We start from the raw sequence: 57671 nt of genomic DNA, 5'->3' as shown, positions 1-57671 counted from the left end.
GTTAGTGACGGCAACTTTTCATCTACCAGCGAGAATCGGGCTGCCAAAGCACCCTTACGTAATACATCGATCGGAACTGAAATCACTTGGGGCGCCTCTCCTTGTGGCAACGCTGGATACTCTTCTGAGCTGAGAACCTTAAGCTTTGCCTTCCCCCGTTCCCCATAAGTAATATGGACCGTTGACTCCTTCTTTATAAAGGTCAAATTACCATGCGGCAATCGCTTGACGAGATCAATACCTTCTTTGGCAGGGAACAAGTAACTCCCATTTGTGTTGCCTGCATTTTCTACCTTCAGCATTTGAAGAACAGATTGGCCCATATCCATAGCCGTGATAAACAATGTGTCTTCTTGTAAATCAAATTTAATACACTGCAGAATTGGAATAGATCCAGATCGGGGAACGACCTTAGCACAGAGCGTTAAGGCATTCATAAGTGCATCATGTTCGACATTAAAAGACACAACATCTTGGGATACAGCCATATCTAAATCTTCTTCAAGTCCATGTTGACGCTCCAAAAGTGTAGCCATATTTCAATTCCTCCCGTTTTTGGGCACGACAAAAAGCCATGAAGAAATAAAAAAAGACATACCTGTGGCATGTTCTTAATTTCTCCATGGCTAAAATGCGAGCCTTATTTTATTTGTCCAGTGTCATCTCACTGGCTCTGCTCCCTCACTTGCCGAATTTTTGACGGCAGTGAAAATAAATAGGTACTTCGTAATGTCCTTATTATATCAGGAGTTTAGAGCTGGTATCAATAGTTATTAAGACAAAATTGCCTAAAGGTAACAAGTGTGTAAGGCTGATATCAAAAACACGAACCGTTAGTATAGAAAGGGTTCGTGTTTTTGATGATTCTTCACAATTTATTTCTTTAATCACTCGTGACTACAGCAGTCGTTTGGTTCTGAATCCATTGATTTCGAAGTGAAGCTAATTCGCTACTTGATATATAGTCAGGTATGAGACGAAGTATGGCAGCATCGAACATCAGACGAATATCGTTGACCATCCATGCCGGTGCTTCACTCAGCCAGTGATCAATGAGCTCCTGTTTAGACATAGCAGGGAATGCAACACTGATACCAAGGTGAAAAGACCGGATGGAGAGCTGCAACTTTTCATAGTGCATTTCAACGCACATGACTGTGTAAGGCCTATCATACGTTCTCTTAAAATAATTAATATCTATACTCTCCATTATAGAGTGATCCGAACTGCTAGTTTGGCAAAGTCCTATACTTTTGATTTCAAATCGCTCCTTTTCGCTCCCCATCAGGGGCGCAGTTTGCTACTACCCTTGGAATGAAGATTGAAAGCCTGTCTCAGAAGATTTTAAAGACATGTGTAGGTTACCTGCCTGTATAAAACATCTAAATCTGATAATCAGTTTTTATACTAGTATCCTCATCAGAGTTTTCCATAGTTATGTCTCCAAGTATTGAAGGATTAATGATATTATCTGCAAGCAGCCTAAGATTAAGGCCGACTGCAATATAAATACGTTGGCGAATCTCTTCTTCCGTCAGGAACAAGACCTTAGGATCGTTAGCTTGTAGTTCCTTAACACGGTCATGTAACTGTTTAATCTCGAAATGTAAGCTACTCTGGCCATCAAAGGAGTATGACCAGATCAATTCCTCAGTTTCCGGATTATTAACCAATGTACGTATAATCTTGGCATAACCATCCTCTGTTTGTAGATCATCGCTTCCCGAATGGCTGAAACCGTGGTTACTTAGATAATTTGAAATAACTGTTTCTGCTTGATGGGCTAGACGACTAAGGGAAAAATCTACGATCGTACGTTTGGATTGTCCTTCATCGATAACATGAAGAATAAACAATGGGTGAGTGTTAGAACCTTGCATATTTATTACCTCCAATGAGACCCCTTTCGCCGTGGGGGTCTTCTAAATACTTCTCCCCACGGCAGGGAATAAAAAAAGAGAAAGCGCCATGTAAAATAAGGCGTTTTCTCTTATTACCTACCAATCAAATGTCGGCAATCCATCCACCTGATCATAATCGCAGTCCAACATGACCCAAGCACAGCAATGTTCATTGGCATAGTGGAGGATGGTTCGTAGTTCGTCCGGTACATCGGATATATTTCCCCAATCCTCTTGTTCAGGAGGAACCATAATCCAAAATCCATAGACACTTTTAGTGTAGAAAATCAGAGATGGATGATTCCCTTCCTGGAGCCATATAGCTGTTTCCTCAGAAATATGTGCAGTCGAAAGATTCATCATTTTCGAATACACTCGGTTTGTGGAAACGACATCTATTTGTTCATTTTTCATATCTATCACTCCATGACAGCCCCAGTAAGTGGGGGACTGTTAAAGATGCCCCCACTCTAGGCGCATTGAAGCTATTTATAGTCATCAAATTAAGAGTCTAATGCCGACACTCATTTCTGTCAGATCCAGGTTTCGCGACATACTTCACTCAATAAAAACGGAACACAAACAGCAGCTCGATCCTTATCGATACCGTTACAAGCATCAGATTCAATCGTCTATGTGTTCGTGAATCCTCATGAATTAACCCACCAATTTATTTAGCGATAATACAAGAAGAACGATATTGGTAGCTCTTCTCTCTGTCATCACTAAAGTGTCATTCTCGTACTTGGTGCATTCAACTAGGATTCCCGCTTCTATGGCTGGGTTTAGATCGAGATGGAATTCTTCCTTCAACTCCCTTAAACCGGCCTCAAAAAGATGTTTATGTCGCATACTCCCGTTCCTCCACGTTCTAGTTAAACAGACTTAGAATGGTAAATCATCATCAGAAATGTCAATGGGTTTCCCTTCATCGGAAAAAGGATCCTGATTGTTACGCGAATCCTCGCGGCTTTCACTACGGTTTCCGCCTTTGTACGAGGATTCCTCACGATTTCCACCGCGATTGGATTCCAAGAATCGAACATTGTCGGCAATGACTTCCGTTACGTATACTCGCTTTCCTTCGTTATTTTCGTAATTCCGCACTTGGATGCGCCCTTCGACAGCAGTTAGACGACCCTTACGAAGATAATTAGCACATGTTTCAGCAAGTTGCCTCCAGGTAACGATCGGAATGAAATCAGCTTCACGCTCCCCACCTTGTCCCGTGAATGGACGATCGACAGCAAGTGTAAACTGGGTTACAGCAACTCCTGTTGGTGTGTATCTCAGCTCGGGATCTTTAGTTAGCCGGCCGATCAAAATGACACGATTCATCATATTTTTACATCTCCTCAGAATTTCTATATTTTTTTTCTACCTACTCAAGCATGAGTGATACCTGAGGTATGAGACCGTTATCGGTTAAGTCGTCTATTCCCTTGCCTTGGGAGATATCCCACATGGCCAAGCTAAGAGACATATCCGTGTTTTCCGCAAAGAACTCGGCACATAATCCCAACGTCCTTTCTACTTCTGGTGTCGTAACAACGTCAGCATCAAAAGCCAATACAACGTGTTTACAACCCAGCTGCTTCAAAGGTTCAAGTATCAAAGAATAAGCGCCTGCACCCGGTAACCCAATGAAAGGCTTGAGCATCGCGTCCGCGCCTTTATCTGCTTTAAGAGGCCCTTCCGTCACCCAGACTTCAGAGCAATCTATCAGCGTTTCAGGTGTCTCACCTACCTTCCAGTAAGGCAAACAAGGACTGGGCAAGGCAAAATGGTAAGGTATTGGACCGCCTATCGAGGCTCCATTATTTTTTGAACCACTGCTCCACCACCAATAACGTTGGCCTTGTTTTAATTCAATACTGAAAATGAATTGGTTGGACTTGGAGTAGCAAAGCTTTTTATCTTTTTCAGTTAAGATCACTTCGAGTGTTTTGTCCTGGATAACGACTTTACATAAGGCACGTCGTTTCCCGAGTTCATTACGCTCAAGCTCTTGGAGAATTTCGCCCTTTATGACACCTTCTATACTTAGCTCGAGTGGTGGGTCATCCACTCGGATTTGCCAACCCGTTATTTCATTCGTAATCGAACGAAACGGAAACATAATTCCCGATGCACCTGCCATGGTCCAATAGGGGCCGTATCGGCCTTCCTTTACAAAAAAACCAGGAACGCCTAATAGATCACTTTGATCATTTAGCCTGTGAATCACGCTTTTCGCGATTTTGTATCGATCAGGACCAGGCATTGTTCGATATTGCCGTACTCCAATAACATCGTCCGTTAATTTGCGAGTATTCCGTAGATGGTCGGCATGGAAACTGGATAATGAAAGTTCTTGTATTAGAGCGCGGTAAACGCGGTTAAGGTGATAATCCGGTTTTTTGTCGACCGAATCTACTAAGAGAACTTCGATCTTTGTCTTTGGTACTTTGTCCGGATCGAGATAATGTCGATATTGTCGGCCCATGTGAGAGTCGAAATAGTCATCGGACGGCACTCGCATGCAATGCACAGTGGATTGTTCGTGATCAATGGCACACCAACCCTTGTGCCCACATATCGGACAATGAGACATAATTTCGTACCATCCTGGCTGACTTCTTAATCTACGCAGTTTCATGCCGATTCCTCCTCATTCATGTTTCGATGATGATTTAAGACTCCCATAGGGACAAAACGTTATTACTTCCAGTCCAAACTGTTGGACAAAAATGTTCGCGTTTTCTGCAGCATTCCTTCCCGCCAAGAAAGATATGCAGTGCGAGTGGATCCCCTTCAATGATTTCATGTCTCCCTCAAATTCGTATTATTACCTCCAGTTTTTTGTTGTTGGTCTAAAGGACCACATCTAAGACTTTAAAAATGCCAATAAAAAAGACACATATCTTTTAGATATGTGTCTCCGGGGTATTAATAGACAGCAAAAAAAGGACACACTTGTAGTGTAAGTCCTTATAGCGTCCATTACATTTACCTATTAGCCATTTGGCATTCCCGCTCTTCGCTGATACAATGGACAGCGAAGAAAATTAATAACTTACTCGTAATATCTAGAATTATACCATCGGACTCATGGATGGTAAAGCCCACCATGGGAAGCAAAAAAGAGCATCCCCAGAAGCAGGACGTTTCCTACACCTGGGGATGCTCTATGCGTGCTATATAAGGTTTGAGCATAATTTTATCATACCTTCATAAAAAGGACAATACCGACGTCATTCGATACAATACCCTAAAATTCTCTTTACGCTAATATATTAATATGCTATATTCGAAGTGCGTGCAGAGCAACGGGTGAGGTCTATTCATTTTCGGAAAAAATGAGTGATTTCCTACCTCTTGTTTAGTCGCACACAATTTTGGATTGTGTGTTTTTTGTTATTTTTACAAACGATTCGTTAGATCGGATCATAAATATTTAATAAACCTAGAAAAAAAGCCCCTATCGTGTATACATTTACTGTCTGCGGCCGCCAAGCGTACGACATTAAATGTCAGAGGAATAGGAACTTTGCTTAGAAACATTTGTGAGTTCATTTTATCACAGAGTTTTTAAAAAGTGAAGTCCCTACTCTTCTTTGAATGTTGCCTTTTTAGGGTGCCAATAAAGGAGAGTTTTCTTATGCTTGATAAAAATTTGAAAGGTACGCATCATAAACTACTCTACTATCGTTATAGACCTACTGGTGTTGAGGAATCAAAGGTGCGATATGTTGGTGATACGGAACAAGCGTACATAAAAAAAGAGCTAGAGAAGATTTACATACCTGAAGAAGAAATAAAACGATTCACTCTAGACAAACATGGGCAGCCTATCCCCTATGTGGATGGTCACATGACTATTATTAGTAATTATATTTGGGATTATTGGGGTCATTTTTTCTCAGCTGAAGGAGTAGCGCTTTATGGCCATCTTAAGCGTTATTGCTATGGAGACAAAGACTATTGCTGGCCCGATTTAAACCTCATCTCACAAAAGATGAACAAGAGCCGAAACACAGTGAAAAAAATTCTTGCAAATCTTGAGAAATATGGTTTTGTACTCGTTTTTAATGTTCAAAATGCGGATAAAAACAACATGGAAGAAAGTCCATTATATAAAATTCGAAAGAAAGTCCCTTTCCTTCCTATGGAACTGTATGAGCAGCTCCCATCTGAGCTTAAGATTGACCACGATCGTTATATGCAGGGTATCGTTGAACAATTTGATCAGATTCTAAATTTGGATCCATCGATTGATTACAGCGAAGTTTATGAGGATGTCATTAGTAAAGGGACTGTTGTTCGTAAAACTAAGACTCCGTTCGAGTTGGATAAAGAGCTTCGTAACAAGATTAAGGTTTTGGATAAAGAGATCACAGAGCTGGATCGTACCGTTTGGGATATGGCACTTGCTATCATCAAAAAGAAAGTATCAGCACCTTCTTTTAATACGTGGTTCAAAGGTACATTTTGTATTAAACGTGAACAGACATTTACCATATATACACCAAGTAATTTTGTATCAGAATGGCTTGAATCCAGATATGACAAGATGATCAGAGAAGCTTTAACACAAGTTGGATCGCAATTTGATCATATTAAATATGACTATCTAAGTTATCAAAGAGAAATCGAGAGTGGAACTTAAATAAGAGGTCCTTATTAAAAAGCAGCCGATCACAATGACCGGCTGCTTTATTCAATTTTTATCGAGTTATCGTTTTCCGTTCGCACAAGACCCACCGTCCACCTTTGCCTATCATCATAATTATCGCCTTACCATAATTTCATAAGCTACAAATGTTTCTCGGACTGAATGTATTCCAGCAGCTCCGTAATAATGTGCGACAACGCATCCTCTCTTGGTATACGGATCGTCCTGCTGATATTCTCGATATCTCCCTGAAATAACTCAATAATTCGTAGCATTGCCTCTGGGTCTTTTTGTTTTGCTGCTTGTAATAGAATCAAAAATTCATGGTCTGTGATAATTGCTGAATCATTTTTTTCTTCCATTTACTCACCGCCTGCTGACTTATATGTAACTGCGCCGCCACCTCGGCTTCTGTTAATTCTTCGATGTAAAGTTTATGAATAATGCTTCTCCCTTTTTCGGGCAGTGTTAAAAGAAGATCCTGCACCAAAATTCGGTTATCGATTGTATCGGAAGTATGATGTTGTACAGAGACATTATCAAACAAAGAAAATTCATGTTGACGTATTCTTCTGTTTCGATATTGCAATCGCCATCCTATCCGATATACCTCCTTGCGGTAACGCTCAATCATTATTGATTGACTGTCCATAAATCCCCCTCCCTCTTGTTCTGCTTCTACTAATATAGGAGTTTTTTGGACAAATTTTACAACCAAAATAAGAACATTTGTTCTTATTAATTTTAACATATTTAGTTGTAAAATTATAGATTTCCCTACCTTATTTTGTAGGACAATGAAAAAAGGAGGGAAGTGAATATGCAAGCTACAGATATCATTTCGCTGGTCACAAATGTCGGTTTTCCGGTTACACTTTGCTTTATACTGATACGTTATGTTTTGCAGACTATTGGTGAGAAGTTAGATCGCCTAGATCAATCGTTGTCACGGCTTGCACAAGCAATTCAATCTGTACAGGAGAAGAACGGCAAGTAGAAGTTATGGGATGATCTCCTTACTGCTCAAATCTGGGAAAGCTCCTTCGCTCAAAAAGCAGCCACGATTCGTGGCTGCTTTTTGATGGTATGTAACCTTTAGAAGCCTAAAAACGTCTTATTATTAAAGGGAGGATGTGGAAACTGCAAAGTAAGCGAGATATACTTTTTATGACTGGAGGTTCATCATGAAAAAAACAATATTGTTTTTATTAGCAGTCGCCCTAATCGTTGTTGGTTGTAGTTCCAATAAAAATACAAACCCATCCATAAAAGATGATGCTCAAAATGATGTGACAAATACAACGACTTATCTGAATGAAGAAGACTATACGGGTGAGGAGCAGGAAATTGTTCAAGTTTTAAATCGATACTTATCCATTTTTGCTGAAAATAATGTAGCAGCGTATGGCGAGTTATATGTAGATCCTAAGTCTATGGAGAATCATGAGGATCTAGGCAAAGAGGTTATCGAAATAACCAACCTTGATTTCAATCCGGATGTTAGTGATCTGGACGTCGGAACAAATGATAAAGTTGTTGAAGTAAGTAAAAAGCAAAAAATCCCGCGCGGCGACTCTAATATTGTTGAAGACAAACAATTGTTCTGCTTCACCAAGATAAATGAAGGATGGAAAATCAAATGGATCAGCGACTGAAGCATTAAGCTGCAACCAAAAAAAGCAAGCTTTAAGGCGTATGCCCTAAAGCTTGCTTTTCAATTTAATGATCACTGGATTTAAAATCCCTTTCCTGTGAGCCAAGTTGTTGGGTTTACCGTGACCATGGAATAAACGGATCTGTTAGGGTCTGGTTTAGGTTCCCACTGTCCCACGGTACTGGAGTTTACACGGTATCTGATTTGTGAAGAACCACCACCATCAAGCGCAACCCCTGTTGTGGCTCCGTATGAGCGTAAAAATTCACGTACATCCCACAGAGTTGCATCTTTCATCGTTAGAAGGATAATAGTCGAGCGACCGTTTAGAGCAGCAAACGCGATTGCCGTTCGTCCAGTCTGACTACTTGAACCGATGTTGGCAGCGTACTCTGGAGAAGCATTAATGGCATTAGAATACTGGGTACTCGTGTAGTTTTGAGTAAGGTGTAGACTAATACCACCGATAGCCCATTTCACACTTTTCGCATTACTGGTACCGACGCCAGGATAATCGGTGAAACTTTTGACAACCCTATTATCCAATGCCAGTCCTCCTACCCGAGGATTAAAGTGATACATTACGCCCCGTCTTGTAGGTTGTGTTACGCCGTTTACCCGTGCATCGGCCGTTTGAGTTCCCCCGCTTTTTACAGCAACACCATTGTTGACAGCTACACCAAGAAGATTCCCGCCAGTAGAGTTAAAGAATGTTCCGTTAATACCAAACTTACCAGAATCAAGAACGCTACCGTTAATTTTCTCTACTGCAACACAATCCAGATCGGCTAAAATCATACGTACTTCTTTACCGTTATAAGTCGTTTTTCTTGCTTCAGCTTGAGTAGCCATTGTTCATCACCCTTTTTATATATTTGAATCTGGAAATCGGCCGGCCCTTGTTTCCTCGTTCATATATAAAGGTGATTAATTGCCTTATTGTACAACCCATATCACAAAGTTTTTATTTTAATTTCAGCGAGCACCCAATCCCCCCTTTCATATCTCAAGTAGTTGTATTACATCCAGCATGTTAGTGAAACAAAGGCAGCCGATCACAATGATCAACTGCCTTCTTATTTTGGTTGAGCTATCGTTTGGCGTAGCACTATCCATCATTTGAATACTATAGAAAATCGTCGATCAACGAAAATCCATTGGTGATCCGCATCCGACTATCTTGCAGAAAATCGCGAGTCCAATTATCCGGCTGACGTAAATCCCAACTTCGGTACATACCAACGTAAACAATGCTTTCGCGAAGCCTAAGGAAGAGTGAACTGATCCTTCCAGCCTTCTGGCAGCCGTCGGCCATTTTCTGTACAGCCTAGACGTATACTCCTTGAGCCGAAGGGTATCCGTTCTGAGACTGACCTTCCATTCTCCACCAGATAACGGATCCCGGCTTAAATCCTTATTGGATGGTCCAAAACAAGTTAATCTCTGATTTTACGCCTCTCAAAATTTGAGAAACAGACTATAGAATTCTGAAAGGCCATCTCTCAAATTTTGATGAGCGGCCTATATAAATTTGAGAGACGACGATTCTCAGTTTTTGAGAAGTGATTTATTAACAAATTTCCCGCTTCTCAGAAATTGAAAAGCGGCATTTCAAAATTTTATAGGCAGTTCCGTTTATCAAATTTTGAGTGACCCTATCTCAACATTCGAGTCCTCCTCTCTCAGATGTTGAGATACCCTGTGTCAATTTTTTATAGACCCTATATCAGATTTTGAGAAGAAATAATAACTAAGAAATAATCATTAGAAAGAATCTATATAAAGAATGGTTAATAAAGAAGAAATAAAAAAGCGCGGCTATTCAGCCGCGCGATTCTTCACAAATTTTTTATTATAAACATTGAGAAGATCATCTAGCTCTTGAGATTTTCTCAATACCAAATCAGAACAATGCCCATATTTATCTCCTGCTTGATTAAGCTCACTTCTTTTTATCTCGATCGCCTTTTGAATCTCTGATACCTCATCCACTGGCGAATAACCTCCTTCAATAATGGTTGAAATTAATAAAAAACTTCACAACCTTTAAATCCAAAGCTGGTCATCGTGAAGAATGCCGGATTCATTGAGCACCTTCCACCAACTCCGGAAAGCATCATTGATGGATTCTCGTTCTTCGCCTTGCGGGTAAGGTCCCCCGAAACGTGTCCCACAAACTAAATAAGAATTGGTCATTTCACGTTCGTTGAGTTCATCTTCGATCCAGGCTTCGAACGCTCGAGCAAATAACTCATGGTCCCTTTTCCAATAGGGGCCGCGTGTTTTGGCATCGAGGTAGAAGTAGCTTTCGTCAGTCGGTATATAGAATTCGGTTGGGACTTCCATCCCTTCTCTTTTTAGAATATTGCAATACATGATCCCAATATCTTTCCACATTCTTGAAGTAATCCGGTAGTTGCTGTTTTTTAGGGCCATAAGTGCAGCGTTCACGTTGTAGTTGTGTCGCTCAAGATAGGAAACAACCCCTGAATTATATGCTGACACTTCGCGTGGAAGTGGATCAGGTACCGTAAAAGCGAATCGCCCCTCACCTTCTTTAATTTCTTTCATTAAATCCCTGAAAGCATGGATGACATCCAAAGGAAGAAAAGCACCTGGCTTGTTACCGGAAAGTGCAACACGTTTCCCGTTCTCATTATTGTGAGAGTACGTATACAAGTTGAAGTCAAGAGCATGCGCCCACTCATGACAAAGTGCGCCTCCACCACGGATTTTAGTTATATTCATCACATTCGAAGTAGGCTCGTAATGTGCTACGGCAGCACCGGACCCCCTAGCTCCAAAAGCTAAACCAAGTGAACCGTACAAGGAAGCTGCGTGCCGAGGAAGGTTTAGGATTGCCATTAAGTCTGCCAATGCATTTCCACAGCAGAGAACATGATAACGGCCGGCTTCATCTTCTACCCAATTGCCAAATTGGATCCCGCGGAATCCATACTGTTCAATGAGATCATCCGGACGAGCTACACCTGATGATTCCTTAGAGAGTCGGGTAACTTCATCTGGAACCTTTCGTTGCCAACGTTCCTTGTTTTCCTTTCTAGATGTACTTTGGCCACGCTTCTTTGAGCTAGCCCATCTCCACTCCTTCCCCTCCTCTGTACAAAACGCCTTCTGTAAGAGGGCGTGGTACCCTGCCGGTTGACGGCTCGAGGAGCCAAGGAAGAGAGACTTAAAACGGTCTCCTAGTGATAGCCAGAAACGATATTTGATCAGTTCAGGTTCCGACTCCAATTTAAGGCGATATGTCGACCATCTTGCTTTAGAGACATCATCTCGAAGCTGTTGAATTACGTCGCGAAGTTTTTCCTTGCTTTTGGCTTCGGAAAGTCGAAGTTGTAATTCTTCCAATGCTTTTATAAAATGTTCTCTCTGCTCTGGATCATCTCCAGGACGCTGACTTACTCGACTTAAAATGAGCTTAATAGCAAAAGCTGCTTGAGACGAGAATCCTTTCTCATGAAATAACTCAGGTCTAAATTCATGAAGCAACTCATCCTTGCACACAAGCTTAAAGGCCTGTGTCGGATCCCTCTCGATTTCTTTCTGCCATTCAGCTGAAAACCGGGCCATCGCTGCTAAATGCTTTCTAGCACCAAGTAATTCCTCTCCACAGTCATAAGAGTACTTCTTTCCAGAATCTATCTCACTCTTTCCTTGCTGAATCTCAATTTTTGGCACAGCTGGTTTGGTTAGTGTGATTAAAGATTGCTGGGGTGTCGGAAAAGAATCGAAAAATGAAAATGAAAGTTGCTCCATAATGATTTATTACCTCCATAGTTCCCCCGCACAGGCGGGGGATTAATGTAATCCAGAACCGCCTGTTTAGTGAAATCTATGGTACTCATTCATACAAAGATCCCATCATTAAGGAATAGTTAGGAATGGTTATATCCCCGACTGAATAGATTTATTGGAATCAATTAAGATCGTTTCTCCTCGTTGGATTTCTATATAAGGGCATAACTTTTGCCGAAAGACCTGGGTCTAAATGGAATGTAGATGCCTCAGAAGCACAGGATGACCGGCGATCAGTTCTAAGCGGATCCACCTTACTGCATAGCTGCACCACAATGTCATGGATATCCTCCGCCAAGTTACCAAGCTTACAAAACCCAGCAAGGTTATTTAGACTCGACAATTGTCCAAGTGCAAATTCCTTCGAGTACACTCCGTTTAAGTAACATGCCTTTATATTAGCAATCTCATCATAGATGAACTGGTTAATCTCTTTCATATCAGTCTCCTGTATCGTTTTATTTTAGTTTGCAAAAGAGGTTTCCCTGCTCTCTTGAGCCATGATACGCTGAATCGCTTCTTCGTCTTCAGAAGTAAACTGGTCTATCCCTGTACCGAATGGATCAAAGATAGGATCACACAACATTCTTCGGAAGCCGGTATTATGGATGTTGAGCAAAGCAAGAATTGCTTCTCTGAACCTTTCGGTTAATGGAAACCCTTCAACTGACTCTCTCTGCAGTACCATTTGGTATGCAGTTAAAATTTCACTCTCACGCCATTCTATATCGAGTCTCTTCATAGATTGAAGGAGAAGGGTTCGACAATCGATCGTGAGATCTCCAATTCCATTCCCGAGTTTACCCGGCTTTGTGCTAGCGATAGACCCGCCAAAGCGCTGAAATCCAGTCATGCCTCCATATCTAATATCCTGAGCGATGGCTTTTAAAATTGACCGGAATTGGTAATACTTTTCGTATTCGGGATGTGTATTTTTAATGAGGTTTCCCATGCTCCTGTCTTTAGAAATTGTACATAAGTAGCAACCCATACGAGCATTTTTACCACATGCCATCATGGCGTCGTTATCATTTACAACTGCAGCACCTAGAGGACACTCATTTCCAGCGGCACCACTATAAAATGCAAGAAGCTCACTGTTTCGAGCACCCTTTCGCCATGGTGCCTTGTTGAATGCAAGGTAGGTGACTACCTCTTGGCGATTCCAATCCCGAATGGGGCTGGCTGTACGGATATTTCCGACAGGATGATGCCCGTAAAAATCATCTCCGAAGTGCTTGGCAAGACTACGTTTTCGTTGTCCGCTCTCATTTTCACGGCTGCCTAGGACTAAACATGTATCTTCTGCACCCTCGGTAAGAAAGACTGCCTCCAGAAATTCGCGTGCAGGCTCGATTTTCAGCCTACGTACGCAATATTTGAAAGAAACCGACGGCGCCTGATAGCCCTTGCCAATAATACATACTAGAAGCGTATTGTCTTCCCGAGGTTCCACGATATGATACTCTATCCACGGAAAGTTCATGGTCAGAGTATCTCTCAGCTCATGAATGATCTTCTTAACCCCCGGATTTTCAACAAGAGTATCTGCTGAAATCACCCAAATTTTTTTGAGGGGATCCGGATTCTTTAGAGCATGCTCAATCATGAGCTGCAGCGTTAATCTTGAATCCATTCCCCCCGAATTAAGTAGACCAATAACCGAGTGCTCATCATAGATTTTCTTTATCCTGGCACGAGTGCTCGATAGAAGCGCATCGTCTACCTTTTCTAAAATATCAAGACTTTCACCTGGAATGTTTCTACTTCCTTCATCCTTTTTCATATCGATCATTTCAACCTCGAATTCGAGGAAAGGTTGACACCGATCTTTTGGAAATAACATGGGTAATTTATTTGCGCCGTAAGGCGGAAGAGACTGCTGCAGATAAATCTCAATCAGCAATGAACAGTGAGAATGGAACGCATAAACCTGAAATTTGTGCTTCGGGCTTATGTAATGCCAATCGACTCCATCATCGATCAGTGCATCGATAGCTGCTTGTTCCGGCAAATGAAGGCGAAACCCGCTGCGCTCCAAAAAAGAAAATAGGTTTCCCGCTTCGGAATCATGCCGAAAGATCATCTGCCACGATATCCCGCTATTAGGTGGAATACACTCTTCCTGAGGCTTATCGTTTATAAAATGGTGAATGGTATAGAACAGACTGTTAAAGAAGATGGCACTCCATTCCCTGACCACACCATGAAACGTAAAACCAGCTGTCTCTAAATAATCCCAGAGCTCCGTAGCTTTAAGGTTATAGCTTTTAAGACGATCCGTTACGGATACTCGATGGTTTCTTTCAACATATTCATAGCTTCCCATGCCTTATTGCCTCCTTTGAAATGAAAACTGTTCATCCCAAAACCTGATCCCGCCGTAATATGCAATCCATTTGCCATCTTCAAGTAATACCATCAACTCTTCCTCTGAATCGTAACCGAATAACGATCCCGGATCGTGTAGGTTGTATTCAGCATACTTACGATTTGGTGATAGATAGATCAAATCGAATCGAGCATTGGTAAATGATGAGTATAAATATCTCGGGGGATCTCCAGCCTTTAGAATTCGAAATTTCTTTCGAACAAACTTCCGCCAGCTTACCTTCATTGGTATTGCTTCATTGCTGGTCATGCTTAGCATTTGTATTACCTCCTTTTTTGGGGCAAAAAAAAGGAGACACAAAAAGACACACGTATCCCGTGTGTTTCTTTGGTCTCCTATGTCAAGCCCTATATATATTCGCTAATGTACTTAGCATACTCCCTCTTTGCGGAATCGTTAGAACAGCAAAGAAAATGATTGTGAATCGTAATATGAATATTATACCTTTTAGTGTAAGGGTTTGTAAATTGAATGGGTTGATTATGAATTGATGATATCATCAAAAATATTCACTAATGGCTACAGAACAAATAAAGAGGTGGAGAAAATTGTCCAGTATTAATATAGATGTTGGAAATATGATCCGAAAATATAGAAGGGCAAATAAATATACACAAGAAGAACTAGGGGAAATTCTTCAAATTGATCAGTCATACTTAGGAAGGATTGAACGAGGTGAGATCAATATTACTTTGGATACACTATCCAAGATTGCAAATTCACTGAGGGTAAAACCATCAGAACTGCTCGAAGACAAGAATGATAATATCGATCAAACGAAATCAAAAGTCTTATCGAAAATAGATGAACAATTGTTACCACTCAACACATCTGAGCTTATTGTTATACACAGGTTACTGCACGAAGTATTGCAACTCAAGAATAATAGCCATCCGGAGTTTCGGAATTTTTAAAAGCGTACAATAAACGCCTAAAGCAGAAAACTCCAGGCGTTTATTGTTTAGATTATTTCTATCAATCGTCAAGATTTAAAATACAAAACCAATCTGCCCAGTTTGATCTCTATCCATTCCGACACTATTTTGATTCTTCTTACCTCCCTCCACTTTGACGTGGCGTCGAAAGAACATGGAACAAATTTCATTGGCGAATGCAGTTATAACTTTTCCGCATACGCTCTGACCGATCATTTCATAGATCCGATAAACTGGAATGTGCGAAGGGAAACTGAACCAAGAAGGAATATTAAATATTCGACGCAGTTCACTAATCGTAAGAAACCGCCACTTGGATCCAACCTCACTGAGTACATAGGAATTGCTAGCACTTTGACTCCGATAGCGAGCTGGAATGCATTGCAATTCGGTACATGTTTCCGGATCCACAAATGTTTTTACGGTACTTCGGTTAGCCCAGGAATTATTCTTCTCCTTTTTTTTAGAGAAACTGTCCCACCACGCTTCAACAGATTTCCATACATGCTCTGTCCCTTTCGGGTCTAGGTAGTCTTTAAGCTTGAACCTTCGGAAGACTGGTGGTTTTGGGACCCGAAATTGATCAAAATCCTCTTCATCACGAAAAAAAACCGTATAGGATCTTGTGCGATGAGCGATGCTGCCAAAGTCAAAGCTATCAATTTGTATAGGTCCAATCAAATATGGAAAAGCGGGTGTGAGAAGCTCCTTTAAATCTTGATATGCAGTAGACTCATAAAAAGCTGGAACGTTCTCCGAAAATATAACCCGGGGGTTAGCTGCCTCGAGTATTTTATATGTCCCAAGCACAAGATTATTGAAATAACCCTGCCCTCCATCACCAAGTGAACTATGCTCTGAGCAATCTAAAGAAATAAACGCTACATCCGCATTTGCAACGGTATGGCAATCTCTTAAATCACCATTGAATAGATAAGAGTATGGGAAATTATGTTTAATAACCTCTGCACAGTCTTCTTCCATCTCGATTTCCTGAACGGCCGTGTAGCCCTTTGTGTTCACGAACATGGATCCACCTATTCCAGCACCTGAACACACTGTTAAAAGGCGAATACGTTCGTCTGCAGGTGGCTCAAACGTATCGCTGCCAAAAAGTCGATAACGTAACGGTCGGACAACAACCTGTGAATAGTCGCGATGACGATATACATTGATCTCAATCTTCTCCTGAACACATAAGATGGATGAGTACCTTGTACCGCAAGTGTCGACAAGTGGCCGTTGTACTCCGCTGATTCGATTTGCTCTTGATGATACGCTCACTTCATGAACATGTTCGCTCTTCTCAAATGTTTTGTTCTGGATGATGATTTCCTTATTCGTTTCATCTACACGCACAAAAAGATCTTCACCCGGCGTGAAGCCGGCTGTTTCACATACAATATGCTGAAGCCAAAGACGTGGAGCTCCGTGCTTTTTGCTGACAGTGTAGACTTTCTGAAGAAGTAATTTTCCGTTATTCATAGTGGTTGTGCCCCATACACGGATCGGGGAAGCCCCCGATAAGATGCTAGGGGACTTCCTCCTTTCCAATTATGGAATTTCTCTATATGAGCGTAGCTTTACGTATTGAATTCTCGTATCGCTCTTCGCAAAATCAATGGGTTGGTAATTGTAAAGTATTTATCATGATCTCCTTGCATGATCGCTTCAATCAGACCCGTTATTTCGGATTGAGTCATGTCAGATATCAACCCTTGAAAGTGTTCTTTTAAGTTATTAAGCTCCTGGCTTTCTTTGACCTCTTCTTGCTTCGACGATAGGGCTGCTTGAAAATCAAATATTTCCCCCAAAGTGGAATCCTCCTTAGAATGCGAATGCGAGTTGATCAGTAGTCACGTTTTTCCGTGGGATTGCTGGGACAAGTTCAATTGGCCCCTCCATCTCATCAAAACCACTGACTTCGCCAGGACGTGCAAACCATGGGGCATACCAAAACATTTGAATGGTACACAGCTTCACTGCAATACCAGAAATGTCTTGACCGTATCCACGTAGAAAATAATTAGATGCCGGCAGCAACAGGGCGCCACAACCCACACACGAATCAAGCACACTTTGCCGTTTCATTTGCTCTAAATCACCATCTCCATGAACGATTTCAACCATCATACGCGATAGATTGAAAGGTGTTGGATAGTAACCTAGCCCCGATTTATAGCCTTTACCCGTTTGTTCACACAGCAAGTATGACATGTAATCAGTTGGGTTATCCAATACAAGAAACAAATCGAATTCGCGGTAGTAATGTTCATTCAATTTTTCAGAAACTCGAGGTTTTTCCTCTGTAGCTCCCAGTCCCCAAAGTAGCCAATCTGCAAAGCTATCGATATTTGCCTCGTGATGATTTAGGCAGCACTCCAACATTTTCATAGTTGAAACAGCCGTATTTGATTCCATGTCCACCCACTCTATTCGAGGAATTGACCCACTACCAGTAATCGTTTTTTTCTGTAAGATATCTGTCCAGTACCGCCATCTTCCCCAAAGCAGATCGTCATAAGTAAATAAGAAAGGCAGTAACCATCCCCGCTTCTCAAAGACTTCAGTATGATTCATCGGAAGACCGCCTATAGCTTGAGCATGTGATGCGACTTCGTAAGGTAACCGTGCGATCTCCTCCGGTGCGAATCGTTCTATTCGATATAAACGGCTTTTATCTTCTTGCTTGGACATATTGTCCCCTCCCTAAATGGCCCCCCTTCTGCACAGGAGGGCTTACTAATCCCTGTGCAGAGGGTATGGACATAAAGGGCATGAAGACATTTAGACCGAACTAAGGAGTAAGGACAACTCATTAGGTTGCCGAAGAAGCTGTTAAGTCCAGTCTGCCCTGTAGAAGAATCCCAATCAATGTACGGTCTTTTTCTGAGCAACAATTAGCTTAGCAAACTCACTTACGATTAAACATCAACTGATGGTACATCGCGTGTGCTAGAGCTTTTGCAACGGGATATGCAACACAATTACCCACACATCGATATTGGGCTGAAAGCGGCATTACAGCAGGTAAAACAAAGTTATCAGGAAAACCGGAAAGACGAAGCGCCTCTCGAACTGTGATGCGGCGATTTTCCTCAGGATGTAAAAATTCTCTACCATCCTTGGCAATATGCGCAGTAATCGTAGGGCACGGTTTGTCCCATTCAAGTCTTCGCATTCCGCGTCGCTGATTTCTTGGATGTAAAATAACGTCTTGGATCCGGGAAGGTGTTGGACTTTCCCAGGTCACAGTATGATTGGGAAATGAACCGAGAACCCGCTCCCGTGCGCCTATCGTTTCAGGAGAGGGGAGACTACTGATCACATCCCGAACTGTTTTTCTTTCCAAGTATGGAAGCGGGAATCTGAAATAGAATCCTAAATCCTTCCGAATTCCAGCTATAAATACACGCTTTCGATTTTGTGCGACGCCAAATTGAGCAGCATCAAGTATTGCCCAAGAGACGTTAAATCCGATACGCTTGTAGTTGGCCAGCAGCCTTTCAAATGTCTGAGGGTGTCTATTGACAAGCCCTGACACATTTTCAAAGAGAAAAAATTGCGGCATTAAACTCCAGGTAATGTCCTGGTATGTCCACACCAATTTCCCATGTTCCCCAACATCTCCTCTATTTGCCCCATCTGTACTATAATCGATACAGCTCGGCCCACCAATAAATCCTGTTGAAGGTACAATATCGGATTTGGAGAGTTCAGTTATATCACCCACTTGTATATGGTCTCCAATGTTCACTGCGTAACCACGTGCGGCATGGGGATCTCGCTCATTCGCCCACTGAATATCGAAAAGCTCCTTGAACCCTAAGTCAAGTCCACCCATACCAGAAAAGAATGACGAAATCGTCAGTTTTTCAAAACACTGCATTTATTAGTCCTCGTTTCGCTGTGGAGCTCACAGCTACGAGAGGACAACTGATCTGAGAGATGTCGGGCCATCCCTCCGAACTTGCGAAAAGGTGTTCTTAGCCCTACCTTTTGCTTACGACAGTTTTATGAGGTACATTAAAGAACCGAAAGCGTCCAAGTGTAACTTACTGTGGCGGGACGCTTCGTATCCCTCAACCCTTTACGGGAAATGCAAATCGTTTCCGCTCTTTACGCAGTTCTTGTTTAAGTTCAAACCATGCCCCATCACGATACTTATCCCGGTCAATCTCCGAGCAACGGAAATCACGGCGAAAACAATCGGGATCTCCAAGGTAGTCACACATTTCACAAACAGAAGATATAAACCGATCAGCCTCATTGGCTGAAATAAGAAAAGTTCGATCCAACGGAACCACGCCGGTTATCTGCCTGCCATTGATCTTGTGTGAAAAATCAATGGATGAAAAAGCTAGCACGTTCACCGTTCCAGAGCATGATTCATAAGAATGTTCAATGCGGATTGGCTGCTTTCTTCCATCAATAAATCCCTTGTTATAAATCGCAGTCTTTAATTTTCCGTTTAGTGGAAGAAAGACAAATCCTTGTTGACTATGAATCAGCTCCTGCAGTTTGTTTTGTTTCTTACCGGTACTGTTAACGTGAACTTGGATCGGTCTGGGTTTAGGCAAATATATTACCTCCAATATACTGAAAAGGAGCTCGTTTCAAGCGAACTCCCTATCTACAAATTTTTATATCAGGTCAATAGCAAGCATTCCGCATATTTTTCACTGATCTCTTCTCCCTCTTTTGGGCCAAGTTCGGTACCTGCATAGTCGTAGTCCTGTCCGCAAGCACAAGTATTAATGAACCTTGTGCAGTCTAGTTTGGTACCACACGTACAGCGTATGACCACATAACCAGGACTCCACCGACTAAAATCAAAAGTATATGGATGCATCATTTTTCCACACCGACAGGCACGGGGGTGTTTTTCCACAGGATTCCTCATACCGCAGTTATCACATGTGATGCCCTCATGAATTTGGACAATCATTTGTCCTTCTACATACTCAACGATCGTTGCCAAGCGGATCACACCCCTTCTCATCTATAACTTTACTTCCCGTAAAGAAGATAGAATTGGGAAGTCTCCTCCATAGGTCTTGCGAATCTGCTGGCGAACACCTTCCGGACAAGACATGACATAATCGATTTCAGAATCAAAGAGAATCGATTGATTGTCCTGGCATATCTTCTCTATTAGAGAACGAATTTTGTAATGGTCATTTGGAGTCACATAAAAGAAGAATTTACCTGACCATTTCCAATGAACATCGATGCCGGCTAATCTTTCTTTGATCTCCTTCTCAGATAAAGACCAAGGCTTAAAGTACAGATTCACTATCTTGTGAACCTGGCAGTCTTCAGTCGTACAGATATAACCTGAAGACAAGACTGTTTCGTCATCCAGATACTCAGCCATTTCTAATTCGTGTCCGCAATAATGACATTTTGGCATTATCACCAGCTCCTTTTTTTCTGTTAATTGCCTCCTGCTTCTTGCTAAAATAGAGGGATTTGTCCTGATTCTTCAGGGATATAATTCATAAAGACATATTCCGTCTCCACTTTTCTCGTCTGGCCCAGCTCAGCTTTAACCACGGATCCTACTTTGGCCTCGAATGTCACACGATGCCAGTCTTGGTAAAGCTCCAGAATTAAAGGATCTCCATAGTATGTCACCATGCATTTTCCCTTAATGTTGTGTAACATTTCAGCTAGTTGAACGTGCTCATCAAAAGCAAATTTATAATATTGCTCACGATCAACATAAGGTGGATCCACAAAGAAGAATGTGCCTGATGAGTCATATCGTTGAATCAAATCTTTATAATCTAAGCATTCAATCATGACGCGACGAAACCGCTCCTCGAATGCCTCCAGTTTTGGAATTGAATTTTGATAATCACTGGCTGAATTTTTAATTTTCCCCGAGCGCCAACCACTCTTTATCCCGTTTGCAGGAATAATGCATTGGCGGAGTAAATAGTACCATCGCACAGCACGTTCAAATGGTTCCTCAGGAAGGGCTTCGCGCTGCCATTGCTCAAAGAGGTAGCGACTAGTAGGTAAGGCGGCCAAAGCATCCATTAAATCGGCCCTATGCTCTCGAAGGATCATAAGGAAATTAATTAGATCGTGGTCTTTATCATTAAAGACCTCTACTTTGCTACGTTTCTTCGCTACTGTCATGTGCGCTCCGCCGCCGAAAACATCCGCCCAGCAATGATGCTCAGGAATAAGTGGAACCAGAGATTTCGATAAAAAATGTTTACCTCCAAACCAGCGAATAACACTACCTACACTATTTACATCAACATATGTCGTTGCCATTTCCATCTCTCCTGTTTCCGTATCATGTATTATCGATGCGGAAATAGGTAGGACTCTATTTGTCCTCTTGTGCTTTCTCGAACAAGCACAAGTGCTACTCATCCCGTTGGGGAGCACGCATGGAAGGGGGCTTCAAAGAACCTCTAAACGGATACCACTACGGATACCCGCTCCTCCCTCGCACCTAAATTAGAGAGTATGTAGACACAACCATTTTATGATTTGCATAATTCCACCTTCGTTATTTTATTAGAGCAATCTGAGTACGGAGTAGCGCTTCACTTATTCTGTTCTCCATCAGAGTTACGTAGTTACGCTTAATCAAATACAACGTAAACTTAGCCATGCTCTTACCAAATTGGTTTTTAATACCCTCGAAGTCACGATGAGCATGAAGATCAGCTAGAGAATCCTGTGATTGAAGAAAATCGGAGAGCACTCCAGATGGATCTTCCTCCTGCACCACATTCTCCAACTCTCGTAATGCTTTCATCTCGTCCTTGCGTTTTTGTTTATAACCACCAAGCAACTCTTTCAGTTCTTCTAGATTCCTCTCGATACCATACAAACGTGCTTGCTTATCAAATCTAGTGATAATCTCACTGGCTTCTTGAGGGGTCTGCTTCCGGATTAGCGATGAGACATTCCATCTTTCACGTTGAATATCCTTAAGTCTTCGCTTGTCTAGCTCTTCCTCAATCAACACTCCATAATAGGACGGTTTTTGACCAAGAGATACTCCATCTGCAAAGAGTCTGTAGGAAATGTTATGTTTGTCGAACAGCTGCTTGAGTGGATCTGCCCATGTACGACCGGTATGTATTTCTACAAAGGGAAGCGGGTTCATGGAGAGAATAAAATCCAATACCTTATCTGCGAGAATTGCGGCCTCTTTAGCCCGAGGATGATATTTCTGTTTCGGGTAAGGATTCACGGTTTCTTCATACCCAATGATTCGCTGACCATAATGACTTAAAAAGAAAATATTCTCTCGTGGAAACGCCCTGACTTCCATATACTCGATAACAGCGTTAATCCATCGATTTTTGCTACCTTGATAAAAAAGGTAGGCCGGCAGAGCTTCATCCGGTCTTGCAGAAGACTCTGTAATAAGAGATATTCGTCGCACAAAAATCACTCCTTATTTCTAATTCCACCCGCAGCGAGCTTTTTTACTTCTTACTTAAAGTCTCTTTAGGTACTAAGTAAAAATGTGCCGCTGCAGCTCCTTTGCGTTTTCTCTGACCTCCTTGTTTTGGAAACGCAAAAAGGAGATCAAAAAAGGCATACGGATCCCGTATACCTTTATAATCTCCAAATGCAAATCCTATTTTTATAACTAACGATGTAGCTGTGACTCCTTCCTTGCACTGTTCCTGTTAGACGGCAAGGAAAATTATAAGTATTTCACAATACATCTATTATAGCAGAGGCACTACTATTTGAGAAATACTCGTTCTTTACAATATAAAATAGCTGAATTCTTCTTATTGCGGTTTTGGAGGGATTAATATAATTTCTCACAAAATAACTTGCTAGGTATTGGATTAAGTCGTATTTAGGGCTTTGTGACTACCCAGCCTTTAACTAAGTAATGCCGATTCCCGACTAAATTCCAAATCCATTCTGAGGAGTGAAGTATCTGCAAGCCAGCATTAGTTAGATGTTCACGTTCTATTCTTCCTGGAAGGGATAAATTTTTCTGTTCTAATAAGTTTTGAACTGTGCTTTGCAACATTTCTGTTGGATCACTAACATACATACTGGTAGGTAAATAATTACCATGTTCGTCGTGCCCCCATTCATACTGCTCACTGGTTATTACAGCAGCCCCTCCTGTTTCTAATAAATACGCAATCTGTTTTACATGAGAATCGGATACTTTCTCTGCAAAAGATTTTAATTTTCCCACTAAGGAGAGATTTGAAGCATTAATGAGAGGACCTAATGAAGCCACTAATTGTGTTGCCACCGTTGATGACATAACAAACGGGAATTTTTTATTAATTATATATGGTGAGCAAATCTTGAAATCTGAAGTGAGCCATTTATTGAGAATTTTTTCTGACTCCAATGAGTGTTGCGCCAAACTTATAAGATCTTTGGAATGTTTTGCTGCGAACAAACCAGTTATATCTTTCTGAATAACACTTGTTTTTCTTTTTATCTCAATATCTTCATTCTCTATGGCTCGCTTGATACTCCTTGCATCTAGATCAAGTAACGTTAATTTATATTCAAAATGAGAAGCTAGGTGAGATAGTGAAAAATCATTACAATTCCCAGCTCCAAAGATTAAGCCTTGTCTACTCGAAGGCATAGAAGTAAGAGCCAAGTCAATTAATTTACGAAGTTCACTTATATGATTTGACCAGTTAGTCGAATGGTTTTTTATGTCTTTATTTAATTCGGTTTGAAATCTGTTTACAATATCAAAAACATTTATATTCACCAGTTTATACCTCCTAAGTAACTTACAAAATTATTTTGGTAACAGGGAGTTATTCCATTACACGATATATATCGGCAGTTATATAAATTATAATTATGTAATGAAGTTTGTATATTATATAATTAGTAATAATAACTTACTTTCTTTATGTGTTATAAGAAATCCCCCAACTTACATTAATGAAGTTATATCTGAAGGAGTCTGGCCATGGCGAACCTATCCAATTCAAAAATTGAGTTGATTGCTGTAGGAGCTGTTGAATGGGAAGCAAATAAACCATCTTCAAATCTGGTTCCAAATATTACGAAGGGTGACAAAGGGGTTTCGTTTGATGGAGAGATAGAACTTTTTATTGATGACTCACAAACAGTTGAATCAAGATACGGATCCGTCACTGTTCAAGTGAAGGGTACCCAGGTACAGAATTTTACTGAAGGAAATCGGAAATTCCCCTTAAAACTTGCACATTATAGGAACTTTTATTCAGCTTCCGGGGTATTACTCTTGGTTGTTGAAGTTAAAGCTGACGGGTCAACAAAGATATTTTACAAGCAGCTTTTGCCTAAAGAACTATATTCGATTATTAAAATATGTGAGCGTAAAGGTAAGAAGTCGAAGTCAGTTGAGCTAAGACCACTTAGTGAAACTAATTTGGATACAGTATGCTTCCGGTTTCTGCAGGAGCAGAAACATCAGCCTCCTATTCTAGTAGAAAACAAACCATTACAACAAAGGAAGTATGAAGAATACAATATCCGAAGTCTAACATTCAATCCCTCTGCTTCCCACCTTTCAAATATATTTGACCATGATTTTGTAATTTACGGGAAGATGGATACGCTTGAGGTCCCGTTGTATATAACCAAGTTTGATGCTTTATCAACGGAAAGTAATGAGAAGATTGATGTGGATGGCGTTATCTACGACCTTTCAACTAAAACGATAATTCAAGATGGAAAGTATATTTGGGTTTTTGAGGATGCATTTACCGTCGCGTTGGATCCAAAAACAGGTGTAATAAATATACAGCAAAACGACTTTTGTTCTTTGAACGTTCAATTAAAAGTAATTCCTTTTATACTGGCCCTCTTAAATGGAAAAAAAATCGATATAAGGGGCTCAGATTTTGGTGTGACCGATAAGAGTCCTGTTTTAAAGAATTATTTAAAAAATATTCAAAATCTGTATAAGCTAATTTTGGATCTTGAAAAGGTTTTTGATATTTTTTGTATTGATAAGAATAGAATCATTCGTGAAGAAGAATCGAAAATACGACTAATAGATGGTTTCGAGTTTTTAGTTCGGGCAACTTTATATAATGATTTGAAGGGGCTAACCTTGGAGAAGCCTGATAGAAGCTGTATCGTTAATCTATGTATTGGTGATCTGACTATCGTATGTTTTTATAAAGCAGAATCGAAAGCACTGGTGAATATCTTCAGTGATAATCTATATACCAAGCCAATTCTACTCAAGACACACGACGGAACTGAGAGTTGCCAACATAGTTTTTATATCTTTATGAATGATGAATCATTTAAATATGGAGAAAACATAAATTATGACTATATAAAGAGATCCTTCGATAGTTTTGATCCATTTATCAATACACTGGCCTTTGGAAGAACACTCGAGTTTTGTTTGAATTGTATCAATTCCTTTGATCAGTCCGGTAAATTGGAAGTATTGCATCTTGCTGAGTATATTCTGGATAAATATAACGAAGTTCCTGAAGTTGATTTATACACGAGGGATGATCTGATTATTAAAGTAAATCAACTGCAGATTAAAAAGAGAATATCCGGATATATCTCTTCGATTGATATCGACCTTCTCATTGATTTAAAAAGAAAGTTCCCTTCAGATGAGTTTGAAATTCATTTCTGTATCAATGTTATATTAGATGGCAAGACGGAAGCTCAACGCATGTTTGAGAAATTAGATAAGGAGAGAAGCGACTATTATAAGACCCTTCCAATCTATAATCTATATACTAAAATGTAATGTTACACTAAAAGTACCACATAAAAACAACCGGTCCCGAAAGGGATCGGTTGTTAATTGGTAAGCACTAGTCCCTACTTCTAATCCTTCTTAACGCTGCTTCTCTTTTCAACCTATTTTCCTTAATGATTTGATCCTGGTCTTTTTCAGAAATCTTTTTTGGCTTTTTGATGTACGAGATTATTTTATCGTTCTTTTTTTTCAACAATGCTCTAATCCTCCCTTATCGGGGTTCTATTAGTAGCATCTTCGGTATAATCTACTAAATATATACATAGAAACTATAAAAACCGACATCCCTAAATAAAAGGGATGTCGGTTTTTATGAAAGCTATAATTAATTATTTGTTTTTCTAATCTCAATGGACGATGCTACTTGGCTTTGGGACTTTCTAAGCTCTTCCAGAGCACTCAGGACATCCGCCCGCTTCTTACGGTTAGAGGTTAAGATATCTCTTTGCGAATGAAACTCAACCTTCTGCGGTGGACTGGCTACCATCCGATGATCTTTCATTACCATCGAGAATCTCCTCCTTTCCAGATAAGGATGCCTTCTGTAATATGAGACAGAAAACATGAACCAAACGATAGACTTCTCTTACTTCAATGATATCATCTCCAAGAGCGAGATACAACGCTTTATCATTCGTGTCGTCAAAATGGAAGCACCATACCCAATTTACTCCATTCAACATCTTCATATAGGATGAAACAACGGTACGTCCGGGAGATGAATTATTATACTTCGTCCCTTCTTCTGGATGCATAGCAACATCAACGGCAGAATATATTAAAGCATTTTCTTCGGTTAACGGTAACTTTGATGGGCTACTTCCTGAGGTTCCTTTATCCATGATCTTAACAATGTGATCGTCTTTAATTTCATATATGGTGTAACCACAAACAAAATCAAGTTCGTAAAAGTTCATACAGTCGTTCACAAAACGATACAAGGATTTATTTGTATCTTTAATTAAGCCCACAAGATAACTAATTGCTTTCTCATGACGAACGATTTCATTTTCGAGATATTCTATCTCTAGTGCATAATCATCATTTTTGTTCTGAAGTGACTGTTCGTTGAGGATCCCTAGTGCTTCACGTAAAGATTTGTCATTGTCAGCTTTAAAATAAATACCCACAAAATCATACAAAGTACTGTATTTTTCATTCTGTTTAATTAAAGGAGCCCAAAGTTCGTACTCTTTAGGTCGTCTTGCTTTCAATGCACCCAGATGAAAATGTTCGCTGGCAATGGATATCATTTTTGATATGTACTGTTGTACCAGTATGATGTATAGGACAAGGATTATAGCTGCGATCGAACTAATTGTTATCCATAATGGCCAGCTCTTAATTACACCAAATAGAATGACTAATCCAGGACCGATCACAGGCAAGGTTGAAAATGAGATTTTCCCTAAGGCGCCTAAAGATTTAAAAATAGTAGGTAGCTTTTTAAAAGGGGCACTACAAGCAACACCGAACCATCTATCTAAATCTTGGCGCCTCATTTTTGTTAGAACTGGATCCAGTGTGTCTTTTGTTACTCCCAGGAAATTGTGATAATTATCTTTATTCGTATCTTGATTCAAAACAGGTAACACCACCTAACTACATTTTATGGAAAAATGTTTAGTATAGCTCTTAAGAATCTTCATGTTTAAAGGCAATGACCTGCTCTACTTTAAGCCCGTACACCTCACAAATTTTATCGATAATATCCGTTTTGACAGGCATCCGATCCTCCCATATTTTCTGTGCTCGAGTAGGAGTAACCTGACACTCTTTAAGAAAATCGCCTCGTCTCTTTTTACGGCTGCCGTCCATTTGGCTGTCGTACCAATCGCGAAATGGTTTAAAGGTAATCATATTCTGTAAACCCCATCTCTACATCTCGATTGTTTATATTAGTGCTGTTCATGCTACTGAGTATCCTCTTTTCCTTACTATTAATTATACTACATAGTCATAATATAATACACTATAATATAATTTTTTATTACATTATAATGTATTTTTTATCGTTTTAGTATTATGGGTTTAAAAAAAGGAGCCTTTGTAGGCTCCTTTTAAATCTATCGTAAACTTTGGTTAAAAGATTTACCAATTTACCCAAACTTTTTTCTTGCTTTGTAAGTAACTTTTCTGAAGGATAATATAGATGGTCAGTTCATCAGCATGGGTTCCCATCCAATATTGGCATATACGTACTCATATCGATCTGCATTTCCGAATACCGTTCTTCCAAAGCTGCCAACAAGCGTACGTTGAATCCCAAGGCGTGCTCAGTATCCATTGACTTAGGCACTGAGACATTGCCGGCCATCGTAATTAACTTGCCAAAGATCCGGGCATTCAGCCATGAACTAGCGTCCGCCGAAAACCAATCATATCCCAAAAGGTACTTAATGGAGCCAAGTCCAAGTGCATGGAAGTTAGCATGCTCTCCAAATCTATCAAAAATCGCTTGAAAGGCTGCTTCCCGCTTCTGAGAACTAACAGAACGTAACGCGCTTCCTCCAATACCAATCACATCATGCCCTTCATCAACGATCTCCTGCAGAGCGCTAAGTGGACTTTGAATATGATATATAGGAATAGGTTTCTTACCGACTACCTGCTCCAAATAATCACTATTCTGTTTCGTGGTCACAGGATCCCCGATCTTATCAAGAGTAAAATAGCGATGGATGATATCTGAATGACGGATAACGAATTCGGCATAATCTTCGATATTGATAGGTTTGACTTCTCTTCCTTTACTCATGGCATCATACAGGGTTTTCTCACCTGGGTCTAAGATGACGCACTTATAATTAAAGCCAAGTGCCTGCAGGTTATGTTTCCAGCTGTCGGAAAGATCGTTTCGAATCGTGTAGTAATTAAGCAGTACAAAGTGTCCACCATTTTCTTTTACGATCCGTACATCATCCTTCCCTTTGCTCAATCCACTAAAAAAATATCGAAGCCCCCGAATAGTAAGTCTTACTGCCCCCGTTTTGGTTAAAACGACTTTGCAAATGTCTACCATTATCGCTTTTATCATGGCTGCCAGTGCGCTGGAAAAGGAATTGATCTTGATCAGTTGCTTAAGTGTTGAAACCCGTCTGTAAAAAAGGATGGCCAATGCCCGTCGAAGACTGGATCTCGGTATGCGTATATCAGAATTTCCTTTTTCAGACCGCACATAAATATATTTGTTCGTTACCTTTTGTATGGTGTTCGGCCGTGAATCTCTTACAGTAAGTAAGGTGTACCCTTGCTTACCATGTTTTCGGAAAAATGTTGACTCCTTCTTCATTGCTTTACGCTGAAAGTAAGTATTCATCATGTGCTCATGTAACCAAAAGGAGGATTTCCCGCCTTTAGGTTACAGCGGAGCTCCCTCCCTTTAGTTAGTTTGTTTATTTATTTCCTATAGCTTGATCCTTGGTGGAGCGGGAGGATCACACCTCCCCTCTTCCAGGTGAATCTGAATCTTCACATACGTTAACTGCGTCCAGAGTTAGGAGCTTAAATGCGCCTGGCTCCCACTTCCTTTGCAGATAAAACAGATACCGCCCTGAATGTGCTTGAATTGGGTAAATCCTGAACCTCCACATCGTTCACAGGGTTCTTTTTTAACAACACCGGTCAGTGCTAAAAATCTATTGACTGCCTCATGTGAATAGTTAGCGGAGTATCTCCTACTTATCTGGTCATGATTCGTTGTACCAGACGCTTTTACCAATCTCAGCTCAGGCGATGACTCATTGGTTGCTGCAGCAGGTTTTAACATGAGATCCGGATTGAAACAAGGCCTAGTGTTATTATTTTCTTGAGCAGCTTTACGCTTTTCAATAAAAACCTCAACCTCTTGGCCAACAGATTCTGATGAGAGCATTCCCCATGCAAGATTAGAAAATCGTCGGAGAAGCTCCATGCGGAGGGCTTCTGCGTCCCAACGCCACACTTGACGGCTGACTTCGCAGGTATAACGACGATAATACCAACCACCCTCTTCCGAGCCACCAAAGGCACGTGTAACCGTGTAGACATTCACCCATTGAATCAAACCAAACAGACTGGTCAGATTATTAAATAACCATGTCACGGTCGACTTGAGAAGTGAAATGAATGAAAGCTGAGGATTAAAAGGAATGGGTTCTTGCTGGATGCTCAACGCGTCGGATACCCAATGATCAGCTTGTTCTTCCTGTAGTTTTTCAATTTCGTTTAGGTATGCAAATAGGTCCATTTGCTCGACTTGCTGCTGCACCCCTACTCCTCCTCGCGTTCCAGGATTGTGATCACGGGATAACCATCGTCATCTGTCCCTATTACCGCTTTGAGGATGAAGATGGCATCAATATTCTCACAGTCTAGTATGACGGGAAACAAAAACTCAGGAGTTTCGCTCTTGGTATGTTTCAAACCTATGTATAGCATCCAAAGACAGTCCCATAAGGCTCCGGATTTCATCACTTCTATTGGTCGATCTCTTCCCTCATAAGGTTGCATAGTACCTTCCCATACGGCTTTTGATAGCGCCACAGGGCTGGTGAATCCCATGGACTCTGCTGTGTTTGAAACGTCAATTAGTAAGCCGTTTTCCAACATATGTGCTCGAGAGAAAGAGTTGATCTGATAATCACCAACTAATTGTTTCATATATATCCTCCTCGATTCGAATATTGATCCCCTATCGTTTTAGGAACTATAACAAGTAGCGTCTCGGAGCATTTTGCCGTACACGTTGGATTAAATGAGCGAATTGCCATTCCTTTTCATTACGTTTTCGGTAATTTGCCATGTTCCGCAAAATAAGAAAATAACTCAACGAGTCCCCTAGGAGCTTTTTGTAGTGATTTTCTTCTACAGGGGTTCCCTTAATACCCTTACGAGCATAATAGCCCTGCAGCGTCGAAGTGACGGCATATAAAGATGTATTAGGGTAACCTGCTTTGAATTTACGAATAGCATCTTCATGAAGAGCGAAATACTTTTCGGGCATCGCGTAATAAAATCCAAATACCGGACTACAATGGAGCTCGTAAATTCCGCTTCCCTTATGACTGACCACATAATACCGATTAAGATATCTACCGGTATAGCGAGCCTTTACCGTAGAAAGCAATGATGCAATTGGAATAGCAAGAATGAGTACGAGCAATATATAGGCGACGGTACTAATTCCTATAAAGACATACGACATGATCTATTACCTCCCGAAGATAAATAGGGGACTGCTGGCTAATGCCTGCAGTCCCCCTTATTACCGACCTTTATGCAACAACAACATCACAAGATAAAGTGGCATGAGGAACTACGGATGTGACAAAGAATTGGGTCTTTGCATCCATGAATGCCTCAATCGATTCCCCAGTATCAATAAAAACAGGGATCCTTCTACCAAGTATCTTATGTGCCAGATGGGATAGCTCGAAGGAGCAACGGATCTTTTCTGAGCTGGAAAGTGAGAAGTATTCCTTTTTGTCATAAAGAAGTTTGTACCGAAGTGTAATAGATCCTTCAGCATCCCGCTTCGATGTGAGCAAAATTTCAGCAAGTGTAAGTTCGCGATTGGCGGTTTCAACTTGCTTCCTGGCGTACTCCAGCATGAAATTATGGACGGATTGAATTTCAGCCTGTATTCTTTCCCGCTCCACGATCCCCTCGTCGAATTGCTTATGCAACCGCGCTAGACCTTCGGCCCGCAACTCATTACTCCGACGCAGGTTCTTTTTAACCTCAAGCCGGTGAATCTCGTTACGAAGTTGCTGAAGCTCATAATCCTTTTGCCCAAGAAAATCAGCTTGATCTTCCTCAAACCTCTTACGCTCAGATTGGATTCGCTCTTTTAAAGCAAATCCGTGGTCCAGCACCATTTGGCATTGCGCTGATATACGATCTAACTCCGCTTGCCGGTCATGCGCTGCAGACTGAATATTCGTAGCATGAGGCAAAGGTTTTTTATTTATTTCCTTCCACTCCCTCACTAGTTCTCGATACTGATTTCCAAGTGAGGATAGCTCCTTTTCCCAATCCTGAAGAATCACAGGTACATCTGGTCCCTCTGTCTTGATTAGATCATCAAGTTTTTGTTTGAGAGAGTTCAGCTTCCTATTTTCCTCCTGGATGAGTTCTGGGCTGCCGTTAAACAGCTCACCGATTCGAATGCTGCTGATATGTATTTCCACTTCCCGGAGATGTTCATGCCATTCCTGCAGCTCGACCCTCAGATCTTGCAAGCAACGGAGCGGGTCGGTCATATCGAAATGAATAAGGCGATTTTGATCAGCCCCATCTAAGTCATTAATCACAGTTGCATGATCATGAGCCGGTAGCAAGGACAGTATGACATTTCTGAGTTTTATAGCCGAAATACCACCGATGTATCCTGGAGAAAAGATACTGAGGAAAACTTCGGTTGAGCCGATGAGTACATCGAAATCAGACTGATTGCTTTCCTTACCATCCAGGAAAAGAGAGGTCGTGCGGCCCTTGCTAACCCTACAGAATGAATGACGTCTCGTAGAGCCGTTTGGTTCCTCTATATCCCACTGGGTTTCCACACGAATTTCTTTGCTTCCTCTGTTTTTAAGACGTTTCTGGATTCCAGTGGTATTCCCCTGAAGGTCGCATCCTCTCAAGCACCACAAGATGGCTTCCCCTAAGGCTGTTTTTCCCTTTCCGCGATCACCGAGTATTTGATTTGCTGCTACACCAAAAGAAAAGAAGTGCTTTTCCTTGTAGTTTCTGAATCCAGTCAACTCCATGGAAATGAGCTTCATTGATTTATTGCCTCCCTACAAATGGCCTTGTTCCTTTAGGCTAATATGCCGATTTCCGTTGATAATGACATGATCCAGGATCTCAAAACACCTAGGTCACCTTTATAAAGAGGAAAGCCCCATTGCACTAATGCAAAGGGGCTCCCACATTAAAATATCTATTACCTCTATCTATGAGATCGAACGGAAGAGATTAGCTTCTCGATAAAATCTTACCGATGACCGTATAGCTTTTCAGCTTTTTCCGTTGCTCCATCTGATATTGAAGTTTCATTAATTGTATTTTACTCATGTATGCGCCCATACCTGTGCAGAGGATCCCCCCAATACACAGGTAGAGGGGCCACCTCCTCACAACATATGATTTATTTATTGCCTCCAGCTTCTTGCAATCAATTGAATCTATTCAGGAGAATTAGCTTCTCGACAGAATCTTACCGATAACTGTATAGCTTTTTAGCTTTTTACGACGTTCTGCCTGAAATTGAAGTTTCATCAATTGAACTTTGCTCATGTGTATGCGCCCATACCGGTTCGAAGGGCTCCCGCCCAACGTACAGGCAGAGGGGCTACCTCCTCACATCTTATGGTTTATTTATTGCCTCCAGCTTCTTGCATAGAAAAAAAACGAATTATGGTGTGAATTCTGTTAAAGCTTCAAATTACTCTACTATTTTTATGTCAACATCATCGCCTATAGTTACTGCGATTTCTTCATCAGAACCAATATCAACAAAGAGCATATTACTTCCAGCGGTATCAATCACTGGACCTTTTGCGATCAAAAAACCACATAATTTTGAATGGACCTCAATCGTTTTCCCTATATATGTCTCTATCACTTGAAAGACCTCCTCATTAGTATCTTTAGATACAACCTATTGCAACGCTTGCCGTAAATGATTTTTAAGAAATTGCAGGTCAACAAGTTGTTGAACTGATAAAAAGGGTTGCCTGGCGTTGGCTGCTTGAATGTTCTCGCAAACATGTACTGGATGCGGGTAACCATATGCAGATTCACCATTTAGCCATTTGTCGGTGCATTCCTTAATGTTTTCCTTAATGTCAGCAGGCATAGTATACAAATAGGTTTGAATGTTAACCTCCTGCCCAGGAGTCAGAGTCATTATCATATAGCAGCATCTCCTCATCGCCGTGAACGGCATATTTTTAAACAACCAGGTTAAAACGGATCTGATCATCCGGCCTTTCGTGCCCGAGTAGATTATGGCTCAACTCATCGAGCCAATTGGAAAAGCGTTGATGCGGGATCGTTTTTCGAATATCCTCGTTCTTAACCTCATACAAATAGTGGTCAAAAATGGGATAAAACGAAAAACGAGTCTGCTTATCTGCTTTTGTCCAGATTTTCGGTGCAGTCTCGGAAAATCCATAAAGTGGGCGAAATCCCTCAATGTCCAATGCAACTTGTAACCAGTTGACATGTGTCGTGAAGTGCCGGCTTAAGATAAAGAACCAGTCAGAAAGTACTCGGTCCAAGGCTCCTTTATCAGTTGACGATGTAGGATGGAAAAAACGGATCCAAAAGTACGATCGTTCAGGTGTACTCATTCTCAACCGAAACTCGACCTGCAGCGTATGCTCACCAACGGAGCGGGACCACAAGTGACTTTTCCCAGGACGAAGCCCGGCTTTCTCCAGCACGGGTTTAACTGCATCAACGGGTGCGTCTACATGCCATTTGAATGCAATGTATCGTATCTTCACCGGATCACGCTCCAATCCGGAAGCCATGCCCGATGGACGTACCCAGTGGTAAAGTGCCCCTATAGTTTTGGCCGGCAGCCAAAATCACCACATCATCGGTTTGGAAGCCCTCCTCCAGCAACTGTTCATTGATCAGGGAAGACCATATCAACAACTCTGCAGTTGATAGATCCAAAACGTTAACGGGAACTAGGACCACTTCATCTACATTTACGAGTCCGTCTCCGGTTAAGGCATACACAGTTTGGCCGTAGTTTTTTGCAAGCTTCAGGTTTTCGCTCATTCGTGTTTCAAACCCTCCGAGGTTCACTAATAGACAAACCTGTTTTTGTTCAAAAAATGCCATATCTAATACCACCCTTCGATTCAAATGGATTGACCCTACGCAGAGATGACATAGTTCCCGATTTCCATCGGTACTTGATGCTTGATAAATAGCTCAAGTAGTGCCCTCTCGATTTGTTCAGCCTCTTCAATAGGGATCCTTTTGCCGCGGCCGCCAACGATAACCAGTGGAACTTCACCGCCTTTGGCGACATCAAAATCGATGCAGTCACTATGACCATCCCGCTCCACGATCGCTAGCCCACCGCAGATAAGACTGAAGTTCAACCTAATCGATACCCATTTAATCATTCGTATTACCTCCATTTTTGGACATAAAAAAAGAGGACGCCGCAGCTGCAGCATCCTCTATTTCCATATCCTATTATTGAATGGTCAGATCAATCACGAGGGAGATAAGGTCGTTCGCTGAAAGTCTTCAACGGAAAATCGCCGTTGCAAATCTGACAGAGAGACAGTGACCTTACCGATGATGTTACCAGCAACAAGCATCCTGGCATAACCGGCCATTAATGCAGCATCTGCTAGTAAGATCTGTTCCTCACAATCGCATTTTTGTACTGGAACATCAGTAACAACCAATGTACCACCAACAAAAGATCTTTCATTCGTTGTTGTCATATTTATGATCTCCTTTTTACACCGGTCACATCGAGACATTGAACATCCCTCCTATGACCTTATTTTATCACGAGGTTGAAAAATCACCAAAGAGTATGTATTCCTTGTTATCCGAAAATACAACGATCAATGAGAATGATCGCTCCTATGATATAGGCTAGGACAAGCAAGGCATACTTCCGTTTACAACCTTTCGTAGGCATATGCCCTCACCTTCCTTATAAGGTTCTTTTTTTCTCGATATCGGGAATGTATTTTGTATATCGTTCTCGATCAGCAGGAAAAACAGTTTTGACGATGAATTGTTTCCCGCTTCTCATTAACACGATAACGACTGCCCATTCTCCAGACATTGCAGGTCCAACAATGGTCCGTTCGGGTTCTGGATTGCGACCCTTTGTCCCACTATCATAACCTTCTACGATTTGCCCATGAGCAATAGCCCATAGGATATCAAGTTCGTCAAAGACGCGATCGGGGTAATCATCATTACCATAACGGTCCCTCATGTAATGAGGTGAGATGGTCGTAATGAAGCCATCGATCTTGTTGACTCCTTTTCTAATCCATTCCAGTTCTTCGGTCCAATATTTTTGCATATGGTCCATCACTATTACCTCCTTTACGTGTTTTCAGACACAAAAAAAGCCCTGAAAGTTAAAAAAGGCATGACCAAATAAGAAGGTCACACACTAATCTACCTCAGGGCATATTCTATACGTTGTCAACTAAGACAACAGCTCCTTCTCCAGCTGGATCATATAACAGCGGAGAAAATTAATAGTGTTTCGTAATAAGTTGATTATAGCCTAATCATGGAAAAGGAGCAATAGGAATCACTCGTCCTATTGCTCCGATGACACAATTATCTAATCCGAATAACGGAAAGATGTGGTAATATAAACAAGGCTCTCAACTTAGTGGGATATTCATTACAGTTTAATCCAACTAAATTAACTGCCGATAACTTGATTATATATTATTGATTGCTAATAGGAGATTACAATGAAAAAAACATTGAGGCTTATTATCGTGGCTTTTTGTTTATTGCTTAGTTTCTTGCCGACCAGAAGCATCGCTAAAGCCGAACCGGAACCCGATTTGGTCACGGACATACAATTGCAGAGCAGTTTGGAACAATTGAAAGCGGATATGGTCACAAAAGAAGGCTTGAAAGAGATCGTGGAGCAACAAGGGAAAAGTCTTACAAAAGAGGAATTGACTCAGCAGCTCATAGATACACAAAAATCAAGAATCCAATTGCTTGAAGGAAATTTTAATGCATTATTGTCATTTCTTGCAGTTATTATTGCTGTCATTACATTATTCGGTGGTATATTCGTATGGATTTCTAGGAAGACCTTTTCATCTAAGGTGGATGAAGTAGAGAACCGTCTTGATGAAATGAAGAAGCTCAAAAACGAAACCGTCACAAAAATGGAGGCTGTAAGAGAACTGAGTAGTAATCTAAACGTAGCAATTCGTGAGGCACAGGACTTGCAGATTTCTTTAAACAAAAGCAAAATTTTATTCGAACAGGAAACTGAAAGAATAAATCTTTTAGGTAAATATGTGGAGTTTTTAGAGCTGAAAATAGCTCGTCCCGAGTTGATCCGTACATTTGAGGAAAATAGAAATGAATCCAAAAGGTTGATTTCTGAGCTTGAATATTGGCTTGCGGGTACACTACCGAACTATGGGTTCGCCTTAACTAAGGTTACAGAAGTCCTTGGAGAGAACGTTATAAAGGAAGATGAAACAATCCAAGACAAACTTAGCCACTATAAAGAGGTATTGGAAGAATACGAGGCTACTTTTTGGAAAGTAGCCGCAACTCCCTTAGAATGGGAAAATTATGAGGATGAGGATATTAAAGATTACTCAGATCCTCTCCAAGAAAAATCTAATAATTGGAAAAGTGTTTATGAGAATATTAAAAAGGTGCATGGAATTATCGGAGGTCAAATTTCAATGAACCCACATAGGTTTATTCCAAACGGCGACAACTCCTAAATCTATTAATATGCGAATAATCCTCTTAAGGCTACCCTGACAAATGGCTGGCCACTTTTCTAATAAAAAGGACTCCCCACCGAAATTGTGTGGGGAGTCCTTTTAAATGTGCTTATAGTTAGCCGATTGAATTATCCCATTTTGAATCAAATAAATCATGCAGTGACACATAACGAGGCAGACCAGACTGCTTGTCTTCTTGAATAATAATATAAAGATCAAGTAGTGCGTTATCAATGCCCACTAATGTGCGTTTGTTCATCATATGTAGCAGGAGTTGATGAATAGGTTCGTAAGATTCCGAGTTCGGATCCGTTTCATTCGTTTGATTAATGCAGGTCCGGTTAGCTTGGAAGAATACATCTTCGTACCGATATACAACCATTCGCAGCAATTCTGCCCGTTGCTCCTCAGATGAATATTCCGGCACAAGAATCGTGCGGAACAGTGTTGACTCACTCATTGGGTAGTTAGCCATGTTAAACCAGGATTTTACCCCTTCGAATGTAATTTCAAAGTGCATCATCACGAATGCATCGCCAAAAAGTCGATCCGTTATTTGAGCCTTCATTCAATATCTCCCCTTTATATATTGTACGTTCGAGACAGAGAGCGAGTCCTCGCCGGTTGAGTTAACAGTCACGCTAATCGCGTTTGGAACATCTTTTATCGATATCGCTGGAGCATACGTATTTCCCCCATATACTGAGTTTACCATACGATTGTAGTTTACCAAATTTATGATAGGGTTCCCTGTATCGGGATTGATAATTTCCTTGTAACAGGTATAGGTTGAGCCATTGAGAAAATCGGTACAAGTGCTTTCCTCAGCTGCTGGTTGTCCATAGTATTGGCGTATACCAAACGTAATGGTGATCGAATCAACGAGACCATTACCTCCTCCGATTCCACCCCCTCCTACAAATTCTACATCTAGGAAGGGTTGTCCGGTGGCAGGATCAATCCCCCGGTTCATATCCAAAGCGGCGAGGTTCTGGCTACGGATGATGGATTTCAGCTTGTTTGCATACTGGCTGTCAGTAGCGTAACCCGCTCGCTGCAGTTCATTTGCAAATTCATACGGATTTTCCTTACTTAATGCCGTTCTATAACGCTTATTGGTTAGCAGGAATATAGAATGGTCGGCAAAGGACGCTTCCGGACTTGCATAGGAGCGGAATTTCGCTGTTGTGGGGACCATCACGCCGCCAACTTCTTCGTGTGTTGTCGTTGTACAGGAAGGGCCTTTATAACCGGAATTAGCCTTAATACCGAACATATTATTGCAAATCGATCGTTTGCCATATCCAGATTCTAGCGCGGCTTGAGCAAGTATGATGCTAGCCGGCACCCCGCTTCTACGTTCTTCGAATTGTGCTGCAGCAGCATATTTAATGAAAAATGGGTTCGTCAGGTCGCCAATCTCGGTTGGGACTGTTACTGGAGTCTCTGGTGGAGCGACTTCACCAGGCCCCTCCATCCCTGGACCGAAATTACCCAAGTAGTGCGTACCCCCTTCTTTTAATCCAAGAATATGGACAACCCCCTGCTCACTAAAGGCAGGAGCGGGAGTCTCCATGTATACTCCAGAAATATAGAGCATTTTTTTGGATTCATAGAACGGCATATCTGGATTATCAGGTTCATTACCGCTCCAGTTGATTTTGTTAAGCACCTTAAAGGCTTCTTTACTAGCTGCATCGGTTAAAGTGGACATCATCATAATATACGGCTTTGGATCAATAGCCTCTCCCCCGCCGGGAATCATTTCATAATGAAGATGTGGACCAGTAGAACGCCCTGTATTTCCAGATATACCAATGATCTCGCCTTTTGAGACGGATTGTCCAGGCGTGACATAAGCATCACTCAAATGTAAATATCGACTGCTCATTCCAATTTGAGGATCCGTACTTTCAACTACAACATAGATGCCTGCATTTTGAGTAGATGCAGCGTCCGATTTGGTTGGATAGCTGACTATACGGACAATCCCGTCAAAGGAGCTTGAGACGGGAGTGCCTATCGGTGTAGCAATATCAATCCCGGTATGAAAGGACTGTTGCTGCCCCGTAACAGGATGTACACGTGGTCCGTAGTCGCTGGAAATCGCACTTTCGAGGTTCTTCACATAAATTTGAGGCGGTACAATCTTCTCATAGATTTGGGCTTCAGATGCTACCGATTGTGTAGTAGAAACGATCGAAGCAATAAGGAAAACCGCCATCACTAAGGCAGCGATTCCCCCAATAACTAGCCAAAATATTGGATTTTTGAGAATTAATTGTGTAGCCTTTTTCTTCATTTTGTTCTTCAGATTATTCTTCAATCGCTCGAGTGTTTGTTGTGTCAGTGTATCATTTGCTTGTCCAGCATTACCCACATTCGGTAGCAGAACGGCCCCCTCCTATAGATATGATTAATCTGCTTGATCATTTGTTTTACGTTTTAACTGTGTTTGACGGGCTAATCTTGCTTTGTTTTGTACATTTTGTGATATGAGTTCATTTGACTTATTGACCTGTGCAACTTGGCGGGATCGGTTCATCGTCGTTAAGTGCTTCAATTCGTCCTGCAGTCCATCGGAAACGTCAGTGGATATTTTCCCTTTCAGGTTTAGCGCCACTTTTTGTGTTTGAGTTGTATCCACATTGATTTGGATATCCTCTGGTTGGATTGTTTTGGTGAGATTTCTATGTGCTTCCTTAATTCGTGCCTGTAGTTCTGGATTCTTAAAAGTAACATTCTGCATATTCAGCTTAGGATCAAGCTTCGGCACCATGCTAGTATTCAACCTGGTGTTAAGATTTGGCACGATCTTGGTGTTCAAATTGGTGTTCAGATTTGTATCCGACCGAGTGTTTGTGTTGGTTTTCGTCTTCGTTTCCATGGTTTGGTTCACATTCAGTAACATGGATGATTTTTGCTGAAGCGATCGGCTGGATATTTTACTGTCAGGCAATTTCGGCATGGTTTTCATGATGGATTCCGTACTGGCTGGAGCTGTCACGCGTACCTGAGGGCCAGGAAGTACGACTCCTTCTTTAGGAGGAGCTGCTTTGCGGAAAGCTTCATTTGCTTTGAGAAGCCGCATTTTGTATGCCTTGAACTCATCCATGCCTTCAAAATGTGATGCGATGGATATCCGTCCGGAACGAACAAGCATGGTATCGTTCACTTTTTGGGTTGTATGAAGTCCCGCTTCTTTGAAACGTTCGTCCATCTTCTTTACAAAATCAGTATGTTGAACGGGATTACCCGTCATATTGGAAGTATCTACTGCCTGCTTATAGTCCACCTTATAACGATCGAAGAGCTGGATCATACAGAAGTCATTTACAGACGTTTGTAATTTCCGATTTCGGTTAAGACTTTGAGCACGCTCGATTTGGTCTACCGCGCGTTTCGGTCGTTGGACCATAAAGGTTGAAGCCTCTCGAATTGCATTTTCATTGCCATAGATGGTTGCAGCTACTTCTTGATCGTTCATTCCTTCTTGAACACCCTGGGTCAAGATGGCCTGCTTCACATTACCCCCATCATCTTTGATGTCTTTCAGCCTGCCTTTTTCTTCTTTCCATTCCTTATCCATGCCACGGAAAGGGTTTTTCGTACCATTTTTAAGATTATCGTTCACCTTTTGCACGAATGGCGTATATTGAACGCTTTCGCCGGATTCAGCAGCAATCTCTTCTGCCGCTTGCTTTTCCCGTTGATAACGAAGCGTCATACTCGCATTGGTTGCATCGTTTAAGTTGCTATCCGCTTTATACAGAGAACTTGGATTAAAGGATTTGGGTACTCCCTCTGGTTCCTTTCGATTGAAGGCGTTATTTATCTTATTGGTAGCACTGGTATACAAGGAGCGGGTTACGTTCCGTTGCACTGCATCCACGACTGTAGATTTTTGTCTTGGCATTGCTGGTATAACACCAGCAGCTTTCGAAAATACACTCGTGATTTCACTCCGGTATTTAAATACAACGAAGATAACAATAGCTTCGAACACCATTCCAAGGAACCAGCCTTTACCGGCAGAAACCGCAACGATTTTAAAGGCAAGATGGCCTAATACAAGCGATAGGGTAAGGAAGAACATTGCAAAAACAGTCATAACCACGAGCCCAATGAGTTTTACAAACTGACCTCGAAGTACAGATATCCCTGCATTACGCCCTGGTAATAAAGAGGCAAGCAATGTAATTGACATGACGGCCGCGTGGGTCAAAGTTTTAAACTTCATGAACAAAGTGAATATGGCCCAGTATGAGAACAAGCCCAAAATGACAAGTGCAAATATCAAGTTCAGAATGATAACCACAAACTGCTCCGCGGAGCGTTCTCTACTAATGGCTGGATATTTAACCGATGCTTGTTTAAGAGCCTCTTCCCGCTCCGGAGAAAATGGTTTAGTTTCTAGAACGGTATTCAATGTAGGGTCACTTGCAGCCATATTGATGTCATCGAATTGAAGCATGGCATACGGCCGTATAACGAGTTCCTCCCACACCTGTTCAGAGATAACCGTAACACCATCTTGCGCATCTGTACTGAGTCCGGTCGCTTTGGCAAGGCCAACATACATGGTATTACCTACCGATGAACCTACATCGTTAATGAACTTAATGAAGGTTCCTGCGTTTGAGAAGAATGCTAGGCAGATAATTAGAGCCAATACAAAGGATATCGCCTGTTGTAGACCATCCAGGAAGCGGGTACGCAGCATGAGCCAAAGGATATATAGTACCGTGATCCAAACTAGCATTCCTCCCATGCTGTCCCAAAAGCCTCCGGACGTAATCGCACCCTTTCTAATACCGGTTATATTCTGAATGATTTTTTCAACGGCGTCGATGAACTCATTCATCAGACTGAATGTAAATGACTCTTTGGCTATAAAGGTAAAGAATCGTGTGATTTGTACCGTTAAAAGAAAAAACATCGATAACAAATGATCAAATGCTCTAACAATGCCATCCTGTGCCTTGGCAGTTACTTGCCAAAAATGCCGTTCATCCGTAACGGTCTGAAATGAGTAGTGGGAAGCTCCATACTTATTGTAGATGGTACCGGTCTTCCCATCTCCTGGTATCATTTCATCCATTGATTGCGCGTAGAGTACACCAACAGGAAACAAGACTGCGAAAAACAGAATGATGCTTAAGCCAAAAGCAAAAAGAACACTTTTACGTGATGGCTTCTTAATCTTCATCTTCCGGATCCGCGTTATCAAAGGACTCCTCCTCCCCCGCTGCCACTTCATCCAAGTATTCTTGGAATTTAGCTAAATCAGAAAATTCATTCTCCTCATCGTCTTTGCTATCTGCATCTGATTCGCTTGGTGGACGTGTATCGAAGCAGTCAAAGAGGTGCTGGAATACGACGTCAATGTAAACCAGTCCGATTCGGCCATAAATATCTTGCATGAGACACTGGCCATTATCGAGGTTTTTAATCATATCGATATTTTGCTGGGTATGTTCCAAACCAAAATAAGATAGAGTGTTCTTGATTTTGGTTGTGTCCTGGTCACGGAAGGCAAATTTGACACCAATGTTCCCCGCAAGGTCGCCAGCAACGTCCGTGGCATTTTGAGTTACGAATATAGCTCCACCATTCAAACTTCGTCCTGTTCGGACAACCATATCTGCAAGAGCTTTACCGGCTTGTGTACCAAGAAGTGCCCACGCTTCATCCATCAGTACAAACTTAAAGATGGATCGGTTATGATAGATGAATTTATGAGCGAAGCGGGCTATCGCAAACATAAGAGCGACACTCATTTTTTCATCCAATGAGTAGTTTTCTGGTGATTTATCAGGTGATGGCATTTTAAGATTCTGTACTTGCAGAATATTAATTGAAAAATCCATTTGAATTGTTGCTTCTCCACCGGTGCCAAACAATAATTTTGCAAAGGATAATGTCTCAAAGCTCTCAAGGATCTCAGCAAGGATGTGTGCTTGTGGACGGCTTTTGCCCATTTCATAAAGCACAGGAATGGTTTTTGCCAGGTAAGGAGACTCTCCATTAGCAACCGTATTTACAGCTTGCGAAATGTAGCTATATTCGACGCTATTCGTTTTCGTAGATGATAAATAGGCGAGTATTTCAACAGCTGCTTCTTTAGCGGACTCAATATCATCAAGCATGACGAAAGGATCCAATTTACCCATATCTTCTTTGCTGGATGATAAGGTGGCCACTTGGATTTGACCCGCGAGCTCTGGTAAGTCTGCTGGCCAGTTGGTCCTTTCCCCTTTCGGATCAAATATAAGTGACTTCCCGCCAAGTAGTGCAGCGTTTTGGTAAGCCAGTAAGTTAGCAGTAACGGACTTACCTCCACCTAGTGTTCCTGTAATGGTAATACTAGGACTACGATTGATCTGACTTGCATTTGCAGGATCAAAATACACTGGATGATCAAGGGAACCTGTCGTTCCTATGTACAAACCCTTTCCATCCCCAAGCTCTTGTGTTGCTCCTATCATCCCTGATGCCAATGTTTCCGGTGGTATTCGCTGAATATAGTCAGAAACATAACGGGGTGATCCAGGAAGAAAATCATTAAACAAAAGCCACTGGTCTCCAGCTGGAAGCTCTACGTGAATGTTACCAAAATCTTTATAGTGATCTTTAAGTATCTGTACATTGCTTTTTAGCATATTAAGGTCTGTATGACACAATCCATATGTGACATGGGTAATAAAGGTGGGGTTCTTTCTTTTCTTGTATTCATCCTCCAGGTATACTGCCTTGGCTTGTTTCTCCTCGAGGTCCATAGGTACGGATGCCCCTGCTTCTTGTACGTTTTTCACCTGGTTATCAATATCCATTTTCTTTTTACTTAATTTTTTGATGGCATCTCGAGCTTCGAGTACGTCTACTTTAATACTCATTTGAACAGGGAATGGCAGCGTCGCTGCACTGTAGAGCCACTCACTTCCTGGCATATCCATATCATCCGGTAAGTCAGAAAGAGCAAGATAAGCATGATATATATGCTTGTCCTGACCATTATGGGGTTGTGTTATTGATACTCGTCTCGGGTGTGAGCAGTCGATATCTGATTCCGTAAGTGTGATAACTTGTCTGGAATCATATAAGAATGTACTGAGTCCCCCCCTCTTCCCTTTGCTCTTTTTAGGTTGCCAAGCATTTTCTTCGGTTGATCTTAGTACAGGATCTGTAATTCCCCACCAGAAATTCCGTTTTATTAGCCATTCCGTTGTTTTTGTTGTCCCCCTTCTGACTTTCATCCTCCGGGAAAGACGTTCAAAGATCTGTCGTTCTTTTACTAAATAACTTTGAAACTCATGTTCAAATATTTCAGGCTCGTTGAGACCGGATAAGTTTTCAATTGCACGTTTTGGATGCAAAATGAGCTTTTTTAATTCAACAGCAAGGGTTTCGACCTGTTCTACTAGATCTTTGTCGTCATTCTTCGGTAGATGTACAGCAATGAATGCCCGATAATCAGCGTTGTTGGATCCGTTCTCGCCATTGTAGTTCCCTTGTAGATATTCATCCATTTCGTTAATTATCTGAATGGCTTTCTTTTTCAGTGGTCCGGACACCCTGTTCTTCTTTAATCGTTCATGGTGTTGGTGAATATCATGAGTTTTTGGAAGCCAGAGAATATGAAATTGATCTGTTAACAATGCAAGAAATGAAGTCTGAGCTATTAGACGGTCAATCTTTTGTTGGTCACTAAGATGGTCATATATATATGAGTCGATCTCATAGACTGCCCAAACGTCTTTGTTATGATTAAAGATCAAGTTTTGCTCAAAATACGCTATTGGAAATTCGATATTGACTTTACTCGCTTTTTTCTTCGTTGACGGAATTGTTGATGCCAAGTACATGTACCTCCTTTGAAAAAAGAGCGCGACTACGCACGCTCTCTTTTAGTACGGTATACTACTTTGCTACCGTATCTGTAATGTTTGTTGTGCTCGACTTTTCGGTATCTATGTAGATGTTTTGGACGCATCCAGAATAAAATCATCCCCCAAAGCCATTTATGTGGTGCTTTTCCATCTAGCTTTTGTTTTGCGATTAGCCAGGTAGAGACACCGGGGAGAAATGCATACGTATACGCTGCTGGAATAAAAAATAGAATCTTACCTACAATAGCCCAAAAGATTAAACATGAAATAAATATCCCGACGACCCTCAGGTTTGCCGGCACAGGAAGTTTCCTGCCTTCCAATGCATATATGACCCAATCCAAATTCCATATTTTAGTATAGTTTGATACGGTTACACGGGGCGACTCTTGTTTGTCGCTCATTCTTCATCACCCAAAAATAGCAGACCAAAGGCTGCCAGATAGTTTTTTGATCTCATTCCAGTTAAGGATTGCAGCTACCACTAATGTCATACCAAAAAAGCTGATGAGTTTGATCCAATCTCTTTTAATCAAGCAGAATAGACACACTACAAGCAAAGCACCGGGAATTAATCCGCCTACGTTTGTTTGTAACCATGTATTCAATTGCACTCCTGGATCGGAAGCGAATGCTGGAAGACAAAATAGCATTGATGCGAATGTAAGCATCAGTACTCGAAGATACATTTTGTTACGAGTTTTCATGGGTATATCCCCTTTCTCTTATCAACAAAGATATTATTCGATTGAATCTGTGCCTTGAGGAAGTTCCTCTGTCTTCTCTTTTGGTAAATCTCCTATGACCTCGCTGCTTTCGTTGGAAGCGGGAGATTCTGTTAAAGGATTATTGTTGATCTGAGAATTATTATTTTGATTTGTTTCCTGATTTGGCACATTATTGTTTGAAGTAGCTGGTGCATTGGTATTCTTACTGGATTCTTCAATCGGTTGACCAACAGATTTTACGTATAAGCGACCATCGACATCTACTGCGTTTAATATCCAGGTATTAGTGAATAGTTCGTTGAGTTCGTTTTTCACTATCACGGATGCTTCAATTCTGAGGTCACTAGAGTCTGATTCGAATACATTTACCTGATCAATCTTTTCGATGGTGAAAGATGATTTTGTGATAGATGTAGGAGGTTTAACCGAATCGGCATAAAAATATTTAAGCTGACTAACATTCCCTTCAAAGTAGGACTGTAGAAAGCTGTCTGACAGTTCTAAACTTCTCGTTAGCAGATCTGGATCCGTAACTGTGCGACCCTGAGCATTGTGGGCCCTCTCTCCCTTTTGTTTTTCGGAAACAAATCGGGGGTATGATTGAACAACCAATCCTTTAGCCGTCACCGTTATTGGAACTACCATGTAGGTTTTTTGTTCGATCGGAGTCGTTTCTTCGATCGCTTTATCATCTGCGGCTTCTTTTGCCTGTTTAATTGGATCTGGTTCCACTTCAATCATTCTTCTTACAATGACGGTGATATCGTATCGTTCATCATTGATTCGTTCCGTGTCATATACATCGACTGATAATACACGAGATGAACCTTTAACCTCATAAGGTTTTAATCCAGCATCTTGATCGATTCCACTGATAAACTTTGCAAGCCTCTCAATCCGATCGTTCAGGTGATTAATGTTCCAGGTGAAGTACTCAGTTGAAAAATCCACTGCGAACCCTTTAACGATGTCAGATGTTGCCGGCTGCTCCGCTCCAATGTAGGTGACATTCTCGATAACTCGTGTACCTTGAGTAAAAGAGACAATGCCTTTTATCATGATAAATAGGGCTATTGTCCAGATTAAGATCCGAACCGCTTTTTTAAACCCCAACATTTTTGGAGCTCGAGGTTTAATTGATTTGTCGGATACTTTCTTTGCTTCACGAGGAATATCTTGTGTCGTGTCACTTGCATCGGTCTTTTCTTTGTTCTTTTTCTTAAAACCCAATGCATCTCACCTTCCTAAGATTTCTTTTTATTACTTCCTCCTTGGAGAACGGCTATGACAAGCAAACAGAAACCTAAGAGTATTAAGGCATACTTTGTATCAAACTCCATAAACCAATTGAACGTATCAACTACTTTCAACCACAGTCCAGGTGCTTGTTCTGTTACTACGTTAGAGGCTGAGTCAATCACTTTTTCTACTTTTTCGTGAGAATCATCTCGTCCAGTATGTTCTTTAATTGGAGCGGGATTTTGTCTTTCAATAGCTTGTTTTGGTGGTTCTTTAGGAGGTTCGATTGTATGTCCAGGACTACGGATAAATAAGACTGTCGCTATAAGGATAAAGAGCACTCCAACGCTAGCGAGAACTATTTTTTTGTTTTTACTCAAATCTCATTCACCTCCAATCTAATTAATATATTAGATAGTCAATATACTAACATAATAATAAATTAATTAGTATATTGCTATTTTAAATTTATATTGCTCCCTTTATTGATCATTCCAACATCATTTGTATCCATCTTTTAGCTTTTTTATTTAATTAACAATATTAAGAAGTTAGTATTCCTTTCCACATGACGACCACAATGCTATTTACTATAATTACTTCGCAAGACTTGCATATGAAGAAATGATATCCCCAATATTTCTTCCAGTAAACACTCTGCTGTTTTTACCGAACACTCGTTCAGCAGCTGATTGGATATTTTTAGGCCGAGTTTGATAGATAGCATCTGGAACAATAAAAGAGATTATTCCGTTTCGAATTACTTTGTTTGTTGAAAGCTTCAATACATCTCGATAACGTTCTAGCTTTCTTTCAATGGAAACTTGATCAGAGTGAAATGGAGAACGTTGAATAGGCTCCGTTGACCTGTCTAGTTCTATATAGAATATTTGTTCTCCAATCCGAAGTATTGCATCCGGGCGAACTGAGTTAATTTCATTATCGCTGTACACAGACAATGATGGATACCAATCCCAGTCAAAGAACTGTTTTAGATCGTTGACCCAATTATATCGAAGATCAAGATAAACTTTACCAAGTTCCCAAAAATGTTCTTTCTTTGCTCTTTCCATATCCAGCTCATGTTTTGAAAGACGATTTTCCTCAAGGATCCCCCTCTTTATTTCAATAACCTTCAAACCACGACTGCTTAAATAATACCAGGTTTCTCCACGTATACGTTCCTTCCGTTGATGTAATGGTTTATCAGAAGAATCAGGTAAGAAAGAAGATGATTCAACGAGGCCGCGATCCTTCAATCTCTTTAATGTTTTGCGTGTATTTATGAGCGCTCTTTTTTTATTTTTGATTTCCAACTCTAACTTACGATCCTTTGATGCGGTTTTATATTCTTCGTAATGAAATTCTGCAGTTTCAAGAAAGTAAGTTTCCACTACAGTGGATTGCGGCATACAACGGCACAAGTATAGATCAGTTAGTAGTTGCCATTCGCGTTCGGTAATGAGGTCAATAATCTCTCCAAGTGAATAATCCAAGGAGGTCTTTTTACGCTTTTTTGGTGTATCCGGTTGAAGCATTGAGGTTTTTTCGTGTTTTTCAATGTCCATAAATTTAACTACTCCTTCCTGGACCCATGAATGGGTTGGGGTTGAATAAAAACTTACTAAAAATCGTATTAGTCGGGTTTTCGTGATCCTTAACTGTCCCTACTCTTGAGTGAGTTTCACTTAACAGCAACATAAATTTTGTGTTGAGCAGAGAGCATTTCAAAGAACGCAACAAAAAGCATTACATAGAGGTCTACATATGAACATATTATTGGATCACAAATAATCATATAGGTGAGTTACTAATGTCATTACATTGATATTATCTCCTCCTCCCTTTTACCAATCAGTTTATAAGTATGAGGATTAACATAAACTGGAATGCGATATCCTCGAAATCATCGTAATACAGAATTGGTCTAGTGATCAACAAGACTAAGATGTGTTTATTCGAATAATAAATGGAGATATTCGAATTAGAACGTATAACTAAGAATGAATTAATGTGTATATCCGGATATATTCGGTCAATTCTAGAAGAGAATTAGAACCGAATATAAATCAAATTATAATTCGATTTATATAAAATTGAAAACTGATACGTATATGATACTAATGCAAGTTGACTGTGATTCTAAACCGTTATAAAATCAGTTATATAATGCAGGTAGATTTTGAGAATTAAGGGAGGAATAAAATTTGTTAAAATTTCACTTCAATGTTGGTAATGATATTGGAAATAGTGAGCAAGACATTTACGTGGATGGTGTATTAGTAAGGCAGCCAAATGTATTCTCACTAACTGGACAGATACCTTGGTCCGATGATGATGTTGATGTTCAGAAAAACCTAAAAAATATTTATGATAATCTTGCCGTTTCTATTGTATCGGGCTCTGGAATTCAGACGGGACTGTATACGATAGGAAAACATGCATTGAAAACAAACGGTGAAAATGTGACAAGCCTTTATGTAAAAGGAAATGGTACGAAAGCAGATCAAATGGTTCCATACATAAATACTCTTTCTGCGATTGCAGCTCGAGCGGTTGAGAAAGCAAATGCACTGGGTGAACTAGCTGATGAAATTGAAGTGATTGTAGATATGGCAGCTGCTTTACCAGTTAAACAACATAGCCCCGAAAACACTAGAAAAATGCGCGATAAATTCATGAATGGTACACATTCAGTTTCAGTCCATCTTGGTTTAACTAAGAAAATCGACGTAAAGATTAAATTTGATTATGTTCATATTCTTCAAGAAGGTACGCCTGTTACATTTGCCCTGCAGATGGATTCTAAAGGCAACTGGAGAACTTCCGGATACGAAGATACGAATGAAGGAACGAATCAAGAATTGCCTCTATTTAAGGAATTTGCGGAGACTTATAATTTAGGTGATATCGATGGGAGTTTTTTGGACGGAAAGAATGTGCTGCATCTTGATTGTGGAGATGGGACAACAGATTCACCTTTCACGCGAGGTGATGCAGTAGATAAGGATTTCTGTGATGGTGTTAATCATGGTATAGGTCACGCTATAGATCCAGCAATTCCAGATCTTATTAACTTAGCTCCCCATGCATTTAACTCTTTATCCAGGCAGCAGTATAGTGAGATTCTTAAGAGTCAATTTTCTGGCCGACCACATAAGTTTTTAAATGAAGCCATACAAGCTTTTGGGCCTCATTGCGGAAACCAAGTAGCACAAATTATCAAGCATGCCAATGATCAAATTTTAAATATTGGACCAAATGAAATCGATATTATTGCTGTCTACGGCGGCGGAAGTATCTTAATGAGGGATCATCTGTTTCCTAAATTAAAAGAATTAGCTGAAAGCACCAGGATTATGCTGTTTTATGTGCCAAAAGAATATGCCGTAACCTTAAATGCTGAAGGCTTGGATTTCTTTGTTCGTAGTCCGATTTATGCTCAGTTAAAACAGGATTATGAGGCAGCTACAACAGCTAAAAAAACTGTGAAAACAGCAGCAAAGGAAGTTGCTAGTACAAAGGAAAATTGATAGAAGACGAGATAGCATAACCGAGGGGTTATCACTTATAAGGGGGTGAGACATCATATGAGGAAAACTGAAGCCAAACCCGGTAAACCTGCAGTTATGAAACTCAGAGAAGATGAAGAGCAACTTGTTATCGATTGGATCAATAAACAAACGGTGTATGCAGATTCGATGAGATATCTCATACAAAAAGAAATTGCTGAAAACGGAATTCGGGACATTCAATCATTTGTTCCAAGAATTAGAGATGTAGAAACAATACGTCAACAGTTAATTAAGGAAAAAGCAGAAAAGGCTAGGGATCTTTCTTCATCTGTTTTACCAACAATGAGTAATAATGCAAATACAGATTCATCTCGTACCTCAATTGAGTCAAATCTCGGATTAGACAGCAGACAAAAATCAAATGATTTTTATTCCGAAGAACAACAACTGGAAAACCCACTTGTAATATTCAATGAAGCAGCTGAGCAACCATCAGTCACTCAACAGATGACCCACGATGGATCTTCACAAGATGATCAAAAAGTTAGTACGACTACTAAGCGTAAAGCAGCAAGTAAGAAGTTTGATTCAGCAGTAGTCGGTTCTTTTCAGTAAGATAATAAAAACCTCAACCTGGTATAAGGGGCGAGGTTTTTATTTTTGTTGAACTACTTCTGAATTTGGTCGGCAATTAATGTGGATTATTCGTGCAATTGGTTAACTGTCACTACTTGAATACAAGTTTACTGTTGATTTTCTTGGATTTAAGGCAATTCATTCTCGAGCATATTGTATCTTCTGTTGCCTAAAGAGTTACCTCTGCCATAGTGGACTTTCAAAATATTCATACATAGTATGATTGACGATCCAATACATAGAAACAATTGAAGCATGGATGAGAACATGTAATACCGGCCTGCTTTTCTTGCTTTCCTGCGGGTGCTTTTCTGGGATTCCTCATATGTTAGTCCACCGTGTTAAGATCTGCTCCTCAATTATTTCTCTCATCGTAAAACTATCGATGGAGAAGCAATGTAGTTTTTCCCCCCTACTATTCTGGATAAAGGTTCTCCAACAAGAAGACGGCTTGATACGATTGCTTCTAATTATTGCTTTCAAATCCTCTTAACGCTGAGAAACAATCCTTGTAGATGTCTGATTGATTTTTCAGTTGTCAAAAAGCAGTATTCCATTTCCAATGCAATCTCAGATTTTCAATCTACATTTATTAAAATCGAGTTATAATTCTATTTAAATACTATGTATATTTAATTAGAATAAAGTATATATAAAGTTATAATTTGATGCTTACCAAGAGTGATATTCACCGAATAAACCAGTTTATTCGCCTTTATTCACCATATTATCAAAACGTATTAATACGGATTAATTCAGATATATTCGAAGTAATACGTAATTTGGATGAGGGCACACCTTTATTCACATTTATCCAGTTGGTTAATCAAACGAATTAAAACGAATAAGGATGAATTAATACGGATTTATCTGATTTAATTTGGATTTGTTCGTAGTTTGATGAATAAGAAATTGTGGTGTGTAAAGACGTGTAAAAGCTTTTTATTCACCTTCTGTTAATGTACAATAGAATAAATAGACTGTTCAGAGCGGGTGGTGATAGGAATGAATGAGAATAATGATGTGTTCACAAAAGAGGAACGAGAGGAAGCTAGACGCGATGAGATGCGAGAACTGCTTATGAACGCTTTTGACGGAACGTCATTACTCTATGAGATATATAAGAAAAGAGGTTGGTTAGACAAGATACTAACAGATAAAATCCTTTCAATGGATAAGGATGCTTTGTATCTATCAAGCCAAGTTGCAGACATTTGTGAAACCCATGACTACGTAATTAAAAACAAAAGACGTGAATTATTAGAGTACATTAATCCTACTCAGATGGGTGAAGGCAACAGTAAAATATATAAGCATAATTACATATCAGTTTTCAAACTCAAAATGATACATGGCCTAACTGGAGAAGGGTCCGAATTTACTCTTCCTCAACTTAAGGAAATAATCTATGGAAATATCACTAAATCTACAACTGAGCAAAAGCAAGATGCCGGTAACGATATGATGTTTCAAATGATGAAAAAGATGGAACAATTCGATAAATTTTACGACATGGTACAATCAGGAGAGTTCTTTAACGAAATTGATAAGAGAGCTCAAGAATCAGCTAGACGATTGATGTTAGAGGGTACGAAAGATGATGAAGTAAAAGAAAAAGTCTTGGAGATTTATGAGAAAATTATATCTCCTGACACAGATCTAACTGAAAAGGAGACTTTCCTCGCTTTATTTAATGACTTAGAAAATGAGTATCCTGGGCAAGCCTATACTATTAAGATGTATAAAAATGCTTCCGAAGATAGAATTAATAGATTTAGACAAGACGAGAGAGAAATGTACATTAGGAAAGTAAAAGAGACGATTAGTGATTTGTTAGATGATTATGAAAGTGCGAAAAGTGAGAATGAGAGAAATTTAATAAGAGATAAGCTTCAAAAAATAGGTAGAGATAATCCGGATCTTAGTTTTGAAATTCGTTATTGGTTCTCAACGATAGGTAAGGAAAAGAAGAAAAAAGGGTTCTTTGGAAGAATATTCTCTTGATAAAAGCAGCTGTTCCAGAAAGTTGGAGGCAGCTGCTTTTTATAATTTGCATGACAAATTCAATATTACTAATATATTATATTACTAACTAATATATTGGGAGGGAATGAATTGAAATACATAGGGATGGTTATAGGAGGGATTTTTTCGGCAATCGGGCATATGATTGCTTTTATGTTTAAAAACATTTTCATAGCAATTCGAAGATTCACCATGGATCCAGCAAACAAGAATATAATTTGGAATCTTCAGGCATTCTTTCTGCTGGGTGTTTTGCTTTTATTGTTTTTTTGGCTAATTGGAAAATACCAAGATCAATTTTATGGATTATCTGATCCGATATTCTATCGATCAATCCCACTTTTAATCCCATGTTTTTTAGGGCACTTAATTTATTCCTGTCCCGCATTATTTAAGAATAATTATTCAAAGCCGGTAATTCAAACCTTTTTAAATGCTTTTAGTGGATTAGCACTTGGACAGATAATTCTTACCTTTCTGCCTTTTGAAATAGGAATGCTTATTTCTATTTCTTTGGTTATCTTAATTGTTGTTTTAACACTTTATTACACACTTCATTTTAATATTAAGTCAACAGTATTTAGTAAGCTTACGACGACAGTTGAACAGGCTGATATGCTTAAGACGAAGAATACTGATAAGGGCAAAATATTGAACATGGTGAAGAAAAAGGACAGTTTATCACAGGATGAATTATATGAACATGAGGGGGTAGATTTAAACAAAGTAGGTTGTTTATCTCACCTTAGATATTATTCAGAAGAATGCAAACTCGAACTTTTTTCCACTGTACCGACAAAAGATCGACAAAGCCAATTGATGATTCTAAGTAGAAGTGATAGGGCACAACATGGTCAAATAATTGGTGGTACTGGAGCCGGGAAAACGTTACTTGCAACGAATCTAATAACTCAAGATTTATTGAATGATTATATTGGTAGTACAATTATTGAACCCAAAGGATCACTAATTAATAGATTATCTAATTTCATGGATAGAACCGGTCGCCCTTACTATCGACTTGACCCTGAATATGAATTTACAGATTGTCTAAATCCCTTCTTTGTACCAGATGGCCAGGATATTGAACCAATGATTGAAGCTAATGTTTCAGCTTTCCATGGTTATCTGGGACCAGATGCGGTTCAGTATTTTAAAAGTCGCAGTACTCAGTTAATGCGTGTGTGTATAAAGGCTCTTAAAATCGTCTATGGTAATGATTGTGGTTATAATGAATTGGATCGTTTAGTTCAACCAATGAATGATGATTTTAGAGCTGAAGTATTAGCAGAACTTCGTGGGCACGAAAATCAAGTACCACTCCTATTGGAATACACTAGAAATATGGCTGGAAGTGCTAAAATGCAAGAACATGCAATGCAGACATATTCCAATCTGTATGACTATCTAACTGAATTAACAAGTAATAAATATATTCAAAAAATCTTCTGTGGTAAATCTACTTTTAATATTGATGATGCATTGCGTAATGGTGAAGTAATCCTAGTTAATGGCGCGTATGGTACTTTACAAACTCTAACCTATACCGTAGGAAGATTGTTTCTAAATTTACTTAGAGCAAGTACTTTCCGGAGAAACCTAAAAGAAGCGATAAGAGCTCATCAGCTGACTGTTGATGAAATTGAAATGTTTGCAGATGAGGAATTCTCTACATTTATGGAAATGGCAAGGGAGTTTGAAGTTTTTGTTAATGTAATTCACCAAGGTAATGAGCAGCTAACAGATGTAAGTAAAAGACTCGGAGCCATGGTCAAGCAAAATGCAGTGCAAAAATTCATATTAGCTGGGCTTGAAAATGAAGATGCTGAATATTATGCGAATATGATTGGTGAGGACTATATGATTGGTCAAAGCAGTGGTACAGACGAAATGTCGGCTAGTGGGTTTAAGACACAAATCAAAGAGGAAAAGCGATACACTGTTATGCCAAAACATATTTCCAATTTGAAAGGTTATAATCCCGAAACAGGCGAACCAGGAGAATGTTTATTTAGAGGGGTTCACAATAACATACGTCTTGAGCCAGTAATTGGACTGGTTTATCCCCTTCCTAGAAAGCTGTTTAGTCCAATCAATAAGGAATCAGACTTCATTAGTAATACAGTTGACGAAGAAAAGGATGAAAGTGTTTCGATTGAAGTCGAGAAAGAAAAGCTAGAAATTATAAAAATGAATGCTCTTAATAGACGAAATAAAACTATCAAGGACGAGGGGGAAATGGAAGATGAAAAACGGTCTCTTGATAGAACGGAAGCTGATGTATTGGTAAGTGACTCAAAAGGAGTTATTGATTCAAAGATAAGAAATTCTATATGGGATAGTGGGGAGGAAGTGGCTGCAGGAGAAGATTCTAAGCCTAAGGAATCCTCGGTTAAATTTACACCAGCTACAATTGATGACACTACTTTAAAACTCGCAGAAAGAATTAAGAACGCATCCGAAGATAAACGAATGAATAAAGGGAACAAAGAAGCGGAGTAGAAACTCCGCTTCTTTGTTCCCTTTATTCTTCTTTTAAGGAGTAGAATACATCGTTGAATTCTTCAAAAACTTTTTTACCTAGAGGAGTTAAACTGTAGAGCTTTTGTCTGCCACTCGTATTATAGACTACTAACCCAAGTGACTCGAGCCATATCAATGCAAAGTTAAGTTCGCCTCTTCTTACTCGAGCGTTTAGTGATAAATCCTCTTTGTTATAATCTTTTTGTGAAAGTGTCTGCATAATCAATTTCGAGGCATTAGGAAGGTTGGATATCATCGCTTGTAAATAGGGATGGAGTTTGGAGTCTAAATCGAAATCAATTGTTGTCTTATAGTCTGTGTTAGACATATTAACACGCCCTTCTATCCAATAATCTAATATATATATTATCACATAAACTAATTAAACAATAAATAAGAAAATCAAGCCAACATTCAAGACAACAAATTTTTAGATTAAAGCAATATTTGTGAAGCGAAATTGTAATATCACTTTTGTTGAGTTTTAATAAGGAACTAATTAGATACTATGTTTCGAATAATTTTGGTGAATGAATTTGAATTGAGCGTATGTTCTAAATTTTTCTCAGTATTTTTTGATATGGCATTAGAGATAATTTTTCTTATTTTCGAAGCACGGATCCAACTGAGTTCCAAATAATGTCCTTCCATGTTTTCTTTAAAATATAGTCTACCACTTTTAGAATCATAAGCCTTGATTTTAAATAAATTTGCGTATAACCCGCCTTGTACTTTTAAGAATCGGTTATTCTCTAGTTGTTCTTCAAAAATAATAAAATCGTGCAATGATTTTCGTTCAATATATCTGCAGCTATCCCCGTGATAGATGATGTTGTTATTATAATCAACTTCAACATAAAGAATTGTACTGAAATCGAGTTCTACAAACTCAAATTCAAGTTGTGGATCAGAATGAACATGACCAGCTATTCTCATTAATTCATCAAAAGAAGCTGTATATGCATCTGCAAACTTTTTTAATGTTTGAGGCATAGGAATAATTTGTGATCCTGCTGACCGATTATCTCCCAGTTCAACATCTCTTATATATCCATGACTTAGGTTTGTCTTTTTTGCTGCATCTCGTAAGCTATAGCCACAAGACATTCTTAAATACTCTAAATATTTTCCAATAGAGATTTCCATATCTGAAATCTAACTCCTTCATCCTATGGTTTATATTTTTATCATTACCACAATATGTTCATTATTATAAGCACATAAACCTGGTTTCATGATTTTTATCAGCCATAATATCAATGCAGATATAATTGAGTTTAAGTGGAGTTAGCTAAATATAATTCTATACCTAAGAGTTGTCTCTTAAAAGTAGAAGTAGATCTTTAAAGGGACTAAAAGTAGTACAACCAGACTGGAAAATCTCTTATTATAATCAGATTATAACTTAATTAAAATCTGATTATAATATTGATAAATTAGCATTCCTGTAGAGCGTTAATTATCAGCTTTGCAAAAATAAAAGCGCCTCGGTACGATGGGAGTACGCAACGGGTCATAGCCCTTAAAATCC

The 57671-nt window shown here is 40.1% G+C and carries 58 protein-coding genes (1 of these 58 running past the window's edge); 10 read left to right on the top strand and 48 right to left on the bottom strand.

The window, feature by feature from the left end:
- The 6 genes from dnaN to M2277_RS27455 all read right to left on the bottom strand — a co-directional run.
- A protein-coding gene (dnaN, locus tag M2277_RS27480) for a DNA polymerase III subunit beta (RefSeq protein WP_280756151.1) crosses the window boundary here: on the bottom strand, positions 1 to 536 show its 5' end (the start). It extends 643 nt beyond the left edge of the window; 536 of the gene's 1179 nt are visible here — the first part of the coding sequence; it begins with the start codon at positions 534 to 536; the stop codon falls past the left edge of the window.
- Between the two features lie 347 nt (positions 537 to 883).
- Positions 884 to 1141, bottom strand: coding sequence for a hypothetical protein (locus M2277_RS27475; protein ID WP_280756150.1), 258 nt, complete (start codon positions 1139 to 1141; stop codon positions 884 to 886).
- A gap of 241 nt (positions 1142 to 1382) precedes the next feature.
- A complete protein-coding gene (locus M2277_RS27470; protein WP_280756149.1) occupies positions 1383 to 1880 on the bottom strand; it encodes a hypothetical protein in 498 nt (165 codons plus the stop codon).
- Between the two features lie 117 nt (positions 1881 to 1997).
- The gene (locus tag M2277_RS27465) at positions 1998 to 2315 is read right to left on the bottom strand and encodes a DUF5983 family protein (protein WP_280756148.1); all 318 of its coding nucleotides are present in this window, start codon (positions 2313 to 2315) and stop codon (positions 1998 to 2000) included.
- Between the two features lie 471 nt (positions 2316 to 2786).
- The gene (gene ssb / locus M2277_RS27460) at positions 2787 to 3242 is read right to left on the bottom strand and encodes a single-stranded DNA-binding protein (protein ID WP_280756147.1); all 456 of its coding nucleotides are present in this window, start codon (positions 3240 to 3242) and stop codon (positions 2787 to 2789) included.
- Between the two features lie 40 nt (positions 3243 to 3282).
- Positions 3283 to 4539, bottom strand: a complete 1257-nt coding sequence (locus M2277_RS27455; protein WP_280756146.1) for a toprim domain-containing protein — start codon at positions 4537 to 4539, stop codon at positions 3283 to 3285.
- Between the two features lie 1002 nt (positions 4540 to 5541).
- On the opposite strand from M2277_RS27455, the gene M2277_RS27450 reads away from it, so the two are divergent.
- Complete coding sequence (locus M2277_RS27450) at positions 5542 to 6549, top strand: helix-turn-helix domain-containing protein (protein ID WP_280756145.1); 1008 nt, start codon at positions 5542 to 5544, stop codon at positions 6547 to 6549.
- A 146-nt stretch (positions 6550 to 6695) separates the two neighbouring features.
- On the opposite strand, the gene M2277_RS27445 is transcribed toward M2277_RS27450, so the two are convergent.
- Together M2277_RS27445 and M2277_RS27440 are read right to left on the bottom strand one after the other, a co-directional pair.
- Positions 6696 to 6917 carry a helix-turn-helix domain-containing protein gene (locus M2277_RS27445; RefSeq protein WP_280756144.1) on the bottom strand — a complete coding sequence of 74 codons (222 nt, stop codon included), beginning with the start codon at positions 6915 to 6917 and terminating at the stop codon, positions 6696 to 6698.
- The gene (locus M2277_RS27440) at positions 6869 to 7207 is read right to left on the bottom strand and encodes a sigma factor-like helix-turn-helix DNA-binding protein (protein WP_280756143.1); all 339 of its coding nucleotides are present in this window, start codon (positions 7205 to 7207) and stop codon (positions 6869 to 6871) included. Before M2277_RS27440 ends, M2277_RS27445 begins: the two co-directional genes overlap by 49 nt.
- A gap of 168 nt (positions 7208 to 7375) precedes the next feature.
- Here M2277_RS27440 and M2277_RS27435 point away from each other — a divergent pair, with 168 nt between their 5' ends.
- Both M2277_RS27435 and M2277_RS27430 read left to right on the top strand, forming a co-directional pair.
- Positions 7376 to 7552 carry a hypothetical protein gene (locus M2277_RS27435; RefSeq protein ID WP_280756142.1) on the top strand — a complete coding sequence of 59 codons (177 nt, stop codon included), beginning with the start codon at positions 7376 to 7378 and terminating at the stop codon, positions 7550 to 7552.
- 187 nt (positions 7553 to 7739) lie between these two features.
- A complete protein-coding gene (locus M2277_RS27430; RefSeq protein ID WP_280756141.1) occupies positions 7740 to 8210 on the top strand; it encodes a hypothetical protein in 471 nt (156 codons plus the stop codon).
- Between the two features lie 80 nt (positions 8211 to 8290).
- Here the strand turns inward: M2277_RS27430 and M2277_RS27425 are convergent, their stop codons facing one another.
- The 5 genes from M2277_RS27425 to M2277_RS27405 form a co-directional block, all read right to left on the bottom strand.
- A complete protein-coding gene (locus tag M2277_RS27425) occupies positions 8291 to 9061 on the bottom strand; it encodes a phosphodiester glycosidase family protein (RefSeq protein ID WP_280756140.1) in 771 nt (256 codons plus the stop codon).
- Between the two features lie 966 nt (positions 9062 to 10027).
- On the bottom strand, positions 10028 to 10201 hold the full coding sequence (locus M2277_RS27420; protein WP_280756139.1) for a Spo0E family sporulation regulatory protein-aspartic acid phosphatase: 174 nt from the start codon (positions 10199 to 10201) through the stop codon (positions 10028 to 10030).
- Between the two features lie 54 nt (positions 10202 to 10255).
- Positions 10256 to 11989 (bottom strand): LPD1 domain-containing protein, encoded by a 1734-nt coding sequence (locus tag M2277_RS27415; RefSeq protein ID WP_280756138.1) that lies wholly within the window; start codon positions 11987 to 11989, stop codon positions 10256 to 10258.
- Between the two features lie 502 nt (positions 11990 to 12491).
- A complete protein-coding gene (locus M2277_RS27410; RefSeq protein WP_280756137.1) occupies positions 12492 to 14357 on the bottom strand; it encodes a phosphoadenosine phosphosulfate reductase domain-containing protein in 1866 nt (621 codons plus the stop codon).
- Positions 14358 to 14360: 3 nt separating this feature from the next.
- Positions 14361 to 14678: a hypothetical protein gene (locus M2277_RS27405; RefSeq protein ID WP_280756136.1), complete on the bottom strand. Its 318-nt coding sequence runs from the start codon at positions 14676 to 14678 to the stop codon at positions 14361 to 14363.
- Positions 14679 to 14968: 290 nt separating this feature from the next.
- Between M2277_RS27405 and M2277_RS27400 the strand changes: the two genes are divergently transcribed.
- Positions 14969 to 15334 carry a helix-turn-helix domain-containing protein gene (locus M2277_RS27400; RefSeq protein WP_280756135.1) on the top strand — a complete coding sequence of 122 codons (366 nt, stop codon included), beginning with the start codon at positions 14969 to 14971 and terminating at the stop codon, positions 15332 to 15334.
- A 75-nt stretch (positions 15335 to 15409) separates the two neighbouring features.
- Here M2277_RS27400 and M2277_RS27395 read toward each other — a convergent pair whose 3' ends face one another.
- The 9 genes from M2277_RS27395 to M2277_RS27355 all read right to left on the bottom strand — a co-directional run bounded on the left by M2277_RS27395 (position 15410) and on the right by M2277_RS27355 (position 24095).
- On the bottom strand, positions 15410 to 16840 hold the full coding sequence (locus M2277_RS27395; protein ID WP_280756134.1) for a DNA cytosine methyltransferase: 1431 nt from the start codon (positions 16838 to 16840) through the stop codon (positions 15410 to 15412).
- Between the two features lie 98 nt (positions 16841 to 16938).
- A complete protein-coding gene (locus M2277_RS27390) occupies positions 16939 to 17169 on the bottom strand; it encodes a hypothetical protein (protein ID WP_280756133.1) in 231 nt (76 codons plus the stop codon).
- A gap of 13 nt (positions 17170 to 17182) precedes the next feature.
- Positions 17183 to 18052, bottom strand: coding sequence for an N-6 DNA methylase (locus tag M2277_RS27385; protein ID WP_280756132.1), 870 nt, complete (start codon positions 18050 to 18052; stop codon positions 17183 to 17185).
- A gap of 217 nt (positions 18053 to 18269) precedes the next feature.
- The gene (locus tag M2277_RS27380) at positions 18270 to 19244 is read right to left on the bottom strand and encodes a DNA cytosine methyltransferase (protein WP_280756131.1); all 975 of its coding nucleotides are present in this window, start codon (positions 19242 to 19244) and stop codon (positions 18270 to 18272) included.
- Positions 19245 to 19437: 193 nt separating this feature from the next.
- Complete coding sequence (locus M2277_RS27375) at positions 19438 to 19935, bottom strand: hypothetical protein (protein WP_280756130.1); 498 nt, start codon at positions 19933 to 19935, stop codon at positions 19438 to 19440.
- A gap of 422 nt (positions 19936 to 20357) precedes the next feature.
- Entirely contained in the window at positions 20358 to 20768 is a 411-nt protein-coding gene (locus tag M2277_RS27370) for a hypothetical protein (RefSeq protein ID WP_280756129.1), read from the bottom strand.
- A gap of 44 nt (positions 20769 to 20812) precedes the next feature.
- A complete protein-coding gene (locus tag M2277_RS27365) occupies positions 20813 to 21643 on the bottom strand; it encodes a DNA adenine methylase (RefSeq protein WP_280756128.1) in 831 nt (276 codons plus the stop codon).
- A 241-nt stretch (positions 21644 to 21884) separates the two neighbouring features.
- A complete protein-coding gene (locus M2277_RS27360) occupies positions 21885 to 22772 on the bottom strand; it encodes a hypothetical protein (protein WP_280756127.1) in 888 nt (295 codons plus the stop codon).
- A gap of 429 nt (positions 22773 to 23201) precedes the next feature.
- Positions 23202 to 24095 carry a hypothetical protein gene (locus M2277_RS27355; protein ID WP_280756126.1) on the bottom strand — a complete coding sequence of 298 codons (894 nt, stop codon included), beginning with the start codon at positions 24093 to 24095 and terminating at the stop codon, positions 23202 to 23204.
- A 207-nt stretch (positions 24096 to 24302) separates the two neighbouring features.
- Here M2277_RS27355 and M2277_RS27350 point away from each other — a divergent pair, with 207 nt between their 5' ends.
- Positions 24303 to 26099, top strand: coding sequence for a DUF4365 domain-containing protein (locus M2277_RS27350; RefSeq protein ID WP_280756125.1), 1797 nt, complete (start codon positions 24303 to 24305; stop codon positions 26097 to 26099).
- 67 nt (positions 26100 to 26166) lie between these two features.
- Here M2277_RS27350 and M2277_RS27345 read toward each other — a convergent pair whose 3' ends face one another.
- The 15 genes from M2277_RS27345 to M2277_RS27275 all read right to left on the bottom strand — a co-directional run bounded on the left by M2277_RS27345 (position 26167) and on the right by M2277_RS27275 (position 36177).
- A complete protein-coding gene (locus tag M2277_RS27345; protein WP_280756124.1) occupies positions 26167 to 26307 on the bottom strand; it encodes a hypothetical protein in 141 nt (46 codons plus the stop codon).
- A gap of 262 nt (positions 26308 to 26569) precedes the next feature.
- Positions 26570 to 27694 (bottom strand): hypothetical protein, encoded by a 1125-nt coding sequence (locus M2277_RS27340; RefSeq protein ID WP_280756123.1) that lies wholly within the window; start codon positions 27692 to 27694, stop codon positions 26570 to 26572.
- Between the two features lie 52 nt (positions 27695 to 27746).
- Complete coding sequence (locus M2277_RS27335; protein ID WP_280756122.1) at positions 27747 to 27971, bottom strand: hypothetical protein; 225 nt, start codon at positions 27969 to 27971, stop codon at positions 27747 to 27749.
- 304 nt (positions 27972 to 28275) lie between these two features.
- Positions 28276 to 29433: a hypothetical protein gene (locus tag M2277_RS27330; protein WP_280756121.1), complete on the bottom strand. Its 1158-nt coding sequence runs from the start codon at positions 29431 to 29433 to the stop codon at positions 28276 to 28278.
- A gap of 174 nt (positions 29434 to 29607) precedes the next feature.
- Positions 29608 to 30360 carry a hypothetical protein gene (locus M2277_RS27325; protein WP_280756120.1) on the bottom strand — a complete coding sequence of 251 codons (753 nt, stop codon included), beginning with the start codon at positions 30358 to 30360 and terminating at the stop codon, positions 29608 to 29610.
- Between the two features lie 2 nt (positions 30361 to 30362).
- On the bottom strand, positions 30363 to 30752 hold the full coding sequence (locus M2277_RS27320; protein WP_280756119.1) for a DUF6573 family protein: 390 nt from the start codon (positions 30750 to 30752) through the stop codon (positions 30363 to 30365).
- A gap of 46 nt (positions 30753 to 30798) precedes the next feature.
- Entirely contained in the window at positions 30799 to 31296 is a 498-nt protein-coding gene (locus M2277_RS27315; protein WP_280756118.1) for a hypothetical protein, read from the bottom strand.
- Between the two features lie 70 nt (positions 31297 to 31366).
- Positions 31367 to 32875, bottom strand: coding sequence for a hypothetical protein (locus M2277_RS27310; RefSeq protein WP_280756117.1), 1509 nt, complete (start codon positions 32873 to 32875; stop codon positions 31367 to 31369).
- Positions 32876 to 33537: 662 nt separating this feature from the next.
- The gene (locus tag M2277_RS27305; RefSeq protein WP_280756116.1) at positions 33538 to 33717 is read right to left on the bottom strand and encodes a hypothetical protein; all 180 of its coding nucleotides are present in this window, start codon (positions 33715 to 33717) and stop codon (positions 33538 to 33540) included.
- 36 nt (positions 33718 to 33753) lie between these two features.
- On the bottom strand, positions 33754 to 34008 hold the full coding sequence (locus M2277_RS27300; RefSeq protein ID WP_280756115.1) for a hypothetical protein: 255 nt from the start codon (positions 34006 to 34008) through the stop codon (positions 33754 to 33756).
- 37 nt (positions 34009 to 34045) lie between these two features.
- Positions 34046 to 34603, bottom strand: coding sequence for a hypothetical protein (locus M2277_RS27295; protein WP_280756114.1), 558 nt, complete (start codon positions 34601 to 34603; stop codon positions 34046 to 34048).
- Positions 34604 to 34607: 4 nt separating this feature from the next.
- Positions 34608 to 34886: a hypothetical protein gene (locus M2277_RS27290; RefSeq protein ID WP_280756113.1), complete on the bottom strand. Its 279-nt coding sequence runs from the start codon at positions 34884 to 34886 to the stop codon at positions 34608 to 34610.
- Positions 34887 to 34984: 98 nt separating this feature from the next.
- Entirely contained in the window at positions 34985 to 35239 is a 255-nt protein-coding gene (locus tag M2277_RS27285; protein ID WP_280756112.1) for a hypothetical protein, read from the bottom strand.
- A 93-nt stretch (positions 35240 to 35332) separates the two neighbouring features.
- Positions 35333 to 35569 (bottom strand): hypothetical protein, encoded by a 237-nt coding sequence (locus tag M2277_RS27280; protein WP_280756111.1) that lies wholly within the window; start codon positions 35567 to 35569, stop codon positions 35333 to 35335.
- Positions 35570 to 35787: 218 nt separating this feature from the next.
- Positions 35788 to 36177 carry a DUF4258 domain-containing protein gene (locus tag M2277_RS27275; protein ID WP_280756110.1) on the bottom strand — a complete coding sequence of 130 codons (390 nt, stop codon included), beginning with the start codon at positions 36175 to 36177 and terminating at the stop codon, positions 35788 to 35790.
- 397 nt (positions 36178 to 36574) lie between these two features.
- Here M2277_RS27275 and M2277_RS27270 point away from each other — a divergent pair, with 397 nt between their 5' ends.
- Positions 36575 to 37582 (top strand): AAA family ATPase, encoded by a 1008-nt coding sequence (locus tag M2277_RS27270; RefSeq protein WP_280756109.1) that lies wholly within the window; start codon positions 36575 to 36577, stop codon positions 37580 to 37582.
- A gap of 118 nt (positions 37583 to 37700) precedes the next feature.
- On the opposite strand, the gene M2277_RS27265 is transcribed toward M2277_RS27270, so the two are convergent.
- The 9 genes from M2277_RS27265 to M2277_RS27225 form a co-directional block, all read right to left on the bottom strand.
- Positions 37701 to 38153, bottom strand: coding sequence for a hypothetical protein (locus tag M2277_RS27265; RefSeq protein ID WP_280756107.1), 453 nt, complete (start codon positions 38151 to 38153; stop codon positions 37701 to 37703).
- Positions 38154 to 39887: a glucosaminidase domain-containing protein gene (locus M2277_RS27260; RefSeq protein ID WP_280756106.1), complete on the bottom strand. Its 1734-nt coding sequence runs from the start codon at positions 39885 to 39887 to the stop codon at positions 38154 to 38156. It abuts the gene before it with no gap.
- A 114-nt stretch (positions 39888 to 40001) separates the two neighbouring features.
- A complete protein-coding gene (locus tag M2277_RS27255) occupies positions 40002 to 42794 on the bottom strand; it encodes a CD3337/EF1877 family mobilome membrane protein (protein WP_280756105.1) in 2793 nt (930 codons plus the stop codon).
- Positions 42784 to 45444: an ATP-binding protein gene (locus tag M2277_RS27250; RefSeq protein ID WP_280756104.1), complete on the bottom strand. Its 2661-nt coding sequence runs from the start codon at positions 45442 to 45444 to the stop codon at positions 42784 to 42786. The genes M2277_RS27255 and M2277_RS27250 overlap by 11 nt, the downstream gene beginning before the upstream one ends.
- Before the next feature lie 32 nt (positions 45445 to 45476).
- The gene (locus M2277_RS27245) at positions 45477 to 45878 is read right to left on the bottom strand and encodes a TcpE family conjugal transfer membrane protein (protein ID WP_280756103.1); all 402 of its coding nucleotides are present in this window, start codon (positions 45876 to 45878) and stop codon (positions 45477 to 45479) included.
- Positions 45879 to 45884: 6 nt separating this feature from the next.
- Complete coding sequence (locus M2277_RS27240) at positions 45885 to 46181, bottom strand: hypothetical protein (protein ID WP_280756102.1); 297 nt, start codon at positions 46179 to 46181, stop codon at positions 45885 to 45887.
- A 33-nt stretch (positions 46182 to 46214) separates the two neighbouring features.
- A complete protein-coding gene (locus tag M2277_RS27235; protein ID WP_280756101.1) occupies positions 46215 to 47432 on the bottom strand; it encodes a conjugal transfer protein in 1218 nt (405 codons plus the stop codon).
- A 14-nt stretch (positions 47433 to 47446) separates the two neighbouring features.
- Positions 47447 to 47821: a hypothetical protein gene (locus tag M2277_RS27230; protein ID WP_280756100.1), complete on the bottom strand. Its 375-nt coding sequence runs from the start codon at positions 47819 to 47821 to the stop codon at positions 47447 to 47449.
- A 216-nt stretch (positions 47822 to 48037) separates the two neighbouring features.
- A complete protein-coding gene (locus M2277_RS27225) occupies positions 48038 to 49009 on the bottom strand; it encodes a replication-relaxation family protein (RefSeq protein WP_280756099.1) in 972 nt (323 codons plus the stop codon).
- 639 nt (positions 49010 to 49648) lie between these two features.
- Here M2277_RS27225 and M2277_RS27220 point away from each other — a divergent pair.
- The 4 genes from M2277_RS27220 to M2277_RS27205 all read left to right on the top strand — a co-directional run bounded on the left by M2277_RS27220 (position 49649) and on the right by M2277_RS27205 (position 56119).
- Positions 49649 to 50974 carry a ParM/StbA family protein gene (locus M2277_RS27220; RefSeq protein ID WP_280756098.1) on the top strand — a complete coding sequence of 442 codons (1326 nt, stop codon included), beginning with the start codon at positions 49649 to 49651 and terminating at the stop codon, positions 50972 to 50974.
- A 57-nt stretch (positions 50975 to 51031) separates the two neighbouring features.
- On the top strand, positions 51032 to 51571 hold the full coding sequence (locus M2277_RS27215; protein WP_280756097.1) for a hypothetical protein: 540 nt from the start codon (positions 51032 to 51034) through the stop codon (positions 51569 to 51571).
- A gap of 1026 nt (positions 51572 to 52597) precedes the next feature.
- On the top strand, positions 52598 to 53596 hold the full coding sequence (locus M2277_RS27210) for a hypothetical protein (RefSeq protein WP_280756096.1): 999 nt from the start codon (positions 52598 to 52600) through the stop codon (positions 53594 to 53596).
- Between the two features lie 111 nt (positions 53597 to 53707).
- Complete coding sequence (locus tag M2277_RS27205; RefSeq protein ID WP_280756095.1) at positions 53708 to 56119, top strand: type IV secretory system conjugative DNA transfer family protein; 2412 nt, start codon at positions 53708 to 53710, stop codon at positions 56117 to 56119.
- A gap of 22 nt (positions 56120 to 56141) precedes the next feature.
- On the opposite strand, the gene M2277_RS27200 is transcribed toward M2277_RS27205, so the two are convergent.
- A complete protein-coding gene (locus M2277_RS27200) occupies positions 56142 to 56468 on the bottom strand; it encodes a hypothetical protein (protein WP_280756094.1) in 327 nt (108 codons plus the stop codon).
- A 167-nt stretch (positions 56469 to 56635) separates the two neighbouring features.
- A complete protein-coding gene (locus tag M2277_RS27195; protein ID WP_280756093.1) occupies positions 56636 to 57286 on the bottom strand; it encodes a helix-turn-helix domain-containing protein in 651 nt (216 codons plus the stop codon).
- Positions 57287 to 57671 lie beyond the last annotated feature (385 nt).

Source organism: Paenibacillus sp. LBL, from assembly GCF_029893715.1.
Classification (GTDB): domain Bacteria; phylum Bacillota; class Bacilli; order Paenibacillales; family Paenibacillaceae; genus Paenibacillus_AQ; species Paenibacillus_AQ glucanolyticus.
Note: the sequence above shows the minus strand (reverse complement) of the source record. Positions and strands in the feature narration are given on the sequence as shown.

What these genes read in the sequence shown, in the direction of transcription:
- M2277_RS27225 (WP_280756099.1), bottom strand. Translation starts at nt 49,009, where the DNA reads ATGGACATTGAAAAACACGAAAAAACCTCAATGCTTCAACCGGATACA.
- M2277_RS27380 (WP_280756131.1), bottom strand. Translation starts at nt 19,244, where the DNA reads ATGCAGTGTTTTGAAAAACTGACGATTTCGTCATTCTTTTCTGGTATG.
- M2277_RS27465 (WP_280756148.1), bottom strand. Translation starts at nt 2,315, where the DNA reads ATGAAAAATGAACAAATAGATGTCGTTTCCACAAACCGAGTGTATTCG.
- M2277_RS27260 (WP_280756106.1), bottom strand. Translation starts at nt 39,887, where the DNA reads ATGAAGAAAAAGGCTACACAATTAATTCTCAAAAATCCAATATTTTGG.
- M2277_RS27265 (WP_280756107.1), bottom strand. Translation starts at nt 38,153, where the DNA reads ATGAAGGCTCAAATAACGGATCGACTTTTTGGCGATGCATTCGTGATG.
- M2277_RS27315 (WP_280756118.1), bottom strand. Translation starts at nt 31,296, where the DNA reads ATGTCGTATGTCTTTATAGGAATTAGTACCGTCGCCTATATATTGCTC.
- M2277_RS27310 (WP_280756117.1), bottom strand. Translation starts at nt 32,875, where the DNA reads ATGAAGCTCATTTCCATGGAGTTGACTGGATTCAGAAACTACAAGGAA.
- M2277_RS27270 (WP_280756109.1), top strand. Translation starts at nt 36,575, where the DNA reads ATGAAAAAAACATTGAGGCTTATTATCGTGGCTTTTTGTTTATTGCTT.
- M2277_RS27405 (WP_280756136.1), bottom strand. Translation starts at nt 14,678, where the DNA reads ATGCTAAGCATGACCAGCAATGAAGCAATACCAATGAAGGTAAGCTGG.
- M2277_RS27350 (WP_280756125.1), top strand. Translation starts at nt 24,303, where the DNA reads ATGGCGAACCTATCCAATTCAAAAATTGAGTTGATTGCTGTAGGAGCT.
- M2277_RS27255 (WP_280756105.1), bottom strand. Translation starts at nt 42,794, where the DNA reads ATGAAGATTAAGAAGCCATCACGTAAAAGTGTTCTTTTTGCTTTTGGC.
- M2277_RS27245 (WP_280756103.1), bottom strand. Translation starts at nt 45,878, where the DNA reads ATGAGCGACAAACAAGAGTCGCCCCGTGTAACCGTATCAAACTATACT.
- M2277_RS27470 (WP_280756149.1), bottom strand. Translation starts at nt 1,880, where the DNA reads ATGCAAGGTTCTAACACTCACCCATTGTTTATTCTTCATGTTATCGAT.
- M2277_RS27280 (WP_280756111.1), bottom strand. Translation starts at nt 35,569, where the DNA reads ATGACAACAACGAATGAAAGATCTTTTGTTGGTGGTACATTGGTTGTT.
- M2277_RS27475 (WP_280756150.1), bottom strand. Translation starts at nt 1,141, where the DNA reads ATGCACTATGAAAAGTTGCAGCTCTCCATCCGGTCTTTTCACCTTGGT.
- M2277_RS27425 (WP_280756140.1), bottom strand. Translation starts at nt 9,061, where the DNA reads ATGGCTACTCAAGCTGAAGCAAGAAAAACGACTTATAACGGTAAAGAA.
- M2277_RS27365 (WP_280756128.1), bottom strand. Translation starts at nt 21,643, where the DNA reads ATGGCAACGACATATGTTGATGTAAATAGTGTAGGTAGTGTTATTCGC.
- M2277_RS27415 (WP_280756138.1), bottom strand. Translation starts at nt 11,989, where the DNA reads ATGGAGCAACTTTCATTTTCATTTTTCGATTCTTTTCCGACACCCCAG.
- M2277_RS27215 (WP_280756097.1), top strand. Translation starts at nt 51,032, where the DNA reads ATGAGGAAAACTGAAGCCAAACCCGGTAAACCTGCAGTTATGAAACTC.
- M2277_RS27370 (WP_280756129.1), bottom strand. Translation starts at nt 20,768, where the DNA reads ATGCCAAAATGTCATTATTGCGGACACGAATTAGAAATGGCTGAGTAT.
- M2277_RS27455 (WP_280756146.1), bottom strand. Translation starts at nt 4,539, where the DNA reads ATGAAACTGCGTAGATTAAGAAGTCAGCCAGGATGGTACGAAATTATG.
- M2277_RS27440 (WP_280756143.1), bottom strand. Translation starts at nt 7,207, where the DNA reads ATGGACAGTCAATCAATAATGATTGAGCGTTACCGCAAGGAGGTATAT.
- M2277_RS27430 (WP_280756141.1), top strand. Translation starts at nt 7,740, where the DNA reads ATGAAAAAAACAATATTGTTTTTATTAGCAGTCGCCCTAATCGTTGTT.
- M2277_RS27450 (WP_280756145.1), top strand. Translation starts at nt 5,542, where the DNA reads ATGCTTGATAAAAATTTGAAAGGTACGCATCATAAACTACTCTACTAT.
- M2277_RS27300 (WP_280756115.1), bottom strand. Translation starts at nt 34,008, where the DNA reads ATGATAATGACTCTGACTCCTGGGCAGGAGGTTAACATTCAAACCTAT.
- M2277_RS27435 (WP_280756142.1), top strand. Translation starts at nt 7,376, where the DNA reads ATGCAAGCTACAGATATCATTTCGCTGGTCACAAATGTCGGTTTTCCG.
- M2277_RS27290 (WP_280756113.1), bottom strand. Translation starts at nt 34,886, where the DNA reads ATGAGCGAAAACCTGAAGCTTGCAAAAAACTACGGCCAAACTGTGTAT.
- M2277_RS27320 (WP_280756119.1), bottom strand. Translation starts at nt 30,752, where the DNA reads ATGAAACAATTAGTTGGTGATTATCAGATCAACTCTTTCTCTCGAGCA.
- M2277_RS27395 (WP_280756134.1), bottom strand. Translation starts at nt 16,840, where the DNA reads ATGAATAACGGAAAATTACTTCTTCAGAAAGTCTACACTGTCAGCAAA.
- M2277_RS27200 (WP_280756094.1), bottom strand. Translation starts at nt 56,468, where the DNA reads ATGTCTAACACAGACTATAAGACAACAATTGATTTCGATTTAGACTCC.
- ssb (WP_280756147.1), bottom strand. Translation starts at nt 3,242, where the DNA reads ATGATGAATCGTGTCATTTTGATCGGCCGGCTAACTAAAGATCCCGAG.
- M2277_RS27410 (WP_280756137.1), bottom strand. Translation starts at nt 14,357, where the DNA reads ATGGGAAGCTATGAATATGTTGAAAGAAACCATCGAGTATCCGTAACG.
- M2277_RS27330 (WP_280756121.1), bottom strand. Translation starts at nt 29,433, where the DNA reads ATGATGAATACTTACTTTCAGCGTAAAGCAATGAAGAAGGAGTCAACA.
- M2277_RS27240 (WP_280756102.1), bottom strand. Translation starts at nt 46,181, where the DNA reads ATGAAAACTCGTAACAAAATGTATCTTCGAGTACTGATGCTTACATTC.
- M2277_RS27445 (WP_280756144.1), bottom strand. Translation starts at nt 6,917, where the DNA reads ATGGAAGAAAAAAATGATTCAGCAATTATCACAGACCATGAATTTTTG.
- M2277_RS27335 (WP_280756122.1), bottom strand. Translation starts at nt 27,971, where the DNA reads ATGATTACCTTTAAACCATTTCGCGATTGGTACGACAGCCAAATGGAC.
- M2277_RS27275 (WP_280756110.1), bottom strand. Translation starts at nt 36,177, where the DNA reads ATGGACCATATGCAAAAATATTGGACCGAAGAACTGGAATGGATTAGA.
- M2277_RS27385 (WP_280756132.1), bottom strand. Translation starts at nt 18,052, where the DNA reads ATGTCCAAGCAAGAAGATAAAAGCCGTTTATATCGAATAGAACGATTC.
- M2277_RS27195 (WP_280756093.1), bottom strand. Translation starts at nt 57,286, where the DNA reads ATGGAAATCTCTATTGGAAAATATTTAGAGTATTTAAGAATGTCTTGT.
- M2277_RS27210 (WP_280756096.1), top strand. Translation starts at nt 52,598, where the DNA reads ATGAATGAGAATAATGATGTGTTCACAAAAGAGGAACGAGAGGAAGCT.
- M2277_RS27285 (WP_280756112.1), bottom strand. Translation starts at nt 35,239, where the DNA reads ATGATTAAATGGGTATCGATTAGGTTGAACTTCAGTCTTATCTGCGGT.